A 57,054-nucleotide genomic window follows, 5' to 3' on the forward strand; every position below is an offset into this window, starting at 1 on the left:
GATGACATCCAGGCACGCGAAAAATACGCCATGCGCGCCATCGATTACGCTGCCGAATGCGACTGGCTAGGGGAGGACGTTTGGTATGCCCACCTGGTGCAGAGCGATGCTTATACCATCGCGCGGCTGGCCGAAACCGGCACCGGTATTGCCCATTGCCCCACCTCTAACTGCCGCTTGGGCAGTGGCGTGGCACCGGTGCCCGAGATGGCGCGACTGGGCGTGCCGATTAGCCTAGGTGTAGACGGTTCGGCTTCATCGGAGTCGGGTTCGATGCTACAGGAACTTAATCTCACCTGGCTGCTGCACCGCGCTGTAGGAGGCCCTGAAGCTACCCGGCTCGAGACGATACTGGAGTGGGGCAGCCGTAGTGGTGCCGCCATTCTGGGGCTCCATGACGTAGGTGAAATCGCTGTCGGTAAAGTGGCCGACCTGGTGCTCTACGATATCGACCAGCCGCGTTTCGCCGGCGTGCATGTACCGCTCATGGCACCTCTGCTGTGTGCCGAACCCACCACCGTTAAATACAGCTTCGTCAATGGTCGAGTGATAATAGAAGATGGAAACGTACTCGGCCTAGAGCAGCGCGAGCTCACCCAACAAGTCTGCGAGAGCGTCAGCAAGTTGCTTGCGATGGTGTGATTTCACGCGCTTTTGTTGGACGTAATCGCACCTTGAATATTCATTTTACTCGTCCTGCGACGAGGCAGAGCTGCTTTCAACGCAACAGTCAAAACAGCGCTGAAATTTCCTGCTCAGGCGAGCTGGATTTCTCGGCTACGTTATGGGAGAACCTTGTCAGGTCATATGGCCCATCAAACGCTTGAATGAAGAGGAATAACAAGATGTTCAAGAAGACCCTGCTTGCCACGGCCGTGATCGGCGCCATGCTGGCGTCGGCGGCCCAGGCCGAAACGCTGCGCTGGACGCGCTCCGCCGACAGCCTGACCATGGATCCCCACTCCCAGAACGAAGGGCCGACCCACTCCGTCAACCATCAGATCTTCGATACCCTCATCTACCAGGACATGGACGTGGAGTACCAGCCGGGCCTGGCGACCGAGTGGCACGTCAGCGAGGATGACCCCAGCGTATGGGTGTTCAAGATTCGCGAAGGGGTGACCTTCCACGAAGGACAGGCACTGACCGCCGACGACGTGGTCTTCTCGCTCAACCGCGCACGTCACGAACACGCCGACATGCGCGGCCTGTTGACCTCCATCGCCGAGGTGCGCGCCGTCGACGACTATACCGTCGAGGTGGTGACCGACGGACCCAACCCGCTGCTGCCCAACAACTTCACCAACCTGTTCATCATGAGTCGCGAGTGGGCCGAGGAGCACGGCGTCGAGGAGCCGCAGAACTACGCCGCCGGCGAGGAAACCTATGCGGTGCGCAACGCCAACGGCACCGGCCCGTTCCGGGTCGAGAGCCGCGAGCCGGACGTGCGAACCGTGTTCGTGCGCAACGACGACTACTGGGGTATCGATCACTACCCGATGGAGATCACCCGCCTGGTGTTCACGCCGATCGAATCGGCCTCGACCCGCGTGGCGGCACTGCTCTCCGGCGAGGTCGACTTCCTGCAGGAGACCCCGGTGCAGGACATCGAGCGCCTGGCCAATGCCGATGGCATCAAGAACGAGCAGGGCGCCGAGAACCGCACCATCTTCCTCGGCCTGCGCGTGGATGGCGAGACGCTGGACAGCGTCGACGTCGACAGCAACCCCTTCGCCGACCGTCGCGTGCGCGAGGCGATGAACCTGGCCGTGGATGCCACCACCATCCAGCGTGCCGTCATGCGCGGCAACTCGCAACCCGCCGGGATGATCGCCCCGCCCTTCGTCAACGGTTACAGCGAGGAGATGGACGAGGTGCTGCCGGCCGATATCGACCGCGCCCAGGAGCTGATGGAAGAGGCCGGCTACGGCGATGGCTTCCGCGTCACGCTGAACTGCTCCAACGACCGCTACGTCAACGACGAGCAGATCTGCCAGGCAGTGGTCAGCATGCTGGCGCGCATCGGCATCACTGTGGACCTGGTCGCCCAGACCCGCTCGCTGCACTTCGCCGAGATGGCTCGCGAGGAGTACGACTTCTACCTGCTCGGCTGGGGCGTGCCGACCATGGACTCGGAGTACGTCTTCAACTACCTCTACCACACCAAGGAGGATGATCGAGGCAGCTGGAACTTCACCGGCTACTCCGACGAGCGTGTCGACGAGCTGACCGTGGCGATGGGCCAGGAGATCGACGAGGAGGCACGCAACGAGATGGTCAGTGAGGCCTGGCAGATCGTGCATGACGAGGTTCTCTACGTCCCTATCCACCACCAGATGCTGACCTGGTCGATGCGTGCCGATATCGATTTCCAGGTGCAGAGCGAGAATACGCCGCACTTCAAGTACCTGCGCTTCACCAACTGATCGCGATGCAACCCGGCTCCCGTCCGCCACAAGCGGACGGGAGCTGCCTTGATATGGAAACACCATGCTGGCATTTCTGATCCAGCGCGTCCTCCAGGCCATCTTCGTGATGCTGGTCGTCGCGCTTATCGCATTCTCGCTGTTCCACTACGTCGGCGACCCGGTCCTCAACATGGTCGGCCAGGAGGCCACCGAGGCCGACCGCGCCGCGCTGCGCGCCCGCCTGGGGCTCGACCAGCCGGTAGTGGTGCAGTTCTTCCACTTCGTCGTCAATGCCGCCCAACTCGAGTTCGGCATCTCCTACCGCTCGGCACGACCGGTCACCGACCTGATCCTGGAGCGCCTTCCGGCCACCCTGGAGCTGGCGATCATCTCGGCGGTATTCGCCATCGTGATGGGCATCGTACTTGGCATCTATACCGCGCTCTATCGCGGCAACTGGCTGTCGAAGTTCATCATGACCGCCTCGCTGATCGGCGTGTCGCTGCCCACCTTCCTGATCGGCGTGCTGCTGATCTACGTGTTCGCCGTGGAACTCGGCTGGCTACCGGCCTTCGGTCGCGGTCAGACGGTGCGCCTGAGCGACTGGTGGAGCACCGGCCTTTTGACCGCAAGCGGCCTGCGCTCGCTGATCCTGCCGGCGATCACCCTGGGGCTGTTCCAGCTGACCCTGATCATGCGCCTGGTGCGCGCCGAGATGCTCGAGGTGCTGCGCGCCGACTACATCAAGTTCGCCCGCGCGCGAGGGCTCTCGAGCCGGGTGGTCAACCTGCGCCATGCGCTCAAGAACACCCTGATTCCGGTGATCACCATCATCGGCCTGCAGCTTGGTACCATCATCGCCTTCGCCATCATCACCGAGACGGTGTTCCAGTGGCCCGGCGTGGGGGCGCTGTTCATCACCGCGGTGCGCTTCGTCGACATCCCGGTGATGGCCGCCTATCTGATGATGATCGGACTGGTGTTCGTGATCATCAATCTGGTGGTCGACCTGCTCTACTACGTGGTCGATCCGCGCCTGCGCGTGCAGGGAGGTGGCAAATGAGCCAGTCGATGCACTCCGATACGCCGATACCGCCCAAGCCCCCGAGCAAGTGGAAGACCTTCCTGGAGAGCGACATCGTCTACTCCTGGAAGCGCCAACCGGTGGTGATCATCGCCACGCTGGTGACGCTTGTGATGTTCGCCGGTGCCCTGTTCGCGCCGTGGATCGCCCCGCAGAACCCCTTCGATCCGCGCCAGCTCGACCTGATCGACGCCTTCACGCCGCCCATGACGACGTCGGACTTCACCGGCAATTTCTACCTGCTGGGCAGCGACAGCCAAGGCCGAGACGTTTTCTCGGCGATCCTCTACGGCTCGCGCATCTCGCTGCTGGTAGGATTCGCTGCGGTGATCTTCGCCCTGGCGCTGGGCACCGCGCTGGGTCTGATGGCGGGGTTTCGCGGCGGCTGGCGCGACGCACTGATCATGCGCATCGCCGACGTGCAGCTCACCTTCCCGTCGATCCTGATGGCGCTGCTGATCTTCGGTGTGGTGCGCGGCTTCTTGCCGCGCTCGATGCACGCCGAGGTGGCGATCATCGTGCTGATCGTCGCCATCGGCCTCTCCGACTGGGTGCAGTACGCCCGCGCGGTGCGCGGCGCGACCCTGGTCGAGAAGAGCAAGGAGTACGTGCAGGCGGCGCGGGTGATCGGTTTGCCGGCGCGCAAGATCCTGTTTCAGCACATTCTGCCCAACGTGATGCGTCCGGTGCTGGTGATCGGCACCATCGGCCTGGCGCTGGCGATCATCGCCGAGGCGACGTTGTCGTTTCTGGGCGTCGGCATGCCGGCCACCCAGCCGAGCCTGGGGACCCTGATCCGGGTCGGCCAGGACTACATGTTCTCCGGAGAGTGGTGGATCCTGCTGTTCCCCGGCCTGGCGCTGCTGATGCTGGCGCTCTCCGTCAACCTGCTGGGAGACTGGTTGCGTGATGTCCTCAACCCAAAACTCCGCTGAACACGGCTTCGCCGAAACCGCCTCGGACACTGCAACGCTCAGCGTGCGGAAACTACGGGTGGAGTTCCCGACCCGCCACGGCACCCTGGTAGCGCTGGATGACGTCTCCTTCGATATCGCCCCCGGCGAAGTGCTTGGCGTGGTCGGCGAATCCGGCGCCGGCAAGTCGATGACCGGCAATGCGGTGATCCAGCTGCTCGAGCCGCCGGGGCGCATCGCCGGCGGCGAGGTGCATCTGGCCGGGAAGCGCATCGATGACCTCGCCGAGGAGGATTTCGTGCCGCTGCGCGGTCGCCATATCGGCATGATCTTCCAGGACCCGCTGACCAGCCTCAACCCGCTGTTCTCGATCGGCGATCAGTTGATCGAGACGATCCGCACCCATCTGCCGATGGACGAGCGCCAGGCCCGCGAACGGGCACTGGAGCTGCTGCGCGAGGTGGGCATCCCGGCCCCCGAGACACGCCTTGGCGCCTATCCGCACCAGTTCTCCGGCGGCATGCGCCAGCGTGTGGTGATCGCCCTGGCGCTCGCCGCCGAGCCGGAACTGATCATCGCCGACGAGCCGACCACGGCACTCGACGTCTCGGTACAGGCGCAGATACTCGCGCTGCTCAAGCGGCTGTGCGCCGAGCGCGGCACCGCGGTAATGCTGGTCACCCACGACATGGGGGTGATCGCCGAGACCGCCGACAGGGTGGCGGTGATGTACGCCGGGCGGCTGATCGAGATCGGCCCGGTGACTGCCGTGATTCGCGCCCCCAAGCATCCCTACAGCGAAGGGCTGATGGCCTCGATCCCCGGTATCGAGCAGACTCGCGAGCGCCTCTACCAAATCGAGGGTTCGATGCCGCGCCTGGCGGCGATCCCGCCCGGCTGCGCCTTCAACCCGCGCTGCCCGCACGCCCAGCCGCGCTGTCGCAGCGAGCGACCTGACCTGCTGCCGGCAGGGCCGGGCCTGGCGGCGTGCTGGCTGCACGATCCCATCGACCCGCTACCCCGGCTCGACGCGCAGGAGACACCCCATGCCATCTGACGCTCTCGAGGCTCCTGCCATGCCGCCACTTTCCGCACAGGGCGCCGTCGCCCAGCCAGACGTCCTGCTCGAGGCGGAGGACCTGGCGCGCCACTTCGATGTCTCCAAGCCCTGGCTCAACCGGGTGATCGAACGCAGCGAGAAGCTCTCGCTGAAGGCGGTGGACGGCGTGAGCTTCGCCATTCGACGCGGCGAGACCCTTGCCCTGGTCGGCGAGTCCGGCTGCGGCAAATCCACCGTGGCGCGGCTGATCGTCGGGCTCTACGGACTGTCCCGCGGCCGGCTCACGTTCGATGGCGAGGACATCAGCAACCTCGCCGGGCGCAGCGGCAAGCAGGCCGCAGCGGTGCGCAAGCGCTTCCAGATGATCTTTCAGGATCCCTACGCCAGCCTCAATCCTCTATGGCGGGTGGGCACCATCATCGGCGAACCGCTGCGCTTCTTCCGCCCCGAGATGCGCTCGCTGGACCGCCGCCGGCGGGTCGGCGAGCTGCTCGAACAGGTAGGCCTCTCGGCGATGGACGCCAATCGCTACCCGCATGAGTTCTCCGGGGGTCAGCGCCAGCGCATTTCGATTGCCCGGGCACTCGCCAACGAGCCGGAGTTCATGGTCTGCGACGAGCCCACCTCGGCGCTGGACGTCTCGGTCCAGGCGCAGATCCTCAACCTGATGCGCGATCTGCAGCAGGAGTATGGCCTCACCTACCTGTTCATCAGCCACGACATGGCGGTGGTCAAGCACATGGCCGACCGCATCGCGGTGATGTACCTGGGGCGCATCGCCGAGATCGCCCCCGCCGAGCGGCTCTTCGCCGACCCGCGCCACCCTTACTCGCGCATGCTGCTGGCGGCGGTGCCATCGCTTGAGGGCGCCGGCAAGGAGCGCAGCGTGATCCAGGGCGAGGTACCCAACCCGGTTCATCCCCCCTCGGGCTGCCCCTTCCACCCGCGCTGCCCGCATGCCAATCAGCGCTGCAAGCGCGAGGTGCCGAGGCTCATCGCGCTGGATGACGGCGGTGAGGTGGCCTGTCACGGTGTCGAGGAGGGGCGGATCTAGCCTCGCAACGCCGGATTTCGCCTATAACTGGCTGCGCAACCAGTCGGCCAGGCGCGCAGCGCGAGGATCACTGTGTCTACGAGGCACCCAGAGCGCCAGGCGCGCTTCGGTTTCCACGAAGCCCCAGGGCGCGATCAGGCGTCCAGCAGCCAAGTCGTCGGCGACCAGCTGCTGCGGGGCAATGGCGATGCCGAGACCCGCGGTGGCGGCTTCCAGCAGGTAATAGAGGTGCTCGAAGCCCTGAGCGATGCGTAGCTCATGCGTGTCCAGCCCCTGCGCCCATAGCCATTGCGGCCAGGCCTGTGGCCGCGACAGTGTATGCAGCAAAGGCAGCCCCAGCAGTACCTCGGGCTTGGCGTCGCACACGGCACTGAAAACGGGACAGCGAGGACTGACCACCGGGCCGATGCATTCACTGGCCAGCTCGTGGACCTCCATGTCCACCGGCCAAGGGGGCTCGGCGAACAGTAGCGTGGCGTCCACACCCAGCCGGCGCGGCTCCAGCTCACCCTCGCTGGTCGAGAGTTGCAGTCGCAGCTCCGGCAATTCACGGTTGAGCCGATCCAGACGCGGAATGAACCAGCGTGCCAGCAGGCTGCCGGGGCAGCCCAGCACGAACGGCCGCTCCTCGGCCTCGCGGCGCAGGTCGGCACAAGCGCCGCGCAGCCGCTCGAAAGTTTCGGTGGCCACGTCGCGCAAGCGTATGCCGGCGGTGGTGAGCTTCACACCGCGACCGGCCTTGTCGAACAGGGTCACACCAAGCCGTTCTTCCAGAACACGGATCTGCCGACTCACGGCGCCATGAGTAACGTGAAGCTCGTCCGCCGCGCGGCTGACACTCTGCAGGCGTGCAGCAGCTTCGAAAGCACGCAGCGCTTTCAATGGAGGCAGGTCTTGGTGCATGCCACTTGTGAGTTTTTCTGACATATCATGGCAATCTAATCGCTTTTCCGATTGATGGCCAGGAGTAAAAATGAGGGCATTGCAAAGGCAGGAGCCAACATGACCTCATTCCGCAGCGGCCCTGATGCCAAGGGCCTGTTCGGCCACTTCGGCGGTCAATACGTCGCCGAAACACTGATGCCACTGATCCACGAGCTGGCCGCCGAGTATGAAAACGCCAAGGCCGACCCGGAATTCACCAAAGAGCTCGCCTACTTCCAGCGCGACTACGTCGGCCGCCCCTCCCCGCTCTATTTCGCCGAACGCCTGACCGAGCACTGCGGCGGCGCGAAGATCTACCTCAAGCGCGAGGAGCTGAACCACACCGGCGCGCACAAGATCAACAACTGCATCGGCCAGATCCTGCTGGCCCGGCGCATGGGCAAGCAGCGCATCATCGCCGAGACCGGCGCCGGCATGCACGGCGTGGCCACCGCCACCGTGGCCGCGCGCTTCGGCATGCAGTGCGTGATCTACATGGGCACCACCGACATCGACCGCCAGCAGGCCAACGTCTTCCGCATGAAGCTCCTGGGCGCCGAGGTGATCCCGGTCACCGCCGGCACCGGCACCCTCAAGGATGCGATGAACGAAGCCCTGCGCGATTGGGTGACCAATGTCGACAGCACCTTCTACCTGATCGGCACCGTCGCCGGCCCGCACCCCTACCCGGCCATGGTCCGCGATTTCCAGGCCGTGATAGGCAAGGAAACCCGCGACCAGATGATGGCCCAGGAAGGCCGCCTGCCCGACTCGCTGGTCGCCTGCATCGGTGGCGGCTCCAACGCCATGGGCCTGTTCCACCCGTTCCTCGACGACGCCAGCGTGAAGATCGTCGGCGTCGAGGCCGCCGGCTATGGCATCGAGACCGGCAAGCACGCGGCCAGTCTCAACGGCGGCGAACCCGGCGTGCTGCACGGCAACCGCACCTTCCTGCTGCAGGACGACGACGGCCAGATCATCGACGCCCACTCGATCTCCGCCGGCCTGGATTACCCCGGCATCGGCCCCGAGCATGCCTGGCTGCACGATATCGGCCGCGTCGAGTACTGCTCGATCACTGACGAGGAGGCGCTCGACGCCTTCCACCAGTGCTGCCGCCTGGAAGGCATCATTCCCGCGCTCGAGTCCTCCCACGCGCTGGCCGAAGTCTTCAAGCGCGCGCCGGACCTGCCGAAGGATCATCTGATGGTGATCAACCTCTCCGGCCGCGGCGACAAGGACATGCAAACCGTCATGCACCACTTCGACGAACAGGAAGAACGCATATGAGCTCCCGCCTGCAGACGCGCTTCGACGAGCTGAACCAACAGAACCGCGCCGCGCTGGTGACCTTCATCACCGCCGGCGACCCGGACTATGCCACCTCGCTGGAAATCCTCAAAGGCCTGCCGGAGGCCGGCGCCGACGTGATCGAACTCGGCATGCCCTTCACCGACCCCATGGCCGACGGCCCGGCGATCCAGCTCGCCAACATCCGCGCCCTGGCCGCCAGGCAGGACCTGGCCAGGACGCTGCAGATGGTTCGCGAATTCCGCCAGGGCAACCAGACCACCCCGATCGTGCTGATGGGCTACTTCAACCCCATCCACAAGATGGGCGTCGAGCGCTTCATCGCCGAAGCGGTCGAAGCCGGCGTCGACGGCCTGATCGTCGTCGACCTGCCGCCGGAACATAACGAAGACCTCTGCGACCCGGCCCAGGCCGCGGGCATCGACTTCATCCGCCTGTCCACCCCGACCACCGACGACAAGCGCCTGCCGGTCGTCCTCAACGGCAGCTCCGGATTCGTCTACTACGTCTCGGTGGCCGGCGTGACCGGCACCGGCTCCGCGACTCTGGAACACGTCGAAGAAGCCGTCGCCCGCCTCAAGCGCCACACCGACCTGCCGGTCTCCATCGGCTTCGGCATCCGCACCCCGGACCAGGCCGCCGCCATCGCCCGCCTCGCAGATGGTGTGGTCGTAGGCTCGGCGCTGATCGACCAGATCGCCAAGGCCGAAACAACCGAGCAAGCTATAGAAGGTGTGCTGGGGCTTTGCACTCGGCTTGCCAAAGGAGTGTGCGACGCACGACAGTGAAGCGGGCGAGGCGGCGGAACTGCCCGACCTCGACAGCGTGCTTGCACATACTCGTCATATCTGGGTCAGGCACCCTCGCTAGGCAGCGCCCGATAATGCCCATCCCACATCAACACCGCGCCGGCCACGGCACCGGGCAGCAGGAACAGGTTGGCCAGCGGCAGCCAGGTGATCAGCGTCACCAGCCCGCCGAAGGAGAGCGTCGGCCAGGGGCGCGAGCTCAGCCGGCGGCGCATGTCGGCAAAGCTCACCTTGTTGTTGTCCATCGGGTAGTCGAGGTAGGTGATCGCCATCACCCAGGCCGAGAAGCTCGCCCACAATAGCGGGGCGACGACGTTGAGCAGCGGTATCCAGCTGATCACCAGCAGCAGTGCCAGGCGCGGCAAGATATAGGCGAGCTTGACCAGCTCGCGACCGATCGCATCGACCCCAGTCCTCACCAGGCCACGATCGTCCAGTGGTGGCCGGCCGGTGAGGTGCTCCTCCACCTTGGCGGCGAGAAAACCGTAGAAGGGAGCGGCAATCAGGTGGGTGACCAGGGTGAAGGTGAAGAACACCATCAACACCAGCGCGACCACGAACAGCGGCCAGATCAGCCACTCCAGCCAGGCAAGCCAGCCCGGTACCATCGCCATCCAGGCCGCCAGCCACTGGCCGAAATAGCTCAGCACGTAGTTGAGCATCAGCGCGTAGACCACCAGGTTGACCGTCACCGGCACGAACACGTAGCGCCGCAGGCCGCGGGCATAGACCAGCCGCGTGCCGCGAGTGAGAGCCGTCAGGGCATCGAGCATTGCATCCTCTCTCAAGCGATTCCTGTGGGCGTACGATACGCGCCCCGGCTCGGTGAGGATATCCTAGCGGCGCTGCTTGATGACCTCCTCGTCGAGCTCGTCGGGATCGAGGTGACGAATGTCCAGCCCCTTGACCAGATAGACCACGTATTCGGCGACATTGTCGGCATGATCGCCGATCCGCTCCAGCGCGCGCAGCACCCACATCACGCTGAGAATCGAGCTGATCGAGCGCGGGTCCTCCATCATGAAGGTCATCAGCGAGCGCATCGCGGTGGTGTACTCGCCATCCACGGCCTCGTCCTCGTGGACCACTTCCAGTGCCAGGTCGATATCGAAGCGGGCAAAGGCGGTCAGCGCGTCGCGGACCATCTTGCGCACATGCTCGCTGATATGGCGCACCTCGACGAAGCCCTTGGAGCCGCTGCTGTTCTCGGCCAGCAGCAGGGCGTTGCGAGCGATCTTGCTGGCCTCGTCGCCGATGCGCTCAAGATCGGAGGTCGCTCGGATCACCGCCAGCACCAGGCGCAGGTCGGAGGCCGCTGGCTGGCGGCGCGCCAGGATACGCGTGCACTCGTCGTCGATCTTGATCTGCATGGCATTGACCGAACGATCGTTGTCGCGCACCCGCTCGGCCAGCCGGCTGTCGCCATCGAGCAGCGCCGCCACGGCATCCTGTACCTGCTTCTCGACCAGCCCGCCCATCGCCATCAGGTGGGTCTTTAGCTCTTCCAGTTCATGGTTGAACTGCTTGGAGATGTGCTGGCTATGCGTATCACTGGTGATATCCATGTAACCTCCTGACGACCCGCGGGCTCAGCCCATGCGGCCGGTGATGTAGTTTTCGGTCCGCGCCAGGCGCGGGTTGGTGAAGACGCGGTCGGTGGCGCCATATTCGACCAGCTCGCCACCGTGCAGAAAGGCGGTGTAGTCCGAGACTCGCGCCGCCTGCTGCATGTTGTGGGTGACCAGGATCAGCGTCAGCTGCGACTTGAGATTCCTGATCAGCTCCTCGATCTTGAGCGTCGAGATCGGGTCCAGCGCCGAGGCGGGTTCGTCGAGCAGCAGCACGTCGGGCTGCACCGCCAGGGTCCGGGCAATCACCAGACGCTGCTGCTGTCCGCCCGAGAGCGTCCATGCCGACTCATGGAGGCGATCCTTGACCTCGTCCCACAGCGCCGCCGACTGCAGTGCCCACTCCACCACCTCGTCACGCTGGCGCTTCTTGAGCTTCACCTGTAAACGCAATCCGAAGGCGACATTCTCGTAGATCGACATCGGAAACGGATTGGGCGTCTGAAATACCATGCCCACCCGCCGCCTGAGCTCCGCCACGCGCACCGCAGGGGCGTGGATATCCTCACCCTCGAGCAGGATCCGGCCGCCACGCTCGACCTCCTCGTTGAGGTCGTGGAGCCGGTTGAGCGCGCGCAGCAGCGTCGATTTCCCGCACCCCGAGGGGCCGATGAAGGCAGTGACCCGATGGCGCGCCACGCTGAGCGTCAGGTCGCGCAGCGCCACCTTGTCGCCATAGGCCAAGGTCAGGCCGTCGATCTCCAGGCAGCGCTCCCGGGGATCGATCTCGATCACCGCGTCGCGCGTCGCCCGGGCGACGCTGTCGGTATGAGCCGCAAGCACGATATGCCGATCTCCTAACGTGGCAGCGCGCCATGGCGCGCCTTGAGATGATGCCGCAGAAAGATTGCAGTCAGGTTAAGCACTACGATCACCATGACCAGCAGCAGCGCCGTGGCATAGACCAGCGGCAGTGCCGCCTCGACATCGGCGCTATGAAAGCCGACATCGAAGATGTGATAGCCCAGATGCATGAATTTCCTCTCGAGGTGGAGATAGGGAAACTCGCCATCCACCGGCACTTGGGGCGCCAGCTTGGCCACCCCTACCAGCATCAGCGGCGCCACCTCCCCGGCGGCGCGAGCGATGGCCAGGATCACCCCGGTCATCATCGCTGGCAGCGCCATCGGCAACACCACGCGCTTGAGCATCTCCAACCGCGTGGCCCCCAGGGCCAGCGCCCCCTCGCGCTGGTGGGCGGGAATTCGCGCAAGGCCCTCCTCGGTGGCGACGATCACCACCGGCAGGGTCAGCAGCGCCAGGGTCAGCGAAGCCCACAGCAAGCCGCCGGTCCCGAAGGTCGGCGATGGCAGGGTATCGCTGAAGAACCACTCATCCAGCGTACCGCCAATGCCATAGACGAACACCCCAAGCCCGAATACGCCGTAGACGATCGACGGCACCCCGGCCAGGTTGCGAACGCCGATGCGCACCAGCCGTGTCAGCCGCCCTTGGTGGGCGATCTCATTGAGATAGACCGCCGCCAGCACGCCAAACGGCGTCACCAGCAGCGACATCAACAGCACCATCAGCACGGTGCCGAAGATCGCCGGCCATACCCCGCCTGCGGTGTTGGCGGCTCGCGGCCCTTGGGAGAGAAATTGCCAGACCCCACGGCTCCAGGCGGCCAGCTTGGCGGACAGGCTCATGGCATTGGGGCGGCTCAGCGCAAGCACCCCCTCCAGCGGCTGCACGTAGCGATGGCCCTCGACACTGGTCAGCTCCACGGCGTCGCGGGCCATCTGTGCCTGCACTTCCAGTACCTGGGCATTGGCCGCCGCCAGCGCCGCCTCCAGCGAGTGGCGTACGTCCTCTCGCTCACTGCCGCTCGCCCCCAGCTCACCCAGTCTGCGCACCAGCGGCATCACCTCGGCGTCGCGCAGCGCATCGCGCTCCTCTCGCAGCCGCTCCAGGCGCTGCATGCGAGCCTGCAATGCCTCCCAGAGCGCCTCGTCATCGGCGAGCGCGAGCGGTTCGCCCTGCTCGAGCAGGGCTAGCGGACGGCCGATGAACTCCCCCCAGCGGCGCCGCTCGACGACCACCAGCTCACGCGGTAGGCGCTCTTCGATGATGGTCTCGATATCGACCCAGCGCCAGTTGGCGCCATGCCACTCGCGATTGCCGGTACGGTAGAGTCGTTCGCGACGCGACGCGGCGCCGGCAAGCGTTTCCTCGCGTATTCGCTGTCCGGCAAAGTGGCTACCATCGCCAAGCTCGACCAGATGCACCGATGCCGGCCAGAAGTGGGCAAGGCCGCGGCCGGCAAGCAACGCCAGCAGAGTGATCACCATCAGCAACGACAGCGCCACGCTGCCTGCGGCAAGCCAGGGCCAGGGGCCTTCGCCTCGCGGCAAGCGCAGCCGGCCGCCAATGGTCGGTCGCGCCATCATGACACGCCACCCAGACGCTGGTAGCGGCGCTTGAGCCTGCCGCGCACCACCTCGGCCAGGGTATTGACGCAGAAGGTGAAGACGAACAGCAGCAAGGCGCTCAGCAGCAGCAGCCGGTAATGGGTGCCGCCCACCACGGCTTCGGGAAGCTCGATGGCAATATTGGCCGACAGAGTGCGCATGCCCTCCAGCGGGCTGAGCGCCATGATCGCCGTATTGCCGGTGGCCATCAGCACGATCATGGTCTCCCCCACCGCACGCCCGGCACCGATCATCACCGCCGAGAAGATCCCCGGGCTTGCCGCCGGCAACACCACCTTCCACAGTGTCTGCCAGCGTGTCGCGCCCAGTGCCTGGGCACCCTCGCCGAGAGTTGCCGGCACGCCGGAGAGGGCGTCCTCGGCCAGGGCATAGATCGTCGGTATCACCGCGAAGCCCATCGCCAGACCCACGATCATCGCATTGCGACTGGCGTAGTCGAGCCCGAAGGCGACGTGCAGCCAGCCACGCAAGTCGCCGTTGAAGAACGTACGCTCGAGCCCGGGCGAGGCCCACATCGCCAGCACTACCAGCAGCGCCAGCCATGGCACGAGCCATACCCCGGCCCAGCCCAGCGGCAGGCGCTGGCGCCAGCGGGGCGAGAGCCATGACCAGAGCCAGCCCCCCAGCAGCATGCCCAGCGGCAGCACCAGCAGCAGCGAAAAGGCGCCGACGAGCTGGCGCTCCACATAGGGGGCCAGCACCAGCCCGGCGATGAAGCCGATCACCACGCCGGGCAGCGCCTCCATCAGTTCGAGCATCGGCTTGATCCGGTGGCGCAGGCCACGCGACATGAAGCAGGCCGAGTGCACCGCGGTACCCAGCGCCAGGGGGATGGCGAACAGCAGCGCGTAGCCGGCCGCCTTGAGCGTGCCCCAGGCCAGCGGCGCCAGGCCGAAGCGCGCTTCGTTATCGGTGCTGGCGACGCTCGCCTGCCAGCGATGCTGGGCCTCGCCATGCCCCTCGTAGTGCTGGGGCCGCCACAGGGTGCGCCAGCTCACCTCGCCATGGGCATCATTGATCGTCAGGCGCTCGACGCGCTCCCCCTCCGACCACAGCAGGCGGCCGTTGGCATCAAGGCCCAGTGGCGCTCCTGCCGGTGCCGGCCCCGACCAGCGCAGTCCACTCAGCGACTGATAAAGCGACAGATGACCGGCCAGGTCCCAGGCCAGAAACTGCCGTTCAGGCAGGGCGATCAGCTGTCGAATGGGCGTTGTCCCCGTGGTGGCGTAGCGTTCGGCCAGCACCGGCAGTGGCGAATCGGGGGCGCTCACCCAGCGCTGCACGCCGCCGGCATCGTCACCGACGATCAGCGTCGGGCCGCCGCTCAGCAGTGTCAGCGCAGTGATCTGCCGACCCGCCTCGACCGCCGTCAGGCGTCCTTCCAGCCGCGGTGTCTCTGCCGCGAGGCTGAAGCGCACAAGCTCCCTCCCAGCGGCCAGCCACAGCGCGTTGTGACCCAGCGCGGCCGGCACGGTGTCACCAGGACCGGCAAGCCCCGTGGCGACGGCAAGCCGAGAGGCCTCCTGCCAGGGGCGCTCAGCCGACAACTCGCCAACCATTGTTGCCTCCGCAGTGACCTCGCTTGTCGTCACCTTGGCGGGGGCGAACAGCGGCACCACCTCGACCGCCAAAAACACACCGATCGCCAGCACCGCCGCGATCACGCCAACGCCGCAAGCGGTAATCAACCAGGTCGCCAGCCGGTCGCGGCCGTGGCGAAAACGGTGGCGGAGTCGGGCCGCAGAGGTGGAGACATCGATCATGAACGGCCCAGGAGCAGGAGTGGGTGCATGATCAGAAAAGTAAGGCAATTGGATGACAGTTGCATGACATCACCTCGGGGGCGGGGCAAGACCCAGCTGACGGCGTGCCGCCTGCAGCTGCTCGTCAGGCAGGGCAACGAAGCCCGTCTCGACGACGATTGCCTGGCCCCGCGGTGAAAGCACCAGATCGACGAAGGCCCGTTCGGGGCCGGGCAGCCGCTCACCGGGAGGCAGGTTGACGTAGAGATAGAGCGTTCGGGAGAGCGGATAGTCGCCGCTCAGCGTGGTCTCGGCATTGGCTGCCACGGCCGTGCGGTTGCCCTGGCGCAGCGGCACGGCCCGTACCCCCGGCGTCACGTAACCAAGCCCGGCATAGCCGATTCCCCCCGGTGCGCTGGCGACGGCCGCCACCACCGTCGAGGAGCCGGGATGCTCGTTTACATCGAGCCGGAAATCGCCACCGCACAGGGCCGTGCCCCTGAATATGCCATGGCTACCGGAGACGGAATTGCGCCCATGGCGGTCAATGGGACCGGTGAGTGTCGCCCCGGGAATGGCCAGGTCACGCCAGGTACCGACGTTGGCTTCACCGCAGCGGCGCGTATCGGAAAATATCGCGTCGACCTCGGCAAGCGACAGCGACGCCAACGGGTTGTGGCGATGCACGAAAACCGCCAGGGCATCCATCGCCACCGGTATCTGCAGCGGCTCATGACCCTGGCGCCGGCGGAAATCGTCGCGCTCGGCCGCCGACATCGGCCGCGACATGGGGCCCAGCCGCGTGGTGCCAGCCGCCAGCGCGGCCGGGGCGGTGGCCGAGCCGCTCGCCTGCAGCTGCAGTCGCACACCGGGATGCTCGCGCTCGAGCGCCTCGCCCCAGCGCAGCATCAGCCCGGCCAGGGTTTCGGAGCCTATCGAGTCGAGCGTCCCGGCAACTGGACGCAGACCCTCTGTGGCCAGTCCAGGCAGTGTCGCAAACGCCAGGCTCAACAGCACCACCACTCTGGCGCACATGCGCTTGATGTCAACAGCCTCGATATCCATGCAAGCTTCCTCGGGATGGCCATTCGACGATAAGATGCCCCAAGACAGCGCGACGCCGTCGCCACGCCGCCGCTCCTGGAGAGCGCTCGACAACAACAAGACACGACGCCAACGCCATGACCGATCTTGACGATGTTCCCGCCCCACAGGGTCATTTGACCCTGAAACTGCTGGCCACGAAACAGGATACCAACTTCTATGGCGATATCCCCGCCGGCTGGCTGGTCGCCCATATGGATCAGGCTGCCGAACTGGCGGCCGGACGCCAGGCTCACGGCCGTACCGCCACCGTGGCCATCGAGTCGATGGATTTTCTGTGCCCGGTACGGGTCGGCTCGATGGTCAACATCTTTACCGTGGTGCGCCATATCGGACGCAGCTCGATCAAGATCGACGTCGAGGTATGGATACGTCCGCCCCACGAGCGCGACCCGGACGAACTCTACAAGGTGACCGAGGCGCGCTTCGTGGTGGTGGCACTGGACGACAACGGGCGTATCCGCACCGTCCCCGAGGCGTAGCCCAGCCATTGCTGCGCCATAAATGCGATGGGCGCCCGAAGGCGCCCATGCAGATGATCCTGTAGATAACCGCAGTGGATCAGGCGCCGACGGTATCGCGCCCTCTCAGGTAGGCGAACTCGCCGATATCGGTGTAGGGCCTGACCAGCTGCTGGAAGGCGACATAGGAGTCGTAGATCCGCTTCGACGCCGGGTCGTTGTCGACCTGGCGCTGCAGTACGGTCATCGAGGATTCATACAGCGCGCTCATGACATCCTCGGGGAAGGCGCGCAGCTCGACGCCATGTTCGTCGACAAGGGTCTCGAGCGCCTGGGCGTTGCGATAGGTGAACTCGTCGATCATCGACAGGTTGGCCGAGCGCGCGGCTTCCACGACGACTGCCTTGAGGTCGTCGGGTAGGGCGTTCCAGGCGTCCAGGTTGATGGTGCCTTCCAGACCCGCGCTGGGCTCGTTCCACACCGAGGTGTAGTAGTAGTCGGCGACCTGGTAGAGGCCGAAGGCCATGTCGTTATAGGGGCCTACCCAGTCGGCGGCGTCGAGCACGCCGGTCTGCATCGAGGTGAAGATCTCCGAGCCCGGCATGTTGACCGCCGTGGCGCCGATACCGTTCATCGCCTCGCCGGCCAGGCCCGGCAGGCGAATACGCAGGCCGCGCATGTCGGCCAGGGAGTTGATCTCTTTCTTGAACCAGCCGGCCATCTGGGTGCCGGTGTTGCCGACCAGGAAGGGCTTGAGATTATGGCTGGCGTAGAGCTCGTCCCACAGCTCCTGGCCGCCGCCGTGGTACATCCAGGCGTTCATCTCGGTGGTGTTCATGCCGAACGGCACGGCGGTGAAGAACTGCGCCGCTGCGACCTTGCCGCGCCAGTAGTAGGAGGCGGAGTGACCCATCTCGGCGGTACCCGCGGCCACCGCATCGAAGACCTCCATGGCCGGCACCAGCTCGCCGGCACCAAAGACCTGGACGCGCATGCGCCCGCCCGAGAGGCGCTCGATGCGTTGGGCGAAGTCGTTGGCGCCCGTCCCCAGCGCGGGGAAGTTCTTCGGCCAGGAGGTGACCATGCGCCAGGTGATGGTGTCCTGGGCTTGGGCAATGGAGATGAAGGGCGCGGCGACGGCGCCGGCCGCGCCGGCACCCAGCGCGGTCAAGAATTGTCGGCGTTGCATGAGCGTATGTGACTCCAGAAGCGTTATTGTGGTGCTGCCGCCGGGGCAAGGCCCCGGGAAGTGTCCGCCAAGCAGTATGCTAAGCGATCAATTATTCGGCAAGCCCCACGCGCCGGCGTTGGCCTACAGCGGGGTCAGCTTGGCAAACCCCAGCACCAGCCACTTGTCCCCTTCGCCTTCGAAACTCACCTGCACCCGGGCCCGTTCACCCTCCCCCTCGGCATTGAGGATCACCCCCTCGCCGAACAGCGGATGGCTGACGCGCTGGCCAAGCGACAGCGTCGGCAGCTCCCCGCCGCCATTCACCGAGGTCTGCCGGGACAGTCCCACGGCGGGCCGCGACGCGATCACCGGCCGCGAGATCTGGCCACGCAGACGCACCTCCTCAAGAAGCTCCTCGGGCAGCTCGCGCAGGAAGCGCGACGGCCGCTGGAAGGTCTCCTTGCCATGCAGGCGGCGCAGCTCGGCGTAAGTGAGGTAGAGCTTGCGCATGGCACGGGTCAGGCCCACGTAGCAGAGCCTGCGCTCCTCCTCGAGGCGCCCCGGCTCCTCGAGCGACATCTTGTGCGGAAAGAGCCCCTCCTCGACACCAGCGATGAACACCACCGGGAACTCCAGCCCCTTGGCGGAGTGCAGCGTCATCAGCTGCACGCTATCCTCGAACTCGGCGGCCTCGTGGTCGCCGGCGTTGAGCGCCGCCTCGGAGAGGAAGGCCTCCAGCGCCGCCATGCCCTCGCCGACCTCCGGCGCCTCGAAGGCATCGCCCTGGGTGAAGGCGCGTGCAGCGTTGACCAGCTCCTCCAGGTTCTCGACCCGCGCCTGGCCCTTCTCGCCCTTCTCGTTGGCATGATGCTCCACCAGCCCGGAGGCCTGGTTCACATGGGCGACGATTTCGTGCAGCGCCATGCCGGCGGTGTCGTTCTCGAGCTGGTCGATCAGGTCGGCGAAGGCGCGCACGGCGTTGCAGGCGCGCCCCTTGAGGCTAGCATCGGAGGCCCCGTCCTGGGAAATACAGTCATGCAACGCCTGCCACAGCGAGACATTGGCCACCCGGGCCCGTTCGCGCAGGATCTCCACGCTGCGCGTGCCGATGCCGCGTGCCGGCACGTTGATCACCCGCTCAAGCGACGCGTCATCCTCGCGGTTGAGCAGCAGGCGCAGGTAGGCCAGGGCGTTCTTGATCTCGAGGCGCTCGTAGAAGCGCTGGCCGCCGTAGATGCGATATGGCACTCCCTGTCGGATCAGCGTCTCCTCCAGCACCCGTGACTGAGCGTTGGAGCGGTAGAGAATGGCGATCTCGCGGCGTAGCACCCCGTCGCGCACCTGTTCGTTGATGGTGTCGACGATGAAGCGCGCCTCGTCGAGATCGTTGAAGCCGGCGTAAAGCGAGATCGACTCACCCCGCGCACCGTCGGTCCACAGCTCCTTGCCCATGCGTCCGGCGTTATGGCTGATCAGCGCGTTGGCAGCATCCAGAATGGCGCTGGTGGAGCGGTAGTTCTGCTCCAGGCGCACGGTGCGGGTATCGGTGAACTCCTGCTCGAAGCGGCGAATGTTCTCGATGCGCGCCCCGCGCCAGCCGTAGATCGACTGGTCGTCGTCGCCGACCACGGTCATCCCGGTACGCTCGCCGGCGAGCAGTTTCAACCAGGCGTATTGAAGGGTATTGGTGTCCTGGAACTCATCGACCAGCAGGTGGCCGAAGCGTTCGCGGTAGTGGGCGAGCAGCGCCGGAGTATCGCGCAGCAGCTCGAGGCTTCGCAGCAGCAACTCGCCGAAATCGACCAGACCGCCGCGCTCGCAGGTCAGCTGATAGCGCTCATAGAGTTCGACCATCTGTGCCATGTAGGCATCGCCATGCGTCTCGACCTGGTGCGGGCGCAGCCCCTCCTCCTTGCAGCCGGAGATGAAGTACTGCACCTGGCGTGGAGGAAAGCGCTCGTCGTCGATGCGGTGATCCTTGATCAGGCGCTTGACCAGGCGCAGCTGATCGTCCGAGTCGATGATCTGGAAATGCTGGGGCAGGCGCGCATCCTGCCAATGGGTGCGCAGCAGGCGGTGGGAGATAGAGTGGAAGGTGCCCACCCACATGTTGCGCAGCGAAAGTCCGAGCAGCGCCTCGAGGCGCGTACGCATCTCGCGGGCCGCCTTGTTGGTGAAGGTCACGGCGAGAATGGCGTAGGGAGAGAGTCCCTCGGTGCGCATCAGCCAGGCGATGCGGTGCACAAGCACCCGCGTCTTGCCCGAGCCGGCCCCGGCCAGCACCAGCATGTTGCCCTGGGGGGCGCTGACCGCCTCGCGCTGGGCAGGATTGAGGTGATCGAGAATCGCCGTGACGTCGTCCATAGCGGCAGCTACTTGCGGTCAAAAATGGACGCCTAGCTTACCACACTGGGTTACTGCTCTTCCGACTCGGGGAAGCGCAGCGAGTTGAGGCTCTTCTTCACCGACTTGAGCTGTTCGGTCAGCTTGGGGCCACGGGTTTTGGCCACGCCCACCGCAAGCACGTCGATCAGCACCAGGTGAGCGACTCGCGAACTCATCGGCGTATAGATCTCAGTGTCCTCGTGCACGTCGATATAGAGCGGTAGGGTCACCTCCTCGGCCAGCGGCGTGCCGCTCGGGCACAGGCCAATCACCGTGGCGCCGGAGTCCCGGGCCAGCTGGACGCTTGCCACCAGGGCCTTGGTACGCCCCGTCTGGGAGATCGCCACCACCACGTCGCCCTTCTTGAGCGTAACGGCCGACATGTTCTGCATGTGCGGATCGGCGTAGGCGGAGGTGGAGATCTGCAGCCGGAAGAACTTGTGCTGGGCATCGAAGGCCACCGCACCGGAGGCGCCGAAACCGTAGAACTCCACTCGGTTGGCCAGGGCCAGGGCGTTGATGGCCTGGTTGAGGGCCTCATTGTCGAGGCGATCGCGCACCGACAGCAGGGTCCCCACCGTGGAGTCGAAGATGCTCTGCGAGAATTCGGCGACCGTGTCACTATCGTTCATCGAGAACTGCGCGAACTGGCTGCCGCTGGCCAGCATCTGGGCGAGCTTGAGCTTGAAATCCTGAAAGCCGTTGCAGCCCAGCGCCCGGCAGAAGCGCACTACGGTAGGTTCGCTCACCTTGGCCTCGGTGGCGAGATCGACGATGCGCATATGGATGACATCCTCGGGGTTGCGCAGCACGAAACGCGCCACCTTCTGTTCGGAGCGACGGAAGTGCTCCATGCGGCTTCTCAGCTCGTCGAATAGGGCGCGGCTCACGGGAAACTCCTCGTTGGCATGTTACTTGCTTGTTCCTGTTTGGCATCCGTGCGGCAAGGCACTGCCACAGTATGCCTCAGCGTCAGCACAAAATGTCACGCGTTTGACGACAAGGTCGTAACAAAAAACCGCCACGAACTTCATCATTTTGTCAACTGAGGTATAGTAATTGTGTCCTGCCGGTGAGTTGCCCTTGGACCGGCAGTTCCCACTTGGGTCAGGAGAGTCGTACATGCGCAATGTCGAACAGGTTACCTCCCTAAAAAGTGAACTCCTCGACATTTTCATGAGCATACAGGTCGTCGAGCACGAGCAACGCCAGAAAATGGCCGCCACACGCTACCTAAGAGCGCGTCGCGGCATCGAACTGCACAAGGAGTTCAAACGGCTGGAACGCGATATCGCACCACTGGATGAAGTGCAGGCTCGATAGCTAACGCCTCGCGTAGGCGTAATCTCGTCGCCCTTCCGGGCCTCCTCGCCGAGGCCCAATGCTCGTTTACTCGAAATTCCGGCTGATCATCAAGCCCAGTTGGCGATCTTATTGCATCGCCGTATTAGAACAGGCTCTCCTGGTTCTCTCCGCTGAATGCACCGATCGATGGCCACTCCATGCGCTGCGCCAACCGATCATAAAGCTGCCTGGCGAGCTGCGGTGCCTGACGGTTATCGGCGGTATGCACAAAAAGAAAAGGGCTTTTCCCCTGATTTATCCACAGGCAGAGTTGTTCTATCCATGGGGTAAAGTAGTGCTCGTTGATGCCAGGATCGAGATGGCCAATAAAACGAATCAAAGGCTTGTCAGCCGTGGAGATCACGTGTAGCGGTCGTTTCGGCTTTTCCTGCCGGGCCTTGGCCAGCCCGCTGTCGCCGCTATCGGCGCCGAAGAAGAGTGGGCGCACATCAAGCATGACACGATCCACGTTATGACTTATCAACAATTGGTTAAGGGCGATTTCCTCCGCCCCCTTGTGGAAAAACTCGCTGTGCCTGACTTCGACGGCACAGGGAATATCCTTGGGCCACCGCTCCAGCAATTGCGCTAACTGAGGTAGCTCCTCAATGCCAAAATCTCTCGGCAATTGCACCATGATGGGGCCAAGACGGTCATGAAGAGGAGAGAGCCGATCGAGGAACTCTTCGAACGCCGCTTCGATTCCCATGAGGCGGCTTTCATGAGTCAGGCTTGCCGGCAACTTGAAACAGAAACGAAACATCTCTGGCGCCTGACGCGCCCAAGCCGCTACCGTTTCAGCCTTCGGCGCGCCACTATAGAAGGTGGTATTGCCCTCCACCGCGGAAAAAATCTGGGCATAGTCGGCGAGCCGATCCTCTTGGCTGCCATGTGGCGGATAGAGCCCACCCCGCCAATCGGCATTGGCCCACATCGCCAGACCGAGATGGAGGCGGACGGGATCTGCATTGCGCCCGTGTGGCTTATCGCTGGACACTTACACTCCTCGAATTACCGTTGGATCTACTAGGATTTTAACGCCCTTTCCCCAGCGCCAGCTGAACTATGCTGAAAAAAGCCACTTTTCATGCAGTGGCTTTTCCAGGAGGACGACCATTGATAGGCGAGCGCGACGTGTTAGTGATTCATGATGATCGCATGCTGGCGCATCGGCCTGACGCTGAAGCGCCCTTTCAGCCGGGCAAGCTTGAGAGCCGAGTACATGAGATCTTGGGCAGGCTTTTCGATGGAGCGGTGATCAAGTGGAGTTATCCGGAGCACCCCGGTCGGCTGCAGGCCATTACCGACTTGTTGGTTCGCGAGCCGGTGGCAGGGGTGCGCTATGAAACGGCCCGCCCCGCCACGGAGGAGCAACTGGTAGAGTGCATACCACCTCCTATATCGAGAATATCTATGCACTGCGTGGCAAGCAGGCCTGGCTCGATATCGACACGACCGCAGTTTCGCCAGGCAGTGTCGAAGCCGCCGAAGTGGCGGCAGGCGCCGCCATTGCCGCGGTCGAAGCCGTCGTCGACGGTCGTGCCGGTAGCGCCTTCGCCCTCTGCCGCCCGCCGGGCCATCATGCGGACTCGGTACGTGCACGCGGCTTCTGCCTGTTCAACAATGTCGCGGTTGCCGCCGCCCATGCCCAGGCGTCATTGGGGTGTCAGCGCGTACTGATCATCGACTGGGACGTGCATCATGACAATGGAACGCAGGATATCTTCTGGGCCTCGCCAGACGTAATGTTCTTCGATACCCATCGCGCCGCTCCCTTCTATCCGGGAACCGGCAACAAGGGGGAGGTCGGCGTCGGCCTGGGAGAGGGATTGACCGTCAACGTTCCCCTCCCCCCTGGATGCGGCGACCCAGCTTTGATCAAGGTCTACCGCGAAATACTGGTGCCGGCGGTGGAGTGGTTCAAGCCCGATCTCATCCTGGTATCGGCGGGCTTCGACATGCACCGCCTGGACCTCTGCATGAACCTCAGCTACAGCGGTTTCGGCGCGTTGACCGGTATCGTGCAGGAGCTGGCGGACACGCATTGCGATGGCCGTCTGGTCATGGTGCTGGAGGGTGGCTACCACCTCGAGTCGCTGGCGCGTGGCGTTCGGACAGTGCTGGAAATCCTCGCTGGAGGAGATCCGCCCGAGATCGAAGAGCCCGGCATCAAGGAAGTGACCGAACTGACGGAATTCCATCGCCAGGCGTTCGGGTAGAGAAATCGCGATAGCCGTTCAGCCAAGGCAGACGTGGCTAACCCGGATCGAGTGCCAGAAACAGGCGTTTCTCCCCCACTGCAGGCTGTGGGCTGCGATGCACCAGACCGTGCCCCTCGTTGCCGATCCAGCCCTCCCCCTTGAACAGCGCGATATCCCCCACCTCGAGGTGTTCGATGGCAGCAGCATCACGCAATGGATCAGGTTTGTCAGGATGAGGCGCGCCAAGCCCCACGCGATTGACGGCGTGCTCCGGAAGCCACTCGCTGGCCGGTCCGGCATAGGTCGTCACCAGCCGAACCGCCAGATTATCGACATGGAAGCGCGGACACATCGCGCCTTCGAGCACACCCAGACGCACGCCGATGGTCGACGTATCGAACAGAAAGGCCATCGCCTCAGTGATGAAGCGCACGTCATCCAGCAAGGGCCGAGCATGCTCCGCTACCGGCAGGTGACGAGCCAGTTCCTCGATCAGTGAGTCATCGGCGGGCCCTCGCCAACGCCAATCCAGGCGCGTTTCTCGATAGCTGAGCAGTGCAATACACGATGCTTGTCGCGATGGATCGGACCCTCAGGGTGTTCACCACTATGATATGGCACTCGTTAGGCAGGACCCTTCATTCCGCTCAAGCAAGCAGCGTCAGCGCCAGTGACGCCATACTCTTCCTGCAGTCCCTCCCGGATGGCGTTGCGCTCCTCGAGCGACTTGTGCTGGCTGGCCTTGTGCTTGCCGGTGAGTCGCGTGATGGTCAACTCCACGCCGACGACGGCACGGCACATGCCATCGATATACGCCTCGGGTGCATCCTCGAGCCGCCATGGGGTTGGCCGCCGGCTCTCGAAGTGATCCGTCAGCTTCCCCACGACGCCTCTAAGCCAGTCAGAATCCTCGATGAAACGCAGCCGACCATGGGCATGAACCACCTGATAATTCCAGGTAGGCACCACCCGACCATGCTTCTGCTTGTCTGGATACCAGCTTGGTGTGATATAGGCCTGTGGTCCGTGAAAGATGGCCAGGGCGTCCTGCTCACCCATCCGCCAGAGCTCGCTGGCCCGGGCAACATGGCCACACAGCACCCCTGTGCCTCCGTCATTCGGTTCCAACAGCAACGGCAGGTGATTAGCGGTTATCCCCTCGTGACCGATCGTGACCAGTGTGGAGAAGGGAAACGCCGCGATTGCGGCATGCAGCGCGTCGGGATCAGCTAGGGCAAACTGGGCAGGTAAATACATGGTGGCTCTATCACAAGTTGAAGGAGACGCTACAAAGGGAGGGAGCGCGCAGAGCTATTGTGCCGTAGCGATCAGCGCCGACAGTGCGATTCGCTGCCGACCGTCGCTGTCGAAGTTTTCCCTCGCCAGCCAGCGCTCGAATAGTGTCTGCAGCCGCGGCCACTCGGCATCGAGCAGCGCGAACCAGGCGGTGTCACGGTTGTGGCCGGTGACCACGCGATGCTGACGAAACACACCTTCGAACTGGAAGCCAAGCCGCTTGGCCGCACGCCGCGACGGCGCATTGAGGGCATCGCACTTCCACTCGACGATAACCCAACGCAAAGGCCGATGGGCTGACCAAAACCGTTGGTCGTGTCAGTCATAATTTCTCTCTAACAACCGCAGCCGTCTGTATTAGCACAAAGCATGCTCCCAGGCTGTTCGCCTGTTGCGATCGGATGACCGTCACGCAACCAGAAATCGAGCCCGCCCAGCATCTCCTTGACCTGAAGGCCATAGCTAGCTAGGCGCCAGGCACCCTTGGTGGAGGCGTTGCAGCCGATACCGTCGCAATAGGTGACATATAGCCGCTCAGTGCTTAGCACAGCCAGCCGTTCGGGTCCCATTTCGCGATGGGGTAAGCTGACGGCGCCAGGAATATGGCCAGCGAGATACTGCTTATGGCTTCGTGTGTCGATAACCACGATCGCCTCGTTACCGTGGGCGAGGTCCTCGGCCAGATCCCAGGCATCAGTGTGATGGCAAAGCTTATCGTACATGAACGCAGCAGTGGCTTCGGGTGAGGCGCAAGGAAAGGTCAATACTGTGGATTGCGGTAATGTCGTCACGAAAGCCTCCTATGAGTTGAGCTCGAGCGTGTAGGCGTAGAAGGCCTCGTTGCGTTGCCAACCCAGCGACTCGTAGAGGCGTTGCGCGGTGTGGTTATGGGTTTGGGTATTCAGCGTGAGTCGCGGCACGCCGTGATCGCGGGCCAGCGCGACGGCGGCCTGCATCAGCGATCGGCCGATGCCACGCCCCCGCGCGTCGGACGACACGAACAGATCGGCAAGAATCCAGCGCGATGCAAGGCTGACGGTGGAGAGCACCGGGTAGAGCTGCACGAAGCCGGACAGTTCGCCGTCGTCGTCTTGAACCAGCAGTCGCGAATCGCCCAGGGCGAAACGCTGAACGAGAAAGGCGCTTGCGGCCGCAACATCGCCTGGTTGCTCATAAAAGCGCCGATAGCCATCGAGTAGCAGGCTCAGCGCATCTAGGTCGGACATGGTGGCGGGGCGAACGCGATTCATGGCGGGCTCCTGGCAATCGAGAGGGAAATGACAGGCATCCATTTTGTCGGCATAGTGGTTCCGGGATAAGAACCAGTTGTGCATAAATCAGGGGATCCAGTGAGCACCGCGCGAACCAGCAGCGAGTGGATTGTCGAGGCGTTGGCCCTCTATCTGGCCAGCCATCACACCGGTACGCGAGTGCAGCGCCTCTACGATGCACTGCGCGGCTGGATACAGCACGGCGAACTGCACACGGGGAGTGCCCTGCCTTCGTCACGCCATCTGGCACAGTCGCTGGGGCTCGGGCGCAATACCGTACTGGCCGCCATGGATCGGCTGGTGGCGGAGGGCTTCGTCGTGCCGCGCCGGGGGGCAGGGCTCTATGTGGCCGACCTGCCCCAGCCGCCCATAGGCATGACCGAACAGGCTCCGGCAACGGACATGCAGCATCTATCGCGACGCGCCGAGCAGCTCTTATCATTCTGCACCACCCTGAACGGGGGCCAGCGTGCCTTCGCCCCCGGTGTCCCGGCGCTTGATCGCTTTCCGTGCGAACGCTGGCAGCGCCTGCTCAGACGCCATCAGCATCGGGCCTGCGAGGCGTGGATGAACTATCAGACCCAGGGCGGGCTAGCGGTGCTGAAAACGGCACTCTGCGATTATCTGCGGCTGTCACGCTCGGTCAACTGCCGTCCCGAGCAGATCCTCATCACCCAGGGTGCACAGCAGGGCTTCGAACTGATCGCCCGCCTGCTAGCAGACCCTGGCGACGTGGCATGGATCGAGGAGCCCGGCTATGGTGGTGCCCAGTCATGCTTCGTTTCAGCGGGGTTGAACATGCTCCCCGTTGCCGTCGACGAGGAGGGTATCGCCCCCGACTCACTGCCCCCAGATGCGCCTGCGCCCCGGCTGATCTACGTCACCCCATCTCACCAGTACCCCAGTGGGGTGACGATGAGCATGGCGCGCAGGCTTGCGCTGCTTGCCTGCGCCGAGCGCCATGGCGCCTGGATCATCGAGGATGACTACGACAGCGAATTCCGCTATGCCACTCCCCCGGTCGCATCACTGCAGGGGCTCGCCGAGCGGGTACCGGTGATCTATGTCGGCACCTTCAGCAAGGTGCTCTATCCGGGGCTGCGGCTGGGCTATCTGGTGCTTCCCGAGCGCCTGATGGATGACTTTCGGCGTGCCAATGCCCGCCTGCACCGCGAGGGGCAGTACGCCGTGCAGTCGGCACTGGCCGAGTTTCTTGTCGAGGGGCATTTCGCCCGCCACGTGGCGCGTATGCGACACTGCTACCGCCAGCGCCAGGCTTACCTGCGCGAGGCACTCGCGCCCGCCGTGGCGCATGGCCTCGTGCTGTCGCAGGGCCAGGCCGGCATGCACCTGGTGGCACGCCTCGATTCGCTTGAGCAGGAGCGCTGGCTGGTCGAGCGTGGCCATGAGCAGGGAATCGCCTTGTCTGCCCTGTCGCGCTTCTATCTGGGCGAAGAGAAGATGCCCGGCCTGGTGCTGGGCTATGCCGGCGCGGATGAAGCCGAGATTGCCCGCGCCGGCGGCTGGCTGTGCCAGGCCTGGCTCTCGAGGCCCGACCCGGCGCAAGCATGATCGGGTGGTCTACTCCACCGTGACCGATTTCGCCAGGTTGCGCGGCTGGTCCACGTCGGTGCCCTTGAGCACCGCCACATGATAGGAGAGCAGCTGCAGCGGCAGGGTGTAGAGAATCGGGGTGATCGCCTCGTCGGCATGCGGCAGCCGCAACACACGCAGCCCTTCGCCCTGCTCGATGCTCACGTTCTCGTCGGCGAACACGTAGAGCTCGCCTCCCCGCGCCCTGACCTCCTGCAGGTTCGACTTGAGCTTGTCGAGCAGCTCGTCGTTGGGAGCGACGGAAATGACCGGCATCTCGCTGTCGACCAGCGCCAGGGGACCGTGCTTGAGCTCGCCGGCGGGATAGGCTTCGGCGTGGATATAGGAGATCTCCTTGAGCTTGAGCGCCCCTTCCAAAGCGATCGGATAGTGCGCGCCTCGCCCCAGGAACAGGGCGTGATGCTTCTCGGCAAAATCCGCCGACAGCGCTTCGATCTCGCTATCCAGTGCCAGCACCTGGCTGACCAGCGCCGGCAGGCCGTGCAGTGCCTGGACGATCTGCGTCAGGCGCTTCTCATCCATGCCGCGCTGCTTGCCAAGTGCCAGTGCAAACAGCAGCAGGGCCGCAAGCTGCGTGGTAAAGGCCTTGGTGGAGGCCACGCCGATCTCCGGACCCGCCTGGGTCATCAGCGTCAGGTCCGATTCGCGCACCAGGGAGCTTCCCGGCACGTTGCAGATTGCCAGGCTTGCAAGGTAACCGCTGTGCTGGGCGAAGCGCAGTGCCGCCAGGGTATCGGCGGTTTCGCCGGACTGCGAAAGCGTGACGAACAACGTATCTTCGGGTACCACCACACGCCGGTAGCGGTACTCCGAGGCGACCTCGACCTGGGTGGGTATGCCGGCATAGCGCTCCAACCAGTAGCGCGCCACCATCCCCGCATGGTAGCTGGTACCACAAGCGATGATGTGAATGTGCTTGGCCTTGGAGAAGAGCGCATCGGCATCGATACCGAAACTTCTCACCAATACACTGTTCTCGCTGAGTCGCCCCTCCAGGGTCGCGGCGATCATCTTGGGCTGCTCGTAAATCTCCTTGAGCATGAAATGACGATAGTCGCCCTTGCTCGCCGCGCCATCGCCATGTTCGAAGACCTGTACGGGACGCTCGACCGGAGAGCCCTGCTGGTCGAATATCTCGATGTCTCCGCCCCGCGACAGACGCACCACATCACCCTCCCGCAGGTAAATGAAGCGGTCAGTCACCTGCAGCAGCGCCAGCGGGTCGGAAGCGAGGAAAGCCTCCTCGATACCCACGCCGACGACCAGCGGGCTGCCCTTGCGTGCGCCGATCACCACGTCCGGCTCGGTGGTATGCATCACCCCCAAGGCATAGGCGCCGTCGAGCATGGCCAGCGCCTTCTGCACGGCGGTGAGTAGATCTCGGTGCTTGGCGAATTCGGCATCGAGCAGATGGGCGATCACTTCAGTGTCGGTCTCCGAGTTGAACACGTAGCCCTGCCCTTGCAGATCGGCCTTGAGTCGCTCGAAGTTCTCGATGATACCATTGTGCACCACCGCCACGCTGTCGCCGGATTGATGTGGGTGGGCATTGGCCTCACTGGGTTTACCATGCGTCGCCCAGCGGGTGTGGGCGATACCGACGCTCCCCGGCAAAGGCACCTCCTTGAGCTTATCTTCCAGCGCCGCCACCTTGCCCGCCGCCCGCTGTCGCTCGAGCCGAGTGGCCGCGGACAGCACCGCCATGCCGGCCGAATCATAACCCCGGTACTCAAGGCGCTTGAGCCCCTCGAGCAGGATGCCCTGTACGTTACGCTCGGCTACCGCTCCCACGATCCCACACATGCGCTCTCCTCCCTGCAGAGTTGTCGTTGTCAGGCCTCTACCTGAACACAGATTACCTTGACGCCATGCGCTTCGATGGATCGACGCGACGCTTCGCCCAATCCATTATCGGTGACAAGAGCATGGATGCCGCTCCAGGGCAGCTCCAGGTTGGGAATTCTGCGACCGATCTTGCTGGATTCGACCATCACCACCACTTCACGGGCCACCTCGGCCATTACCCGGGAGAGACCAAGCAGTTCATTGAAGGTCGTCGACCCGCGTTCGAGGTCGATGCCATCGGCGCCAATGAATAGCTGATCGAAATCGTAGAGCCGCAGCACCTGCTCGGCCACCTGGCCCTGGAACGACTCCGAGTGGGGATCCCAAGTGCCACCGGTCATCAGCAGTACCGGCTCGTGCTCGAGCGCCTGCAGCGCATTGGCCACCGCCAGTGAGTTGGTCATGACCACCAGCCCCGCCTTGCCCTCGAGTTCCGGAATCATCGCCCGGGTGGTGGTACCGCTGTCGATGATGATGCGATTGTGCTCGCGTATCCGCGCGCAGGCGGCCCGGGCAATGGCACGCTTGGCAGCCGATACTTGGGCGTCATCATCAAGCAGCTCCTGGGGTAACGGGGCGGCTCCGCCATAGCGGCGTAGCAGCAAGCCACTCTTCTCAAGCGTTGCCAGGTCCTTGCGGATGGTCACTTCGGAGGTCGCGAACTCCCGCGCCAAGGCATCGACAGCGGTTTCGCCCCGTGCGTTGACGTAGGCAAGAATTGCATGGCGGCGCTGTACCGTATTACGCTTCGTCATGAAAGAATCAAGTTTCTATTCGAAAGATATAGTTTACGGATGAAACAATAACGCCCCCGCCAGGTCAAGCCTGACGGGGGCGTATTTTGACAAGCCGCTCGAGAAGACGGCAGGGATGCCGCGAGATCAGCGCTTCTTGGTGGGTCTCGTCCAGTCAGGCTTGATGATCTGACGGCCGCGAACGACGGCTAGGGCTCCGTCGGCGACACTCTTGCCGATCGTCGAGCCGGCGCCCACCGTGGCGCCGTGGCCGATCGTCACCGGTGCCACCAAGGCGGTGTTGGAGCCGATGAAGGCATCGTCGCCGATCTCGGTATGGTGCTTGTTGGTGCCATCGTAGTTGCAGGTGATGGTACCCGCTCCGACATTGACGCCACGCCCCAGCCGGGCATCGCCCACATAGCTCAAGTGGTTGATCTTGCTCTCTTCGCCAACCTCGGCATTCTTGGTCTCGACGAAGTTGCCGACCTTGGCTCTGGCCGCCAGACGGGTACCGGGGCGCAAGCGGGCGAAGGGGCCGATATGGTTATGCCCAGCCATCACGGCGCCATCGATCACGCTGTGCGCCTCGATCACGCTGTGCGCACCGATATGGCTGTCGCGGATGACGCAATAGGGGCCGATACGCACCCCTTCGCCCAACGTGACCTCACCTTCGAATACACAGCCCACATCGATCTGTACGTCATGATCGCAGAAGAGCGAACCGCGCACATCGAGGCGTGAAGGGTCGAGCAGCGCCACCCCCTCGGTCATTAGGCGCTCGGCGAGCTCGCGCTGGTAGGCACGCTCCAGTCGCGCCATCTGCAAGCGGTTGTTGACCCCCTCCACTTCCAGCGCCGAGGCGGGCTGAGCGGTTGCCACGGCAATGCCGTCCTCGGCGGCCATGGCGATCACATCGGTCAGATAGTACTCACCCTGAGCGTTATCGGCGGAGAGCTTCGGCAGCCAGCGCTTCAGCTGCGCACTGGTCATCGCCATGATGCCGGTATTGCATTCGCGCACCTGGCGTTGCGACTCGCTGGCGTCCTTTTGCTCGACGATGGCGGTCACCTCGCCGTTGTCATTGCGCAGGATACGCCCATAGCCGCTGGGGTCGTCGAGGGTGACGGTGAGCAGCGCCATGCGCTGTTCGCTGACCTCGGCAAGCAGCGCCGCCAATGTGTCGCGCCGTACCAGCGGAACGTCGCCGTAAAGGATCAGCACCTTATCCTCGCCGAGAGCGTCCAGTGCCTGGGCCACGGCATGGCCGGTGCCCTTCTGCTCACTCTGCACGGCGAAATGCACCGGGCAGTCGCTCAAGGCCTGGCGCAGCTGATCGGCACCATGCCCGATCACGACATGCAGGCGCTCCGCCTCCAGGGCCGAGGCCGTGTCGATGACATGGCGTACCATCGCCTTGCCGGCCAGCGTGTGCAGCACCTTGGGCCGTGTCGAGCGCATCCGCGTTCCCTGCCCCGCCGCCAGAATCACCACATCGAGCGCCATTTCCCCTCCTTGCATGCGTTGTTCATTCAGTAGCGACCCGCTAATCGTCGATCTCGATTCCCAGCGCCTCGAGTTGCTCGCGGCCGAAGTAGTCGACGAACGCGGGGCTTGTGCGACTCGTCCACCCCTCGCTATCGCGCTCCAGGGTCAGCACCATCAGTTCCTGCTCCCTGGCCAGTGCCAAGCCCTCGTCGGGTCCCAGCACCAGCAGTGCCGTAGCCCAGGCATCGGCCCAGGCATTGGAGGGATGCAGGACGCTCACCGAAGCCAGGGTATGATCGACGGGATAGCCGCTGCGCGGGTCGATGGTGTGCGAAAAGCGACGACCATCCTCTTCGAAATAGTTGCGGTAATCGCCGGAGGTCGCCACCGACATGTCATGCACCGGCAAGGTATGTTGAGCAATCTGCTGACTGCCATCCTCAGGAACCTCGACGCCGATACGCCATGGCGTGCTGTCACGATCACGATAGCCCTTGGCAATCAGGTCGCCACCAAGATTGACCAGATAGTGCTCGACTCCCTCGCCATCGAGATAGGTCGCCACGCGGTCGGTGGCATAGCCCTTGGCCACACCGGAGAGATCGACGAATACCTCCGACAGACGACGCGCCTGCAAGCTATTCGTATCCACTTCCAACTGAGCGAAACCGATCTCGTCGAGCCGTGATTGCAGCTCCTGCTCGTCGGGTATCTCACGGGGGCGCGCTTCGGGTCCGAAACTCCACAAGTTCGCCAACCCGCCGATGGTCGGGTCGAAAGCCCCGCCGCTCAACTGCAAAATCGTCTCGCTGATGGCGAGCACTTCGATCAGCTCATCGGAGAGCGTCTGCCACTCGCCTATGGGAGAGTGGTTGAAATCGACCAGCTCGGCATCCTCACGATAGGTCGACATGGTGGCATCGATCTCGTTGAGCACTTCAAGAAAGCCCGCTTCGAGCGCCTCGGCACGACTTGCCGTCAAGCGATCGCTGATCGATACCTGATAGAAGCTGCCAAAGATGTTGCCCTGCAGGCGCACCGGCGACTCCAGCTCGGCTTCTTCACTCGAACAACCCGCAACGAGCAGTGCCAGGACCAGTAACGTGCTGCCCATGCCAAGACGATAAATGCTCATGTACTACGCGGCCCCCTACGCCAAGCTATCGAACTACCAGAACAACCACATCAGCCATACTCCGAACACGATTCTATAGATAACGAAGGGCTGCATGCCGATACGCTTGATGAAAACCAGAAAATAGTGAATGCACAAGTAGGCGCTGATACCGGAGAGTATGGTGCCCGTCATCAGCGCCGCCCAGTCCACATCAACTGGTTCGCGGATCAGGCCGATGATCTCGAGCCCTCCCGCCAGCATGATTACCGGGATGGATAACAGAAAGGAGAAGCGCGCCGCCGCTTCACGACTCATACCCAGCAGCAGGGCGGCGGTGATGGTAATCCCCGAGCGCGAGGTACCGGGAATGAGTGCCAGCGCCTGGGCCACGCCGATGATCAGTACATCCCGCAGATTCAGTTGGTATTCCGTGCGTTCCCCGCGTTTTCGCCAGTCGGCATAGCCCAACAGCAGGCCGAATAGAATAAGGCTGCTACCGATCAAGAGTGGCGAGCGCATGCTGGTTTCGATGGGCGTCTTGAATGCCAATGCCGCCAGCCCCACCGGGATGGTGGCAAATATCACCCACCAGGCCAGCTTGCCACTCTCATCAGTGCCCTTGCCCCTGGCCGAGGTGAGCCAACTGACGATCATGCGCTTGATCTCCTGGCGGAAGTAGACGATCACCGCCAGCAAGCTACCGATGTGCAGGGCAACATCGAACGCCAGTCCTTGATCGGGCCAAGGGGTAAAGACAGGGACTAGAATTAGGTGGGCGGAGCTGGAAATCGGCAGAAACTCGGTGAGTCCCTGCACGAGAGAGAGAATGACGACCTGCAGCCAATCCATGGATGTTTCCTGTCAAACGGGAGGAGTAAGCAATGGCTGGCGGCGAGCCATTATTGCAACGGCCAGCCGCACCACTTCGTCACAGAGGATACACTTCTTTACCAAACTCGTCTGCTTGATGAAGAAAGTCTCTTAGACCTGGGTCAGAATCGCCGTGGCGATACTGAAATAGATCAGTACCCCACAGGCATCGATCACCGTGGTCACCAGCGGCGCCGAGGCGGTGGCCGGGTCCCAACCCAAGCGGTTGAGCACGAATGGCAAACACATGCCAAGGATGCTGCCGAACAGCACGATGGTGACCATGCTCATCGCCACCACCATGGCCACCGCCTCGCCGCCGCGCATCACCCCGATCGGGGCGACCGCCAGTGCCATGGTCAGTCCCAGCGAGCCCGCCACCAGAAGCTCACGGCCCAGCAGCTTGCTCCAGTCCTTGACCCCGACGTCGCCGGTGGCCATGCCGCGCACCATCAGCGTGGCAGCCTGGGCGCCGGCGTTGCCGCCGCTGCCGATCAACAGCGGCAGGAAGAAGACCAGGGCCACCTGGGCGGCAATGGTATCCTCGAAGTAGGCGATGCCAGCCCCGGAAAACAGATTGGCGAATACCAGCAGGACCAGCCAAGTCACACGCTTGCGATACAAGCTCCAGATCGGCACACGGCTGACGCCATCCTCGAGCTGACCGATCGACATCCCCTTGTGGATATCTTCGGTGGCCTCCGATTCCGCCACGTCCATGGCGTCATCGTGAGTCACGATGCCCACCAAGCGTTCATCGGCATCGAGCACCGGAACCGCCAGCAAGTCATAGCGTGCCACCAGACGCGCCACCTCCTCCTGAGGAGCATCGACACGTTCGCTGATGACGTCCTTGATCATCAGGTCATCGACCTTGGCGCCGGGGCGGGCCACCATCAATTGCCGCAGCGACAGCGTACCCGCCAGGCGCCCCTCCTCGGCCAGTACATAGATCTGGTAGACGGTCTCGGCATCCGGCGCGGTCTGGCGCACCCGCATCAATGCCTGGGAAACCGTCATGCCACAGGGGATGGCCACGTAGTCCGAGGTCATGACCGCCCCGGCGGTACCCTCCTCGTAGCTTGCCAGGCGCTTCAAGTCCTCGCGCTCCTGGCGCGCCATGCGTCGCAGCAAACCCTCGCGGCGATCTTCGTCGAGCAGGTTGAAAAGATCGGCACGCTCGTCCGAGCCCATCTCTTCAAACAGCGCGAGCAGCGTCTCGTCGGACATCGCTTCAGCCAACTCACCCTGCAGTTCGCCGGGCAGATAGCCGAAGACGTTGGCGCGACGCTCGATCGTCAGACGATCGAGCATGGCGAATACGCTAGGCGTATCGTCATCCTCCTCGGCGAGGTCAGCAAGAATTTCAGCGATATCCGCGGCACGCATCTCGGCCAACAACTCATCGAGACCGGAGAGGACATTCTCGCCTAGGGCCGCGACAAGGGCCGCCTTCTGTTCGCTCAACACTTCATTCATAGGCATCCTCCAGCGTCTCGGACAACGGTGAGATGTTGAGACGCATAACCATTCATGCAGGCCAAACCAACCATCCCTGGCTGGCCGTGAATTCGATCGTCTGCAGCGTAGCAGCCGCATGCTGAAGTATCATACCAGAGATACGACAACGCCCCTTGGACGCTTGGTCCAAGGGGCGTTGTCACAGCAAGGAGTCGTGACTATCCCTTGCCGGCTTTCTTGCGCAGTTGCTGAATCGTTCTAAGCTGTGCCACCGCTTCGGCAAGTTCCGCCGCTGCACGCGTATAGTCGAGCTCCGAGGATTTCTCGTTGAGTGATTGCAACGCCTGCTGACGGGCCTCTTCGGCCGCCGATTCGTCGATATCGCCAGCCCGTGTCGCCGCATCGGCGAGAACCGACACCACACTCGGTTGCACCTCAAGGAAGCCGCCCGAAATGTAGAAATTCTCTTCCTGGCCACCATCGCGGATGACACGAACCGGCCCTGGCTGCAACTCGGTCAACAGCGGGGTATGCCCAGGCAGTATGCCCAGGTCACCCATGATACCGGATGCCACCAGTTGCTCGATCTGGCCGGAGAAGACCTCTCCCTCGGCACTGACAATCTCGCACATGAAGCTGTTCGCCATAGTGTTGTCCCCTCTGGGTGGACGGCCTTACTTCATCTTGTTGGCTTTCTCGACCGCTTCGTCGATCGAACCGACCATATAGAAGGCCTGCTCCGGCAGCTCGTCATACTCACCATCGAGAATGCCCTGGAAGCCGCGGATGGTGTCCTTGAGCGACACATACTTGCCCGGAGCACCGGTGAACACCTCGGCGACGAAGAACGGCTGCGACAGGAAACGCTGGATCTTACGCGCGCGGGCCACGGTCTGCTTGTCCTCGTCGGACAGCTCGTCCATGCCCAGGATCGCGATGATATCCTTGAGTTCCTTGTAGCGCTGCAGCACGTTCTGCACGCGGCGGGCAGTATTGTAGTGCTCCTCGCCGACCACCAGCGGATCGAGCTGGCGCGACGTGGAGTCGAGCGGATCGATAGCCGGATAGATGCCCAACTCGGCGATCGAGCGCGCCAGTACCACGGTCGCATCCAGGTGGGCGAAGGTGGTCGCCGGTGACGGGTCGGTCAAGTCATCCGCAGGCACGTAGACGGCCTGAACGGAGGTGATCGAGCCAGTCTTGGTCGAGGTGATACGCTCCTGGAGCAAGCCCATCTCTTCGGCCAGGGTCGGCTGGTAACCCACCGCCGACGGCATACGACCCAGCAGTGCCGACACTTCAGTACCGGCCAGGGTGTAGCGGTAGATGTTGTCGACGAACAGCAGCACGTCGCGGCCTTCATCGCGGAACTTCTCGGCGATGGTCAGACCGGTCAAGGCCACGCGCAGACGGTTGCCCGGCGGCTCGTTCATCTGACCGTAGACCAGCGATACCTTGTCGATAACGTTGGATTCGGTCATCTCATGATAGAAGTCGTTACCCTCACGGGTACGCTCCCCGACACCGGCAAACACCGAGTAACCGCTGTGCTCGGTGGCGATGTTGCGGATCAGCTCCATCATGTTGACGGTCTTACCCACCCCGGCGCCGCCGAACAGGCCGACCTTGCCGCCCTTGGCGAATGGGCAGACCAGGTCGATGACCTTGATGCCGGTCTCTAGCAGCTCGTTGGAGGCTGCCTGCTCGGAGTAGGTCGGGGCCTTGCGGTGGATCGGCATGCGCTCCTGCTCGCCGATGTCGCCAGCCTCATCGATCGGCTCGCCGAGCACGTTCATGATTCGGCCCAGCGTCTCCTTGCCGACCGGCACGGAGATCGGCGCACCGGTACCGGTGATCTCGATACCGCGCTTGAGCCCTTCGGTGGTACCCATGGCGATGGTCCGCACCACCCCGTCGCCCAGCTGTTGCTGGACTTCGAGCACGGTGTCGGCATTGGCGACCTTAAGCGCTTCGTAGACCTTGGGAACGTTGTCCCGCGGAAACTCAACGTCAATCACCGCGCCGATGATTTGTACGATACGTCCGCTCATCTTGGTTCCTCTCAAATACCTGCAAATGAAACCTGGTGGCGGGGAAGCTCAAGAGCCTGACGGCTCGTTCCTCCCCACGATGCTTATACGGCGGCAGCGCCACCGACGATCTCGGAAATTTCCTGGGTAATGGCCGCCTGACGGGCCTTGTTGTACACCAGTTGCAGATCGTCGATCAGATTGCCGGCGTTATCGGTGGCGCTCTTCATCGCGATCATCCGCGCGGCCTGTTCACAGGCGGTGTTCTCTACCACCGACTGATAGACCTGCGATTCGATGTATCGCTCGAGCAGCCGGTCCAGCAGCATCGTGGCATCCGGCTCATACAGGTAGTCCCAGTTACCGGGACCAGACTGTTCTTCGTGGTGAGTGTCCGACTCCGCACCGATATCTGCGGAGAGAGGCAATAACTGCCTGACGACCGGCCTTTGTGTCATGGTGTTGACGAACTCGTTGTACACCACGAAAAGTCGATCCAGACGCCCTTCGTCGTATGCCTCCAGCATCACCTTGACGCTACCGATCAGATCCTGAACCCGAGGCTTCTCGCCCAGCCCACTCTTCGCCGCGACCAGGTTTCCGCCATAGTTGCGGAAGAAGGTCGCCGCCTTGGAGCCCAGGGCACAGAACTCGAGCTCGGCGCCCTGATCGCGCCAGCTCTTGGCGTCGCGGAGAACGGCCTTGAACAGATTGACGTTCAGTCCGCCCGCCAAGCCTCGGTCACTGGAAACGACGATATAACCGACCCGCTTGGCCTCACGCTCGACCATGTAATGATGCTGGTTCTCCACATCGATATCCGCTTCGGCGATATGGGCCACAACATTACGGATCAGCCGGGCGTAGGGCTGGCTGGCCTTCATCAGATCTTGCGCTTTACGCATCTTCGACGCAGCGACCATTTCCATGGCGCTGGTGATCTTCTGCGTATTTTTGATGCTCCCGATCTGGGTGCGTATCTCTTTTGCAGCTGCCATCGCGATCTACCCCTTGTCCGTGGCTCTCAGAGTCATCCAAGGCCCGGCGAGAATATCTGCCACTCGCCGGGCCCTGGCGTTACCAGCTCTGAGTCGCCTTGAACGTCTCGAGACCCGACTTCAAGCCCTGCTGGATCTCGTCGTTGTAGTCGCCGGTCTGGTTGATCCTGTCGAGCAGCTCGCCATGCTCCGACTTCATGTAGTCGTGCAGGGCACGCTCGAAGTCCAGCACCTTGCTCACGTCGACATCATCCAGATGGCCTTCGTTGGCGGCGTACAGCGACAGTGCCATTTCGGCCACGGAGAGCGGCGAGTACTGATTCTGCTTCATCAGCTCGGTGACGCGCTGACCATGCTCGAGCTGCTTGCGGGTCGCTTCATCGAGATCGGAAGCGAACTGCGAGAACGCCGCCAGCTCGCGATACTGCGCCAGTGCCAGACGTACGCTACCGCCAAGCTTCTTGATGATCTTGGTCTGAGCGGAACCACCAACACGCGAGACCGACAGACCGGCGTTGATCGCCGGGCGGATACCCGAGTTGAACAGGCCCGTCTCGAGGAAGATCTGACCGTCGGTGATCGAGATCACGTTGGTAGGAACGAACGCCGAGACGTCGCCGCCCTGGGTCTCGATGATCGGCAGCGCAGTGAGCGAGCCTGTCTTGCCCTTCACTTCACCGTTGGTGAACTTCTCCACGTAATCGGCATTGACGCGCGCGGCACGCTCGAGCAGACGCGAGTGGAGATAGAAGACGTCACCGGGATAGGCTTCACGGCCCGGCGGACGACGCAGCAGCAGCGATACCTGACGATAGGCAACGGCCTGCTTGGAGAGGTCATCATAGACGATCAGCGCGTCTTCGCCACGGTCACGGAAGTACTCACCCATGGTGCAGCCGGCATAGGGGGCCAGGAACTGCATTGGAGCGGGATCGGCGGCACCCGCGGCAACCACGATGGTGTGACCCATCGCACCGTGCTCCTCGAGCTTGCGCACGATACCGGCAATGGTCGACTGCTTCTGGCCGATCGCCACGTAGATGCAGGTGACGCCCTTGCCCTTCTGGTTGATGATCGCATCGATGGCGATCGCCGACTTACCGATCTGACGGTCACCGATGATCAGTTCACGCTGGCCGCGGCCGATCGGCACCATGGCATCGATCGATTTCAGGCCGGTCTGGATCGGCTCATCGACCGACTGGCGGGTGATGACGCCCGGCGCGACCTTCTCCACCGCGTCGGTCAGGGTAGTGTTGATCTCGCCCTTGCCATCGATGGGAATGCCCAGCGGATCGACCACGCGACCGATCAGCTCGGGACCTACCGGTACTTCGAGCACGCGACCGGTGCACAGTGCGGTCATGCCCTCTTCGAGCTTGAGATAGTCGCCAAGTACCACGACACCGACGCTGTCGCGCTCGAGGTTGAGCACCATGCCGTAGATGCCACCGGGGAACTCGACCATCTCGCCGAACATCGCGTCGGCCAGACCGTGGATACGTACGATACCGTCGGATACGCTGACGATGGTGCCCTGATTGCGGGCTTCGGATGCGACGTCAAGCTTCTCGATACGCTGCTTGATGATGTCGCTGATCTCGGAAGGATTCAGTTGCTGCATGCCATGTCCCTCAGACTCAGGCGGAGAGTGACTCACGCAGACGGTTCAATCGACCGCGCACCGATCCGTCGATGACGGTATCGCCGGCACGCAGGATCACGCCGCCCAGGAGAGTGGAATCCACTTGAGTGGTAATGGAGATTTCGCGATTCAGACGCTTCTTGAGCGCACTGGCGAGCTTGTTCTGCTGCTTGTCTTCCAACGCGTAGGCTGAGATGACGGTCACGTCGATGCGCTGCTCATGTTCGGCACGCAGTGCATCGAACTGGAGCGCGATAGCCTCCAGCGCCGCCAATCGACCTTTCTCTGCCACGGCATCCAGAAAGCGCCGGGCTGCGTCATCGACTTCAACCTCGGCTATTTCCAGCAGCAGTGCCACCTTCTGCTGATTGGCAAGCTTCGGGCTTGAAAACAGCGCCTGCATCTCGTCATTGGCAGCGACCTGGCCGAGCTTGGCAAGCCACTCGGACCAGGTCGTCAGCGCCTGATGATCACGCGCGTACTCGAACACCGCCTTGGCGTAGGGCCGGGCGACAGTAGACGTTTCCGCCATGGATCACCTCCTCACAGTTCGGCAGCGAGCTTATCAAGCATCTCGCGGTGCGCCTTCTCGTCGATGGAGGCCTCGAGAACACGCTCTGCCCCGACCAAGGCAAGCGTTGCCACCTGGGCGCGTAGCTCGTCCTTGGCACGATTGAGCTCCTGCTCGATCTCGACACGCGCACCAGCGGCGATACGCTCGCCTTCGACACGTGCCTGCTCGCGCGCTTCTTCAATCATTTGAGAGGAGCGCTTGTGTGCCTGTTCAAGGATCTGAGTGGCCTGCTCCTTGCTATCACGAAGCGTTTGAGCAGCCTGCTCCTGAGCCAGTTCAAGGTCGCGCGATGCACGGCTAGCGGCATCCAGGCCATCGGCGATCTTCTTCTGACGCTCGTGGAGCGCCTGGCTGATCGGCGGCCACACGTATTTTATGCAAAACCAGACAAAGATCGCGAAGGCGATCGTCTGCCCGATAAGCGTCATGTTGATATTCACAGGTATGTACCTCTGACGGTTTCGTGGCGACCGGAAACAAGCAAGCCGAGCGACACTGCGCTCGGCGAAAAAGGCTCGTTAACCGGCAACGACGAAGATCAGGTACATCGCGATACCTACACCGATCATCGGAATAGCATCAAGCAGACCCGCCATGATGAAGGTGCGTGTCTGCAGTTGGTCGCCGAGTTCCGGTTGACGAGCAGAGGTCTCGAGCAGCTTGCCGCCGAGAATTGCAAAGCCAAAGCCGGTAGTCAGGGCGGCAACACTGATGATGATAGCTGCAGCAAGGTAAACGATTTCCATGGTAGTGCTCCTAGGTTCAAGGTTAGGTCAGGTTTGAAATTACAGCGTTTGCAATCGTTGCTCGGTTCAATGGTGTTCGTGTGCGGCGCTCAGATAGACGAGTGACAGCGTCGTAAAGATGAAGGCCTGCAGGGTCACGATAAGGATATGGAAGATCGCCCATGGCACATCCAGCATCCAGATTGCCCAGAAGGGCAGCAGAGCGATGAGGATGAAGATCACCTCACCGGCGAACATGCTGCCGAACAATCGCATGCCCAGGCTGATCGGCTTGACCAGCAGACCGACGACCTCCAGCACCAGATTGAAGGGGATCAGCAACCAGTGATTGAACGGCGTGAGCGAGAGCTCGCGGGCAAAACCGCCAGCGCCCTTGACTCGAATGCTGTAGTAGACGATCAGCAGGAACACGCCCAGCGCCATGCCCAGCGTGGCATTGACGTCGGTGGTCGGTACGATCTTCATGTATTCGAGACCAAGACGGCCAAACAGCTCGGGGAAGTAGTCCACCGGCAGCAGCTTGAGGCTGTTCATCAGCAGTATCCACACGAACAGTGTCAGCGCCAGCGGGGCGATATGCGCATTCTTGCCGTGGAAGGTGGAGCGTGTCAGATCCTCGATGAACTCGACGACCATCTCTACGGCGTTCTGGAGACCACCGGGTACGCCTGTGGTTGCCGCCTTGCCAGCCTTGCGGAACAGCGCGATGAACAGCACCCCCATGGCGATCGACCAGCCCATGGTATCCAGGTGGATTGCCCAGAAGCCCATCTCGGCGGCTTCCTGGCCGGTGCTGGCCAGTGACCAGCCATTGACTGGGTGATTGCCGAAGGTCAAGTTCTGGAGGTGGTGCTGTATGTAATAGATCGCCGATATTTCGTTATCTGCTGCCATACGCTGCTTACCTCAGTTCAGGGGGTCGGCCTGTCTCGCAACAGCCAGGGCGTAAGCCAGTGCGAGAGCTGAGCCGCCACATATGCGACAAAGAAAAAAATTGGGTTTGAGGGAGGCACTGAGATAAAAACGATCACGAACAGTGCCACCGTCAAACCAAACTTGCCTGTTGCTGCCACATAGAAATTCATTACATCGAGCCGCATCCGTCGGCTATCCCGAGTACGCAAGCCGCGCCAGACAAAAAAAAGTGTCGGTAACAGGCAAACCAAGCCACCCAGCACCGCACTCAGGGCAGCCTCGCTACCCTCCACTGCTGCCGCCACGCCACTCACTGCGAGTGTGACCAGCAGTTGTGTCTGCAACAGACGTCTGAATTCGGGACGACGGCGTAAGGCCGCAGCGTCGTTGTGCATGCGCTAGCTCCGTACCCGGTTCCATACACGCACTTGGCGCCTGGTGTTGCTGCTACTGGCCAGCGTTTGACCAAAGTCTATCGATAAAACAATCATCAAACGCTCAAACGAACAACGGCGGATTATAGGGAAGCCCCCCCTGTCCTTCAACCGACGTTGCACCGTTTTTGCGCTATTGTGTGCCGACTTGAGCCGCAGAATGCAGAAAAAGACGGAAAAACACGTTAGTTTGCTAAACAATAGATGACCGTCACTAACGTATGTGGGCGAGAATTCCATCCAGCTCGTCGAGGCTGGTATAGCGAATGGTGAGACGCCCCTTGCCCCCTCGACCATGCTGGATCTTGACCGGTGCGCCCAGCAATTCGCCGAGTTGTGTCTCCAGTCGAGCCACATCGGCAGTCGGCGTTTCACGGCCTGGCTTGGTGGGTTGACCATTGATCAGCCGTTTGACCAGCGCTTCGGTGTCGCGAACCGTGAGGTCCTTGTTGACCACTTCATGGGCGGCCTTGCGCTGCTTGGCGCTCGAGAGCGGCAACAGGGCCCGGGCATGCCCCATGTCCAGGTCGCCGCGCTCAAGCAACGTCTGGACCTCTGGGTCGAGGCTGAGCAACCTCAACAGGTTGGTTACCTGGGCCCGCGAGCGGCCCACCGCATCGGCCACCTGCTGCTGGGTAAGATCGAACTCGTCGAGCAGGCGCTTGAGCGCCATCGCCTCCTCGACCGGATTGAGATTCTCGCGCTGGATGTTCTCGATCAGCGCCAGCGCCAGCGCCACCTGGTCGCTGACTTCGCGAATCACGGCGGGAATAACATCGAGCTCGGCGAGCTGTGCGGCTCGCCAGCGACGCTCGCCGGCGATGATCTCGTAACGGTTCCCGTCTATTGGTCTAACGACGATCGGCTGCATCACCCCCTGGGCGCGAATCGAGTCGGCGAGTTCCTCCAGTGCTTCGGGTTGAATGTCCCGGCGTGGCTGGTATTTGCCGCGCGTCAACTGCCCCAGCGGCAAGCGCTCGAGGCGTTCCACCGGCTCGTCGGACGACGACGCGGCGGATGGCCCGGAGAGCTCAGCGCTCTGCTGATGTTCGGTGTCGTCATGACCTTCACGACGTCTGGCGCCGGCTCCGATCAGAGCATCCAGTCCACGCCCCAGGGCTCGTTTACGCGTCATCGGCTTGTTCCTTTCCTCACAGCGACAGGCGACGAATCAATTCCTTGGCCAGCACCCGATGGGCCTGGCTACCCCGCGAGAAACGTGCGTACTTGGTGACCGGCAGGCCATGACTGGGTGCTTCGGCGACCCGCACGTTACGGGGAATGGTGGTTTTCAGCAAGGTGTCGCTGAAGTAGTCGCGCAACTGCTTGCTGACGTCGCGGGTCAGGCTGTTGCGGCTGTCGAACATGGTACGCACGATACCGAAGATCGAGAGATTGGGATTCACGCTGTCCTTGATCTGATCGACGGTGTCGAGTAGTGCCGACAACCCCTCCAGGGCGTAGAACTCGCACTGCAGCGGAATCAGCACGCCATCCGCAGCGGTCAGGGCATTGACAGTGAGCATGTTGAGCGAGGGAGGGCAGTCGATCAGCACCACATCGTACTCGCCGGACACCTGGCGAATCGCCTCCAGCAGGCAGCGCTCGCGTCCCTCCTCGCGGTCGAGCAGATCGACCTCCGCCGCGGTGAGATCGCCATTGCCGGGCAACAGTGCATAGCCGGCCTCGGGGCAGTCGAGAATCGTCTCGGTGGCGCTCTTGTCGCCCAGCAGCACATCGAGCACGCTGCCATCGAGGGTGTGCTTGTCGATGCCGCTGCCCATGGTGGCATGACCCTGGGGGTCGAGGTCGATCAGCAGTACACGCCGGTCCAACGCCGCGAGGCTAGCCGCGAGGTTGACGGCGGTGGTGGTCTTGCCGACGCCACCCTTCTGGTTGGTCAAGGCGATGATCTTGGTCACGTGCGACTTCCTTACCTACGCGGCAAACGCGCGGATGGCCTATTGGGAATCTAAGCGCTGCAGGATCAGCAGCTGACGCTGTCCGGGCTCGAAGGGCACCGTCAGCACACGACGCTCGACGACCCCTATCGTGTCGGGCAAGCCAATCAGTTCATCGTCGACGGCAGGCCCCTTCATCGCCAGCCACTGACCCTCAACGGCAAGCAGGTGATCAGTGAGGGTGACGAAATCCACCAGGCTGGCAAAGGCGCGGGAGATGATCTGATCGAAGCGTTCGGCCTCGAAGGTTTCGACCCGCGCCTGCACCGGCGTGACATTCTCCAATGCCAGCTCCATCACCGCCTGGCGCTGAAAGCGTACCTTCTTGCCATTGCTGTCGAGCAGCGTTACTGCCAGCTGGGGATTGAGAATCGCCAATACCAGTCCCGGCAATCCCGGTCCGGCACCCGCGTCAAGCAACCTGGGGCCCGTTACCGCTGACAACACGGCCGCGCTGTCGAGCAGATGCTTGACCACCATCTCATCGAGCGTGCGTACCGCGGTGAGGTTATAGGCGGCATTCCACTTGTGCAACAGCGCCAATAGTGCCAACAGCCGTTCACGCTGGCGTTCGTCGGGTCTGATGTCGAGTTCGGCAAGACCATCGTCAAGGCGGGCAACGACACTCGTTTCCAGCACCTGCGTCATGCGTTGATCATCCGATTCTCCTTGAGCAGCCGCCGTTTCTTGAGGTGAATCAGCAGGATCGAGACCGCCGCCGGCGTTACCCCGGAGATCCGGCCCGCCTGGGCCAGAGTGGCGGGACGCGCCGCGGCCAGCTTCTGACGAATCTCATGCGACAGCCCCTCGACTTGGGTGTAGTCGAGCTCCTCGGGCAACGGCGTGGCCTCGTGGCGCTTGAGCTTGTCGATCTCATCCTGCTGGCGGTCGATGTAGCCTTGGTACTTGGCCTGGATCTGGACCTGTTCGGCTATGGCGTCATCGCCCACCGCCTCGCCCACCAGTCCGGCGATATCGTGATAGCCAAGCTCGGGTCGGCGCAACAGATCCATCAGGCTGTACTCGTGGCTCAGTGCCTTGCCGGTATGCCGCTCGACATGCGCCGCCTGAGGCGTGTCGGGCTGTATCCAGCTGGTCTTGAACCTGGCGCTTTCACGCTCGATCGCCTCGCGCTTGATGGCGAAGGCCTCCCAGCGGACATCATCGATCAAGCCAAGGCCGCGTCCAATCTCAGTCAGGCGCAGGTCGGCATTGTCCTCGCGCAGCAGCAGCCGGTACTCGGCGCGGGAAGTGAACATGCGGTAGGGCTCCTGGGTGCCCATGCTGATCAGGTCGTCGACCAACACGCCGAGGTAGGCTTCATCGCGCCTGGGCGACCACGCCTCGAGCCCCTGAGCATGCCGTGCGGCATTGAGACCTGCCAGCAGCCCTTGGGCACCCGCCTCCTCGTAGCCGGTAGTACCGTTGATCTGCCCGGCGAAGAACAGGTTGTGGATAAATTTGGTTTCCAACGAGTGTCTGAGATCGCGAGGATCGAAGAAATCATACTCGATGGCGTAGCCAGGGCGCGTGATATGGGCGTTCTCGAGTCCCTTGATCGAGCGTACCACCTGCAGCTGCACATCGAAGGGCAGCGAGGTGGAGATGCCGTTGGGATAGAGCTCATGAGTGTCGAGTCCTTCGGGCTCGATGAACACCTGGTGACTCGGCTTGTCGGCAAACCGGTGCACCTTGTCCTCGATGGAGGGGCAGTAGCGCGGCCCGACGCCTTCGATCACGCCTGAATACATCGGCGATCGGTCGAGGTTGGCGAAGATGATTTCGTGTGTCCGTTCGTTGGTATGCGCGATATGGCAACTCACCTGACGCGGATGCATGCCTCGGTTACCCAGATAGGACATCACCGGGGTGGGAGTATCGCCCGGCTGCTCCTCGAACTGCGTGAAGTCGACGCTCTTGGCGTCGATACGCGGCGGCGTTCCGGTCTTCAGACGTGCCACGTTGAACGGCAGGGCGCGCAGCCGCTCGGCCAAGGCATTGGAGGGTGGGTCGCCGGCACGGCCACCACGGCTCTGATCGAGCCCGATATGGATCACGCCGCCGAGGAAGGTACCGGTACACAGCACCACGCTTTGAGCATGGAAGCGGATACCGGTTTCCGTCACCACACCACGTACGGTGTCGTCATCCACCATCAGATCGCCTGCCGCCTGCTGAAAGATCGTCAGGTTCGACTGGTTCTCAAGCAGAGTGCGGATGGCTGCCTTGTAGCGAATGCGATCGGCCTGCGCCCGCGTGGCACGCACCGCTGGCCCCTTGCGGGCATTGAGCACCCTGAACTGGATTCCCCCCAAGTCGGTGGCCAGGGCCATGGCGCCTCCCAGTGCATCGATCTCCTTGACCAGATGACTCTTGCCAATACCGCCGATGGCGGGATTGCAGGACATCTGGCCGAGGGTCTCGATGTTGTGGGTGAGCAGCAGGGTCTGACAGCCCATGCGAGCGGAGGCCAGAGCGGCTTCGGTTCCCGCATGGCCACCGCCGATGACGATCACGTCAAAGCGGTCGGGGTAATCCACGTTGCACCTCGAATGGCGCGTAGCTGCGCCGTTGTTAAGACAGGAATGAATTCAGCGGCCCAGTATAAACCTCCTGTGGGTAACCGTCAGGGGTTTTCCACACCTGACGAGTCTCGCGTCGGTTCACTGGGCATTTAAAATAATAATAAGAAGAATAAAGAAAGAAGTTCTGTTGTGGTTGTAACTAATGGTGTAGACATTTTCTGTGAATAAGATAAAAAAAATATTTCTTATCAGCTATTTAAAATGTTGATGGATGAGAGGAGAAGAGACGTATGAGCTGCGTACAGCATGCTGTGAGGCTGTGGATGAAAAGCGTGCTTATGCACAACGCCATTATTGCACCGGTTATCCACCGCCGGCTACCTCTCTTGTTACCGCAGTCGCCCACACCCACCTTGCCAAGCTTGCATCCCCCATGAGAGGTGAGCTGGCGAGAGATTTTGGCATGCGGTGAAAAAAAGTTGTCCACACGATGAAAAACAAAAAAAAGCCTGTCGCAGAGCGACAGGCTGAGAAAAGAGCATCGAATGTTGCGATTACACCATGAAGGAGGAGCCACATCCGCAGGTGGTGGTGGCGTTCGGATTCTGAATGACGAAGCGAGCCCCGGCGAGGCCCTGCTCGAAATCCACCGTGGAACCGACCAAGTACTGGTAGGAGAGTGGGTCGATCAGCATTGCGACATCGCCATAGTCGATGATGGTGTCGTCCTCGCCGACGCTGTCGGCGAAATCGAAACCATATTGGAAGCCGGAGCAGCCACCACCGGTCACGTAGACCCGCAGCTTGAGATCGACATTGCCCTCTTCCTCGATCAAGGCGCGCAGGCGCGCCTGCGCCTTGTCACTGAGAAACATGGGTCTGGGTATAAAGGATTCGGCACCGCTCATGGGTGACCTCCCCTGAGCTTGGGAAATGTTCATCGGCCTGATTATCCACAATCCCCAGCAAAAGGGTCAACTTCTACTGGAGAGGAGAAGGCATTGTTACTTCAGGGTAGCAGTGCCGGTGCCTTCAATCCGTCCATCTCGTCGAAGCCGAACATCAGGTTGAGGTTCTGAATCGCTTGTCCGGAAGCACCCTTGACCAGATTGTCGATCACCGACAGCACCACGACGGTATCGCCTTTTCCGGGGCGGTGAACGGCAAGCCGGCATAGGTTGGCTCCCTTGACGCTGCGTGTCTCGGGATGACTACCGGTGGGCATGACATCCACGGCGGGCTCGTTTGCGAAGCGCTGTTCGAATAGCGTCTGAAGATCGCCTGGGTCTTGAGTCAGACGTCCATAGAGAGTGGCATGAATGCCGCGGATCATGGGGGTGAGATGCGGAACGAAGGTCAATCCCACCGGTTGCCCGGCGGCAAGCGCCAGCCCCTGGCTGATCTCCGGCAGGTGGCGGTGGCCACTGGCACCATAAGCCTTCATCGATTCGCTGGCCTCGGCGAGCAGGGAGGGCACCTTGGCACCACGGCCGGCGCCGGTCACCCCGGATTTGCAGTCGGCGATGACATGCTCGATATCGATCAGGCCGGCCTCGAGCAACGGCAGCAGCCCGAGCTGGACGGCGGTAGGGTAGCAGCCGGGCACGGCAATCAGGCGCGCCTCGCGGATGCGTTCGCGATTGACCTCGGGCAACCCATAGACGGCATCCTTCAATAGCTCCGGTGCGCCATGCGGCTGGCCATACCAGTGTGACCACGCGTCGGCATCGGTCAGCCGGAAATCCGCCGAGAGATCGATGACGCGTGTGCCGCGGTCGAGCAGCTCTCCGGCCCGGGCATGGGCGACGCCGTGAGGCGTGGCGAAGAACACCGCATCGCAAGCGGCCAGGCGCGCGGTGTCGGGCTCGCTGAAGAGAAGCGTGTCGTAGTGACCCCGCAGGTTGGGATAGAGCTCGGCCACGCAGAGACCCGCTTCGGAGCGGGAGGTGATCACATCGACCTCGACCTGAGTATGGCTTGCCAGCAGACGCAGCAGTTCAACCCCGGTATAGCCGGTGCCACCGACGATTCCGACCTTGATCACATTACACTCCTTCTGATTCTGAGACTTGCACCGATGACCGGTTGAGACGTGGTTCGTACGAATATGATACACCTTAAATGACGGTGAGATTTCGCCACCCATTGGTCGGTCCACCGCATGCTTCTGGTAATGTCGACTCCGCGAAGGATCTTTCGTGCCACGATTTCGCTTGTCCCTCCTGAGCCTCGAGCGCTTCCGGCGCCAGTTGGCCAATGTCGATGCACTGCCGCAGCTATGTTTGCTGGGGTTGGTCTCGGGACTACTGACCGGTGCGCTGATGGTGGGGTTTCGCCTGCTGCTCGATCTGGGGGGACTGGCGTTCATGCCGAGTGGCGATCACGAAGCGTTTCAGGACCTGCCGCGCTGGGCTAGAGCGAGCCTGCCGCTATTGGCCGTATTGCTGATCGGGGCGTGGCTCGGGCGGCAGCCTCCGGCGGCACGCAAGCTTGGAGTGGGGCATGTGATCGAGCGACTTACCTATCATCAAGGCCGTTTTCCGCTGCGTAACTGGATCAATCAGTGGTGGGCCGGAGTGGTGTCGGTACTGGGCGGCCTATCGGCGGGCCGAGAGGGGCCGGCGATCCATCTCGGCGCGGCCGCCGCGAGTGGACTGGGTCAGACGCTCAGGCTGCCGCACAACAGCTTGCGCGTACTGGTCGCCTGCGGCACGGCAGCGGGCATTTCAGCCTCGTTCAATACTCCCATTGCCGGGGTGATCTTTGCCATGGAAGTGGTGATGATGGAGTACACCATTGCCGGTTTCATGCCGGTGATCCTGGCCTCGACCATGGGCGCGGTGGTAGCACAGCTGGTGTATGGCTCGGAGCCGGCGTTCCAGATCCCGAGCGTAACGCTGGATTCGCTGTTCAACCTGCCGTGGATCGTGGCCTCGGCGCTGATCATCGGCATGCTAGCCGGTATCTTCATTCACCTGGCGAGAAGTGGCGCATGGCTGGCGGCATGGCCGCTGTGGGCGAGGTTCGCCGCGGTGGGGCTGGCCACTGGCGGCGTGGCATGGTGGTATCCCGAGGTGCAGGGGATCGGCTACGACAGCCTGTCGGCAACGTTGACCGGTGAACTGGCATTGGACGTGCTAGTCGCGCTGGTGGTGGGCAAGCTGTTGTTGACGGGAATGACCGTGGCCTGTGGGGTGCCGATCGGCATCATCGGTCCGGTACTGGTGGTGGGCGCCGCTGCGGGCGCCCTGGTCGGTATGCTGGGAGGCTGGCTGTGGCCCTGGGCAGCAGCGGAACCGGCGCTCTATGCCATGCTGGGAATGGCGGCGATGATGGCGGCCGTGCTTCAGGCGCCCCTGGCGGCATTGATGGCGCTACTCGAACTGACCCACAATCCCAACATCATCCTGCCGGGCATGCTATCGGTGGTGATCTCCGTGCTGACCGCGCGGCAACTCTATCGCTGCGATGGCTTCTTCATCTCCCTGACCCACCAAGGCATGCACCCCTTGCAACAACCCTTGATGCAGGCGCTGTCGAGGATTTCGGTACCGGCGGTGATGGAACGACAGGTGGTGTCTACCCTGCGTATGATCAGCCGCGAACAGGCCAAGAGGCTGCTCGATAGCAAGCCGGTGTGGATCCTGCTGATACGCTCGAGCGAAGACAAGCCGACGCTGGCGCTCAAGGCCGCCGATCTGGCGCGTTTCCTTATAGAGCAGCAAGAACATGATGAGGCGAGGCCAGCCGAGCAGGAGAGCGAGCCGATCGACTTGCTGGAAGTGCCCGGACAACGGCTCGAGATGGCACCGATTCATGTGCAGGCCACGCTGAGTGAGGCCTTCGACCTGCTCAATGAACGGGGGCTGGATGCGCTCTATGTAGAGCAGGCATCGCAGCCGCTGGCGAAGCGAATTTCCGGTATCATCACCCGTGACTCGATCGAAACCTACTACCGTTATCGGCGCTAGGGTCCCCTGACGACCTGCCGTGCACCATTACCGTTGAGGAGACCGTATGTATTTATGGATCAAGGCGTTTCACGTAATCGCCATCGTGACGTGGTTCGCTGCGCTGTTCTACCTGCCGCGCCTGTTCGTCTACCACGCCATGGCGCGTGACAAGAACGATACCCAGGCCATCGACTATTTCGTGACGATGGAGCGCAAGCTCTATCGCGGCATCATGTTGCCTTCGATGATCGCGGCGCTGGCGTTGGGTATCTGGCTGCTGTCGATGGTACCGACCTTCATGGGTCAGGGCTGGATGCACGTCAAGCTGACACTGGTGGTACTGCTGGTGGGCTACCACCATGTCTGCCTGGCCTACATGAAGAAACTGGCCGCGGGCACCTGCCACAAGTCCCACGTCTTCTTTCGCTGGTTCAATGAAGCACCGGTCGTGATTCTGATCGCCATCGTCATTCTGGCCATGGTCAAGCCATTCTGATGCCCCAACGCTTGCTGATGAACGTGGAACGCCCGGTCGTCCTGGTGATGGCCGGACACGATCCTACCGGCGGAGCCGGGCTGATCGCCGATGCCGAGGCGGTAGCCGCCTGCGGCGGCTGGGCCTTGACCCTGCCCACCGCACTGACGGTTCAGAGCAGCCACGATGTCTGCCAGGTGCTGCCCTGTCAGCCCGATGAGATGCGGGCCATGGCCGCGGCCCTTGACGAGTTCAAGGTTGCGGCGATCAAGGTCGGGCTGGTCGCAAGCCTCGAGAGTCTGGATGCGGTGGTGGATATCGTGCGCCGCTATCCTGGCGTACCGCTGGTGGTGGACCCGGTACTCAAGGCGGGGGGTGGGCGCGAGCTGGTCACCGCCGAGCTGCGCGACGCCTTTTGCGAGCGACTGCTTCCGTTGGTCGACATCCTAACCCCCAACCGCCAGGAGCTGGCGCGCCTGGCCGGCGAAGGGGTCGACAACGATACCGACCGCGCCGTCTCGCTGCTCTCGCTTGGCTGCCAGGCGGTGCTGGTGACCGGCACCGATCACCCGCTTCCCTCGACACCGGCTGACCAGGTGCAGCACACCCTGCATACTCCGGATACCGGCAGGCAGTGGCACTGGCCACGAATCGAAGGCAATTTTCATGGTTCCGGCTGCACCCTGGCCTCGGCACTGGCGACGCGCCTGGCTTGGGGCGAGCGCTTGACCCATGCTTGCGAACAGGCTCAGGAGTTCACCTGGCAGGCGCTCAAGCATGGCTGGCGTGTCGGCGAGGGGCCGCAAAGCCAAGCCTTGCCACGTCGACTGTGGCGCCATCCCGAATGGCAAAGTGAAGGTGGCAAGGTGTGACGAGAAGGCAAGAGATCAAACCCCGAGCGATATGCCAACAATGCGGGAGAGCAGCGGCCATGCGGCCTTTCACCGCTTATGCACAGGCTCTCCCCAGTGACTTATCCGCATTGTCCAGAGACTTATCCACAATTTTCTTCGATCGACTGCAAGAGGCTTCCATGACTACGTCCGCACAGCTCTTTGAACAGGCATGTCGCCACATTCCCGGCGGGGTCAACTCACCAGTGAGAGCCTTCAAGGGACTCAAGCAGCCGCCGGTCTTCATCGAGCGTGCCCAGGGCGCCTATCTGTTCGACGTTGAAGGCAAGCGCTATGTCGATTACGTGGGCTCCTGGGGCCCGATGATTACCGGTCATGCCGATCCCGAGGTACTGGGGGCGGTGCGCGAGCGTCTCGACAACGGGCTGTCGTTCGGTACGCCAACGGCGATCGAGACCACCATGGCCGATCTGATTTGCGAGATCATGCCCTCCATCGAGATGGTGCGCATGGTCAATTCGGGCACCGAGGCGACCATGTCGGCGATCCGCCTGGCACGGGGTTTCACCGGTCGGGACAAGATCGTCAAGTTCGAGGGTAACTACCATGGCCACTCCGATTCGCTGCTGGTCAAGGCGGGCTCCGGTGCGCTGACCCATGGTGAGCCCAGCTCCCCCGGCGTGCCGGCGTCACTGGCCGAGCATACCGTGACGCTCTCCTACAACGATCTCGATGCCGTCGAGGAGTGTTTCGCGCGAATCGGCAATGAGATCGCCTGCATCATCGTCGAGCCGGTGGCCGGCAACATGAACTGCATCCCGCCGCTACCCGGCTTCCTTCAAGGGCTGCGCCAAGTATGTGACGCCCATGGCAGCGTGCTGATCTTCGATGAGGTGATGACGGGGTTTCGCGTGGCGCTGGGTGGCGCCCAGGCGCACTTCGGTATCACTCCCGATCTGACCTGTCTTGGCAAGATCGTCGGTGGTGGAATGCCGGTGGGAGCCTTCGGTGGCAAGCGCGAGATCATGTCGCACATCTCGCCGCTGGGGCCCGTCTATCAGGCGGGTACGCTCTCCGGCAATCCGCTGGCGATGGCGGCGGGAATCGCCTTGCTGAGCAAGCTGCGCGAGCCGGAATTTCATGAGGCATTGTCGGGGCGTGTCGAGCGGCTCTGCTCAGGACTCGAGGAGCGAGCCAAAGCGGCGGGAGTGGAGTTGATTACCCAGCGCGCGGGGGGGATGTTCGGGGTTTTCTTTACCGCTCAACGCCGTGTGGATAACTTTGCCCAGGCGACAGCCTGCCGGCTTGAGGCTTTCCAGCGTTTCTTCACCTTGATGCTGGAGTATGGGGTGTACCTGGCGCCCTCCGCTTACGAAGCCGGTTTCATGTCCAGCGCCCATACTCTGGAGGACATTCAGTTCACGCTGGATGGCGCCGAAAAAGCTTTTGCTGCGATGTACCGCTAGGCCAAAGAGGTGATATCCGCCATGATGGCGGCGTCCTGTTCGGCTGAGCATGACGCTGCCGCCACGCCTACTCAAAGCGCCTTGGAGCGCGGCTTGTGAGGCGGCATGGGAAGACCCAGGTTGTCTCTTGCCCAGTTCATCGCCTGGATGCGGTTATGCACGTTGATCTTGCGGAAGATGTTGTAAAGGTGCGACTTGACGGTGTGTTCGCTGACGAAAAGCTTGTCGGCGATCTCGGTATTGGATGCGCCGGACCCCAGCAGGCCGATGATCTCGATTTCGCGCTGGGTCAGACCGCATACCGGACGGAAGGCATTCAGCTGCTGGCGCCGGTAGAAGTCGATCATGCGTGTCATCAATGAACGCGACATCCACAAGTCGCCATCCAGCAGGGTCGTGATGCCCTTGCAAATCAGCTCGAGTGAGTCGCTCCGGTAGAAGACACCCTGAAGGTGCAAGGAGGCGAGCACTTCGGTGGCGTGATCCTCATCGCGAAGGTTGAATGCCGCCAGTGAGATCTGGTCGCACTCGGCTGCCTTGTAGTGCCACTGCTGGGTAATGTCATCGCTGACGTGATCGGCATCCATCAACACCAACATATGCTGACATTCGATATCGTCAATGACGGCGTCCGGCGCCAGGATGGTCACCGGGCAGGCCAGCTTCCCATGGATGTAATCGACGAACAGCTGCGATTGTGGGTTGCTGTCAGTCACTAGAAGGACTTTTTCGTTCCCTTGGCTCATGACACTCATTCTCCTTTATGTGCCCATACCCGCGGTATGACGGCTCCCCTGCGAAAGTAACCACAAGGTTAAACTAAAATGCTATAATGTAAAGTTAAGTAATGACAATTTAGTCAATGCTTACGCACGCATTCACCCCTGATTATTGATTTTTTCCTAATTAAATCAGTATATAATAGAATATTTTCGTACAATTATCACAATCGGACCTGCAATAACATGGTAAAAATCATGTTACCAAGTCGGGCTCTTCTAATCTTCTAATCTTTGTTGAATTGCATTTTTCATTCTTTGGTTTGAATTGGCATTAGCTTTCCCATCTCTTTGGCGCTGCCGAAAGTGCGCGTAGAATTACCTGCCCCCTGTTTGCTGGAGTGCTCCATGTCCCCTACTCAGTTGCTGGTACTGGCCAGTGGTAATGCTGGAAAATTGCGAGAATTCAAGCAATTGCTTTCTCCACTGGGTTTCGATGTCAGTGCCCAGTCGGATCACGGCGTGTTGGAAGTCGAAGAAACCGGTCTGACCTTCGTCGAGAATGCGCTGCTCAAGGCACGCGAGGCGTGTCGAGTCAGCGGCCACCCTTCGCTTGCCGATGACTCAGGTCTCGAAGTGGATGCCCTGAATGGCCAGCCCGGTATTCATTCAGCGCGTTTTGCCGGCGAGCCCAAGAGCGACGAGGCCAACAATCTCAAGCTCCTGAAAGCGCTGGCTGAGGTGCCCGAGGGGGCGCGTAGCGCCCGCTACTGGTGTGTGCTGGTCTACATGCGTCATGAGTATGATCCCGTGCCCGTGATCGTTCAGGCCCACTGGGAGGGTGAGATACTCGCGCATCCCCGGGGCGAAGGAGGATTTGGCTATGACCCGCTGTTCTGGATTCCCGAGCGGAGCATGAGCGTTGCCGAGCTGAGTGCGGAGGAGAAGAACCGCTTGAGTCACCGCGGCCGTGCCATGCGCAGTCTCATCGAACGTCTGCAGGCCGAACGCGAGTGAAGGCCCCCTCGCTGTCGCTTTACGTGCATGTACCCTGGTGCGTGCGCAAGTGCCCCTACTGCGACTTCAACTCGCATGGTGTCGGACGCGGTGCCGAGCTTCCCGAGCAGGAGTATCTCGACGCGTTGCTGGCCGATCTGGATGCCGATCTGCCATTGGTGGAGGGGCAGGGGCATAAGGGGCGTGAGCTGGTCAGCATCTTCATTGGCGGTGGCACGCCCAGTCTGATGTCGGGACGCTTCTATCGCCAGCTATTAAGGGGCATCGCCGAGCGGCTGAAGTTTGCCGAGCGGATCGAGATCACGCTGGAAGCCAACCCCGGTACGCTGGAACAGGGTCGTTTCGGCGAATACCGTGAGGCGGGCATCAACCGCCTGTCGCTTGGGGTGCAGAGCTTTCAGCCGCATCAGCTCGCTGCTCTGGGGCGTATCCATAGCGGTGACGAGGCGCGTATTGCAGTGACCAGTGCCAGGCAAGCGGGCTTCGAGAATCTCAATATCGACCTGATGCATGGCCTGCCAGGGCAGGACGAGGCGTTGGCGCTCGCCGATCTTGAAACCGCGCTGTCGCTGTCGCCGACCCATCTCTCCTGGTATCAGCTCACCCTGGAGCCCAATACGGAGTTCCATACCCACCCCCCGGAGCTTCCCGCCGACGAGACGCTATGGGATATTCAGGATGCCGGGCATGCGCTGCTCGAGGGGGCGGGGTTCAAGCGCTATGAGATTTCAGCCTACGCGCGGAATGGCCAGGCCTCGCGTCACAACCTCAACTACTGGTCCTTCGGCGACTATCTGGGTATCGGTGCCGGAGCGCATGGCAAGCTGAGCCGCCCCCAAGCGGATGGCCCTTGGCATATCGAGAGGCGCTGGAAGACGCGACAGCCGCAAGCCTACCTTCGTCGGCGCCATGATCCACGAGGGTTCACTGCCGGTCACCGTCGTGTCGAGACAGAGGAGTTGCCGTTGGAGTTCGCCATGAATGCCCTACGGCTGGTGGATGGAGTGGCGA

The 57,054-nt window shown here is 62.5% G+C and carries 56 protein-coding genes (2 of these 56 cut by a window edge); 18 read left to right on the plus strand and 38 right to left on the minus strand.

Going from position 1 to position 57,054, the window contains the following annotated elements; genetic code table 11:
* The 6 genes from HJD22_RS10100 to HJD22_RS10125 form a co-directional block, all read left to right on the plus strand.
* Positions 1–642 carry the end of an amidohydrolase family protein gene (locus tag HJD22_RS10100; RefSeq protein WP_208655363.1) on the plus strand. It extends 714 nt beyond the left edge of the window, so the window shows 642 of its 1,356 coding nt (coding positions 715–1,356); its start codon lies off the left edge, out of view; its stop codon occupies positions 640–642.
* 203 nt (positions 643–845) lie between these two features.
* The gene (locus HJD22_RS10105; protein ID WP_208655362.1) at positions 846–2,426 is read left to right on the plus strand and encodes an ABC transporter substrate-binding protein; all 1,581 of its coding nucleotides are present in this window, start codon (positions 846–848) and stop codon (positions 2,424–2,426) included.
* 64 nt (positions 2,427–2,490) lie between these two features.
* Positions 2,491–3,471 (plus strand): ABC transporter permease, encoded by a 981-nt coding sequence (locus tag HJD22_RS10110; RefSeq protein WP_208655361.1) that lies wholly within the window; start codon positions 2,491–2,493, stop codon positions 3,469–3,471.
* Positions 3,468–4,427 (plus strand): ABC transporter permease, encoded by a 960-nt coding sequence (locus HJD22_RS10115; protein WP_248730203.1) that lies wholly within the window; start codon positions 3,468–3,470, stop codon positions 4,425–4,427. Before HJD22_RS10110 ends, HJD22_RS10115 begins: the two co-directional genes overlap by 4 nt.
* Entirely contained in the window at positions 4,402–5,463 is a 1,062-nt protein-coding gene (locus HJD22_RS10120) for an ABC transporter ATP-binding protein (protein ID WP_208655360.1), read from the plus strand. The genes HJD22_RS10115 and HJD22_RS10120 overlap by 26 nt, the downstream gene beginning before the upstream one ends.
* Entirely contained in the window at positions 5,453–6,520 is a 1,068-nt protein-coding gene (locus HJD22_RS10125) for an ABC transporter ATP-binding protein (protein WP_217267751.1), read from the plus strand. The genes HJD22_RS10120 and HJD22_RS10125 overlap by 11 nt, the downstream gene beginning before the upstream one ends.
* A gap of 21 nt (positions 6,521–6,541) precedes the next feature.
* Here HJD22_RS10125 and HJD22_RS10130 read toward each other — a convergent pair whose 3' ends face one another.
* Positions 6,542–7,447, minus strand: a complete 906-nt coding sequence (locus HJD22_RS10130) for a LysR family transcriptional regulator (RefSeq protein ID WP_302051025.1) — start codon at positions 7,445–7,447, stop codon at positions 6,542–6,544.
* Positions 7,448–7,522: 75 nt separating this feature from the next.
* On the opposite strand from HJD22_RS10130, the gene trpB reads away from it, so the two are divergent.
* Positions 7,523–8,734: a tryptophan synthase subunit beta gene (trpB, locus tag HJD22_RS10135; RefSeq protein ID WP_208655359.1), complete on the plus strand. Its 1,212-nt coding sequence runs from the start codon at positions 7,523–7,525 to the stop codon at positions 8,732–8,734.
* On the plus strand, positions 8,731–9,543 hold the full coding sequence (gene trpA / locus HJD22_RS10140; protein ID WP_208655358.1) for a tryptophan synthase subunit alpha: 813 nt from the start codon (positions 8,731–8,733) through the stop codon (positions 9,541–9,543). The genes trpB and trpA overlap by 4 nt, the downstream gene beginning before the upstream one ends.
* A gap of 65 nt (positions 9,544–9,608) precedes the next feature.
* Here the strand turns inward: trpA and cysZ are convergent, their stop codons facing one another.
* The 6 genes from cysZ to HJD22_RS10170 all read right to left on the minus strand — a co-directional run bounded on the left by cysZ (position 9,609) and on the right by HJD22_RS10170 (position 16,431).
* Positions 9,609–10,337 (minus strand): sulfate transporter CysZ, encoded by a 729-nt coding sequence (gene cysZ / locus HJD22_RS10145; RefSeq protein ID WP_208656856.1) that lies wholly within the window; start codon positions 10,335–10,337, stop codon positions 9,609–9,611.
* Between the two features lie 63 nt (positions 10,338–10,400).
* Entirely contained in the window at positions 10,401–11,129 is a 729-nt protein-coding gene (phoU, locus tag HJD22_RS10150; protein WP_208655357.1) for a phosphate signaling complex protein PhoU, read from the minus strand.
* Between the two features lie 24 nt (positions 11,130–11,153).
* The gene (gene pstB / locus HJD22_RS10155; protein WP_248730226.1) at positions 11,154–11,927 is read right to left on the minus strand and encodes a phosphate ABC transporter ATP-binding protein PstB; all 774 of its coding nucleotides are present in this window, start codon (positions 11,925–11,927) and stop codon (positions 11,154–11,156) included.
* A 62-nt stretch (positions 11,928–11,989) separates the two neighbouring features.
* The gene (pstA, locus tag HJD22_RS10160) at positions 11,990–13,582 is read right to left on the minus strand and encodes a phosphate ABC transporter permease PstA (protein WP_248730204.1); all 1,593 of its coding nucleotides are present in this window, start codon (positions 13,580–13,582) and stop codon (positions 11,990–11,992) included.
* Positions 13,579–15,387, minus strand: a complete 1,809-nt coding sequence (locus HJD22_RS18105) for an ABC transporter permease subunit (protein WP_208655355.1) — start codon at positions 15,385–15,387, stop codon at positions 13,579–13,581. Before HJD22_RS18105 ends, pstA begins: the two co-directional genes overlap by 4 nt.
* 69 nt (positions 15,388–15,456) lie before the next feature.
* Positions 15,457–16,431, minus strand: coding sequence for a PstS family phosphate ABC transporter substrate-binding protein (locus HJD22_RS10170; RefSeq protein ID WP_248730205.1), 975 nt, complete (start codon positions 16,429–16,431; stop codon positions 15,457–15,459).
* A gap of 116 nt (positions 16,432–16,547) precedes the next feature.
* On the opposite strand from HJD22_RS10170, the gene HJD22_RS10175 reads away from it, so the two are divergent.
* Positions 16,548–16,952: an acyl-CoA thioesterase gene (locus tag HJD22_RS10175; RefSeq protein WP_208655354.1), complete on the plus strand. Its 405-nt coding sequence runs from the start codon at positions 16,548–16,550 to the stop codon at positions 16,950–16,952.
* 79 nt (positions 16,953–17,031) lie between these two features.
* Here HJD22_RS10175 and HJD22_RS10180 read toward each other — a convergent pair whose 3' ends face one another.
* The 3 genes from HJD22_RS10180 to hexR form a co-directional block, all read right to left on the minus strand.
* Complete coding sequence (locus HJD22_RS10180; RefSeq protein WP_208655353.1) at positions 17,032–18,120, minus strand: TRAP transporter substrate-binding protein; 1,089 nt, start codon at positions 18,118–18,120, stop codon at positions 17,032–17,034.
* Positions 18,121–18,243: 123 nt separating this feature from the next.
* Positions 18,244–20,466, minus strand: coding sequence for a DNA helicase II (gene uvrD, locus HJD22_RS10185; protein ID WP_208655352.1), 2,223 nt, complete (start codon positions 20,464–20,466; stop codon positions 18,244–18,246).
* Between the two features lie 50 nt (positions 20,467–20,516).
* A complete protein-coding gene (gene hexR / locus HJD22_RS10190; RefSeq protein ID WP_208655351.1) occupies positions 20,517–21,377 on the minus strand; it encodes a transcriptional regulator HexR in 861 nt (286 codons plus the stop codon).
* A gap of 232 nt (positions 21,378–21,609) precedes the next feature.
* Here hexR and HJD22_RS10195 point away from each other — a divergent pair, with 232 nt between their 5' ends.
* Positions 21,610–21,810, plus strand: a complete 201-nt coding sequence (locus HJD22_RS10195) for a PA3496 family putative envelope integrity protein (protein WP_208655350.1) — start codon at positions 21,610–21,612, stop codon at positions 21,808–21,810.
* Positions 21,811–21,934: 124 nt separating this feature from the next.
* On the opposite strand, the gene HJD22_RS10200 is transcribed toward HJD22_RS10195, so the two are convergent.
* Entirely contained in the window at positions 21,935–22,765 is an 831-nt protein-coding gene (locus HJD22_RS10200; protein ID WP_208656853.1) for a DUF72 domain-containing protein, read from the minus strand.
* A 448-nt stretch (positions 22,766–23,213) separates the two neighbouring features.
* Between HJD22_RS10200 and HJD22_RS10205 the strand changes: the two genes are divergently transcribed.
* Positions 23,214–24,050 (plus strand): histone deacetylase, encoded by an 837-nt coding sequence (locus HJD22_RS10205; protein ID WP_248730206.1) that lies wholly within the window; start codon positions 23,214–23,216, stop codon positions 24,048–24,050.
* 37 nt (positions 24,051–24,087) lie between these two features.
* Here HJD22_RS10205 and HJD22_RS10210 read toward each other — a convergent pair whose 3' ends face one another.
* From HJD22_RS10210 to HJD22_RS10230, 5 genes are all read right to left on the minus strand, one after another.
* On the minus strand, positions 24,088–24,594 hold the full coding sequence (locus HJD22_RS10210) for a DUF1826 domain-containing protein (protein ID WP_208656852.1): 507 nt from the start codon (positions 24,592–24,594) through the stop codon (positions 24,088–24,090).
* A 62-nt stretch (positions 24,595–24,656) separates the two neighbouring features.
* The gene (locus tag HJD22_RS10215; RefSeq protein ID WP_208655349.1) at positions 24,657–25,289 is read right to left on the minus strand and encodes an FMN-binding negative transcriptional regulator; all 633 of its coding nucleotides are present in this window, start codon (positions 25,287–25,289) and stop codon (positions 24,657–24,659) included.
* A 54-nt stretch (positions 25,290–25,343) separates the two neighbouring features.
* Positions 25,344–25,613 carry a GNAT family N-acetyltransferase gene (locus HJD22_RS10220; RefSeq protein ID WP_248730208.1) on the minus strand — a complete coding sequence of 90 codons (270 nt, stop codon included), beginning with the start codon at positions 25,611–25,613 and terminating at the stop codon, positions 25,344–25,346.
* Between the two features lie 50 nt (positions 25,614–25,663).
* On the minus strand, positions 25,664–26,119 hold the full coding sequence (locus HJD22_RS10225) for a rhodanese-like domain-containing protein (protein WP_248730209.1): 456 nt from the start codon (positions 26,117–26,119) through the stop codon (positions 25,664–25,666).
* A gap of 9 nt (positions 26,120–26,128) precedes the next feature.
* Positions 26,129–26,578 (minus strand): N-acetyltransferase, encoded by a 450-nt coding sequence (locus tag HJD22_RS10230; RefSeq protein ID WP_208655348.1) that lies wholly within the window; start codon positions 26,576–26,578, stop codon positions 26,129–26,131.
* A gap of 129 nt (positions 26,579–26,707) precedes the next feature.
* On the opposite strand from HJD22_RS10230, the gene HJD22_RS10235 reads away from it, so the two are divergent.
* Complete coding sequence (locus HJD22_RS10235; RefSeq protein ID WP_367947660.1) at positions 26,708–28,171, plus strand: PLP-dependent aminotransferase family protein; 1,464 nt, start codon at positions 26,708–26,710, stop codon at positions 28,169–28,171.
* 9 nt (positions 28,172–28,180) lie between these two features.
* Here the strand turns inward: HJD22_RS10235 and glmS are convergent, their stop codons facing one another.
* The 21 genes from glmS to argC all read right to left on the minus strand — a co-directional run bounded on the left by glmS (position 28,181) and on the right by argC (position 49,603).
* A complete protein-coding gene (gene glmS, locus HJD22_RS10240; protein ID WP_208655346.1) occupies positions 28,181–30,016 on the minus strand; it encodes a glutamine--fructose-6-phosphate transaminase (isomerizing) in 1,836 nt (611 codons plus the stop codon).
* Positions 30,017–30,045: 29 nt separating this feature from the next.
* The gene (locus HJD22_RS10245) at positions 30,046–30,813 is read right to left on the minus strand and encodes a DeoR/GlpR family DNA-binding transcription regulator (protein WP_208655345.1); all 768 of its coding nucleotides are present in this window, start codon (positions 30,811–30,813) and stop codon (positions 30,046–30,048) included.
* A 126-nt stretch (positions 30,814–30,939) separates the two neighbouring features.
* Entirely contained in the window at positions 30,940–32,301 is a 1,362-nt protein-coding gene (gene glmU / locus HJD22_RS10250) for a bifunctional UDP-N-acetylglucosamine diphosphorylase/glucosamine-1-phosphate N-acetyltransferase GlmU (protein WP_208656850.1), read from the minus strand.
* Positions 32,302–32,341: 40 nt separating this feature from the next.
* Entirely contained in the window at positions 32,342–33,418 is a 1,077-nt protein-coding gene (locus tag HJD22_RS10255) for an FAD:protein FMN transferase (protein ID WP_208655344.1), read from the minus strand.
* 33 nt (positions 33,419–33,451) lie between these two features.
* Positions 33,452–34,249 (minus strand): undecaprenyl-diphosphate phosphatase, encoded by a 798-nt coding sequence (locus tag HJD22_RS10260; RefSeq protein ID WP_208655343.1) that lies wholly within the window; start codon positions 34,247–34,249, stop codon positions 33,452–33,454.
* Positions 34,250–34,381: 132 nt separating this feature from the next.
* A complete protein-coding gene (gene mgtE / locus HJD22_RS10265; protein WP_208655342.1) occupies positions 34,382–35,755 on the minus strand; it encodes a magnesium transporter in 1,374 nt (457 codons plus the stop codon).
* A gap of 194 nt (positions 35,756–35,949) precedes the next feature.
* A complete protein-coding gene (locus tag HJD22_RS10270) occupies positions 35,950–36,378 on the minus strand; it encodes a F0F1 ATP synthase subunit epsilon (RefSeq protein WP_208655341.1) in 429 nt (142 codons plus the stop codon).
* 27 nt (positions 36,379–36,405) lie between these two features.
* The gene (atpD, locus tag HJD22_RS10275) at positions 36,406–37,782 is read right to left on the minus strand and encodes a F0F1 ATP synthase subunit beta (RefSeq protein ID WP_208655340.1); all 1,377 of its coding nucleotides are present in this window, start codon (positions 37,780–37,782) and stop codon (positions 36,406–36,408) included.
* 83 nt (positions 37,783–37,865) lie between these two features.
* Positions 37,866–38,759 (minus strand): F0F1 ATP synthase subunit gamma, encoded by an 894-nt coding sequence (gene atpG, locus HJD22_RS10280; protein WP_208655339.1) that lies wholly within the window; start codon positions 38,757–38,759, stop codon positions 37,866–37,868.
* A gap of 79 nt (positions 38,760–38,838) precedes the next feature.
* The gene (atpA, locus tag HJD22_RS10285) at positions 38,839–40,383 is read right to left on the minus strand and encodes a F0F1 ATP synthase subunit alpha (RefSeq protein ID WP_208655338.1); all 1,545 of its coding nucleotides are present in this window, start codon (positions 40,381–40,383) and stop codon (positions 38,839–38,841) included.
* 16 nt (positions 40,384–40,399) lie between these two features.
* Positions 40,400–40,936: a F0F1 ATP synthase subunit delta gene (locus HJD22_RS10290; RefSeq protein WP_208655337.1), complete on the minus strand. Its 537-nt coding sequence runs from the start codon at positions 40,934–40,936 to the stop codon at positions 40,400–40,402.
* An 11-nt stretch (positions 40,937–40,947) separates the two neighbouring features.
* Complete coding sequence (locus tag HJD22_RS10295; protein ID WP_208655336.1) at positions 40,948–41,418, minus strand: F0F1 ATP synthase subunit B; 471 nt, start codon at positions 41,416–41,418, stop codon at positions 40,948–40,950.
* A gap of 78 nt (positions 41,419–41,496) precedes the next feature.
* Positions 41,497–41,724, minus strand: a complete 228-nt coding sequence (atpE, locus tag HJD22_RS10300; protein WP_208655335.1) for a F0F1 ATP synthase subunit C — start codon at positions 41,722–41,724, stop codon at positions 41,497–41,499.
* Positions 41,725–41,790: 66 nt separating this feature from the next.
* Positions 41,791–42,618 (minus strand): F0F1 ATP synthase subunit A, encoded by an 828-nt coding sequence (atpB, locus tag HJD22_RS10305; RefSeq protein ID WP_208655334.1) that lies wholly within the window; start codon positions 42,616–42,618, stop codon positions 41,791–41,793.
* Positions 42,619–42,635: 17 nt separating this feature from the next.
* Positions 42,636–43,034: an ATP synthase subunit I gene (locus tag HJD22_RS10310; RefSeq protein ID WP_208655333.1), complete on the minus strand. Its 399-nt coding sequence runs from the start codon at positions 43,032–43,034 to the stop codon at positions 42,636–42,638.
* 253 nt (positions 43,035–43,287) lie between these two features.
* Positions 43,288–44,208 (minus strand): ParB/RepB/Spo0J family partition protein, encoded by a 921-nt coding sequence (locus tag HJD22_RS10315; protein WP_208655332.1) that lies wholly within the window; start codon positions 44,206–44,208, stop codon positions 43,288–43,290.
* Between the two features lie 16 nt (positions 44,209–44,224).
* Positions 44,225–44,995: a ParA family protein gene (locus HJD22_RS10320; RefSeq protein WP_208655331.1), complete on the minus strand. Its 771-nt coding sequence runs from the start codon at positions 44,993–44,995 to the stop codon at positions 44,225–44,227.
* A gap of 39 nt (positions 44,996–45,034) precedes the next feature.
* The gene (gene rsmG, locus HJD22_RS10325) at positions 45,035–45,682 is read right to left on the minus strand and encodes a 16S rRNA (guanine(527)-N(7))-methyltransferase RsmG (protein ID WP_208655330.1); all 648 of its coding nucleotides are present in this window, start codon (positions 45,680–45,682) and stop codon (positions 45,035–45,037) included.
* Positions 45,679–47,574: a tRNA uridine-5-carboxymethylaminomethyl(34) synthesis enzyme MnmG gene (mnmG, locus tag HJD22_RS10330; protein ID WP_208655329.1), complete on the minus strand. Its 1,896-nt coding sequence runs from the start codon at positions 47,572–47,574 to the stop codon at positions 45,679–45,681. Before mnmG ends, rsmG begins: the two co-directional genes overlap by 4 nt.
* A gap of 539 nt (positions 47,575–48,113) precedes the next feature.
* Complete coding sequence (gene erpA / locus HJD22_RS10335; RefSeq protein WP_208655328.1) at positions 48,114–48,467, minus strand: iron-sulfur cluster insertion protein ErpA; 354 nt, start codon at positions 48,465–48,467, stop codon at positions 48,114–48,116.
* 101 nt (positions 48,468–48,568) lie between these two features.
* Positions 48,569–49,603 carry an N-acetyl-gamma-glutamyl-phosphate reductase gene (argC, locus tag HJD22_RS10340; protein WP_208655327.1) on the minus strand — a complete coding sequence of 345 codons (1,035 nt, stop codon included), beginning with the start codon at positions 49,601–49,603 and terminating at the stop codon, positions 48,569–48,571.
* 169 nt (positions 49,604–49,772) lie between these two features.
* Here argC and HJD22_RS10345 point away from each other — a divergent pair, with 169 nt between their 5' ends.
* The 4 genes from HJD22_RS10345 (at position 49,773) to hemL (ending at position 54,307) form a co-directional block, all read left to right on the plus strand.
* Positions 49,773–51,530, plus strand: coding sequence for a chloride channel protein (locus HJD22_RS10345; RefSeq protein WP_248730211.1), 1,758 nt, complete (start codon positions 49,773–49,775; stop codon positions 51,528–51,530).
* 46 nt (positions 51,531–51,576) lie between these two features.
* The gene (hemJ, locus tag HJD22_RS10350) at positions 51,577–52,008 is read left to right on the plus strand and encodes a protoporphyrinogen oxidase HemJ (protein WP_208655325.1); all 432 of its coding nucleotides are present in this window, start codon (positions 51,577–51,579) and stop codon (positions 52,006–52,008) included.
* Positions 52,008–52,859, plus strand: coding sequence for a hydroxymethylpyrimidine/phosphomethylpyrimidine kinase (locus tag HJD22_RS10355; RefSeq protein WP_248730212.1), 852 nt, complete (start codon positions 52,008–52,010; stop codon positions 52,857–52,859). Before hemJ ends, HJD22_RS10355 begins: the two co-directional genes overlap by 1 nt.
* Positions 52,860–53,020: 161 nt before the next feature.
* The gene (gene hemL, locus HJD22_RS10360; protein ID WP_208655324.1) at positions 53,021–54,307 is read left to right on the plus strand and encodes a glutamate-1-semialdehyde 2,1-aminomutase; all 1,287 of its coding nucleotides are present in this window, start codon (positions 53,021–53,023) and stop codon (positions 54,305–54,307) included.
* A 71-nt stretch (positions 54,308–54,378) separates the two neighbouring features.
* Here hemL and HJD22_RS10365 read toward each other — a convergent pair whose 3' ends face one another.
* The gene (locus HJD22_RS10365) at positions 54,379–55,053 is read right to left on the minus strand and encodes a LuxR C-terminal-related transcriptional regulator (protein WP_208655323.1); all 675 of its coding nucleotides are present in this window, start codon (positions 55,051–55,053) and stop codon (positions 54,379–54,381) included.
* A gap of 381 nt (positions 55,054–55,434) precedes the next feature.
* On the opposite strand from HJD22_RS10365, the gene rdgB reads away from it, so the two are divergent.
* Together rdgB and hemW are read left to right on the plus strand one after the other, a co-directional pair.
* The gene (gene rdgB / locus HJD22_RS10370; protein WP_208655322.1) at positions 55,435–56,043 is read left to right on the plus strand and encodes an RdgB/HAM1 family non-canonical purine NTP pyrophosphatase; all 609 of its coding nucleotides are present in this window, start codon (positions 55,435–55,437) and stop codon (positions 56,041–56,043) included.
* A protein-coding gene (hemW, locus tag HJD22_RS10375; RefSeq protein ID WP_248730213.1) for a radical SAM family heme chaperone HemW crosses the window boundary here: on the plus strand, positions 56,040–57,054 show its 5' portion. 164 nt of this gene lie beyond the right edge of the window; 1,015 of the gene's 1,179 nt are visible here — the first part of the coding sequence; it begins with the start codon at positions 56,040–56,042; its stop codon lies off the right edge, out of view. Before rdgB ends, hemW begins: the two co-directional genes overlap by 4 nt.

The sequence above is a fragment of the Halomonas sp. TA22 genome, from assembly GCF_013009075.1.
Classification (GTDB): domain Bacteria; phylum Pseudomonadota; class Gammaproteobacteria; order Pseudomonadales; family Halomonadaceae; genus TA22.

Coding starts and splice junctions, on each gene's coding strand:
- HJD22_RS10120 (WP_208655360.1), top strand. CDS start 4,402: ATGTCCTCAACCCAAAACTCCGCTGAACACGGCTTCGCCGAAACCGCC.
- HJD22_RS10130 (WP_302051025.1), bottom strand. CDS start 7,447: ATGTCAGAAAAACTCACAAGTGGCATGCACCAAGACCTGCCTCCATTG.
- HJD22_RS10110 (WP_208655361.1), top strand. CDS start 2,491: ATGCTGGCATTTCTGATCCAGCGCGTCCTCCAGGCCATCTTCGTGATG.
- atpG (WP_208655339.1), bottom strand. CDS start 38,759: ATGGCAGCTGCAAAAGAGATACGCACCCAGATCGGGAGCATCAAAAAT.
- phoU (WP_208655357.1), bottom strand. CDS start 11,129: ATGGATATCACCAGTGATACGCATAGCCAGCACATCTCCAAGCAGTTC.
- glmU (WP_208656850.1), bottom strand. CDS start 32,301: ATGGCGCTCGATGTGGTGATTCTGGCGGCGGGGCAGGGAACGCGGATG.
- HJD22_RS10230 (WP_208655348.1), bottom strand. CDS start 26,578: ATGAATCGCGTTCGCCCCGCCACCATGTCCGACCTAGATGCGCTGAGC.
- trpA (WP_208655358.1), top strand. CDS start 8,731: ATGAGCTCCCGCCTGCAGACGCGCTTCGACGAGCTGAACCAACAGAAC.
- hemL (WP_208655324.1), top strand. CDS start 53,021: ATGACTACGTCCGCACAGCTCTTTGAACAGGCATGTCGCCACATTCCC.
- HJD22_RS10290 (WP_208655337.1), bottom strand. CDS start 40,936: ATGGCGGAAACGTCTACTGTCGCCCGGCCCTACGCCAAGGCGGTGTTC.
- atpE (WP_208655335.1), bottom strand. CDS start 41,724: ATGGAAATCGTTTACCTTGCTGCAGCTATCATCATCAGTGTTGCCGCC.
- HJD22_RS10105 (WP_208655362.1), top strand. CDS start 846: ATGTTCAAGAAGACCCTGCTTGCCACGGCCGTGATCGGCGCCATGCTG.
- HJD22_RS10260 (WP_208655343.1), bottom strand. CDS start 34,249: ATGGATTGGCTGCAGGTCGTCATTCTCTCTCTCGTGCAGGGACTCACC.
- cysZ (WP_208656856.1), bottom strand. CDS start 10,337: ATGCTCGATGCCCTGACGGCTCTCACTCGCGGCACGCGGCTGGTCTAT.
- glmS (WP_208655346.1), bottom strand. CDS start 30,016: ATGTGTGGGATCGTGGGAGCGGTAGCCGAGCGTAACGTACAGGGCATC.
- HJD22_RS10315 (WP_208655332.1), bottom strand. CDS start 44,208: ATGACGCGTAAACGAGCCCTGGGGCGTGGACTGGATGCTCTGATCGGA.
- HJD22_RS10365 (WP_208655323.1), bottom strand. CDS start 55,053: ATGAGCCAAGGGAACGAAAAAGTCCTTCTAGTGACTGACAGCAACCCA.
- erpA (WP_208655328.1), bottom strand. CDS start 48,467: ATGAGCGGTGCCGAATCCTTTATACCCAGACCCATGTTTCTCAGTGAC.
- HJD22_RS10245 (WP_208655345.1), bottom strand. CDS start 30,813: ATGACGAAGCGTAATACGGTACAGCGCCGCCATGCAATTCTTGCCTAC.
- HJD22_RS10195 (WP_208655350.1), top strand. CDS start 21,610: ATGCGCAATGTCGAACAGGTTACCTCCCTAAAAAGTGAACTCCTCGAC.
- HJD22_RS10215 (WP_208655349.1), bottom strand. CDS start 25,289: ATGTATTTACCTGCCCAGTTTGCCCTAGCTGATCCCGACGCGCTGCAT.
- atpA (WP_208655338.1), bottom strand. CDS start 40,383: ATGCAGCAACTGAATCCTTCCGAGATCAGCGACATCATCAAGCAGCGT.
- HJD22_RS10255 (WP_208655344.1), bottom strand. CDS start 33,418: ATGAGCATTTATCGTCTTGGCATGGGCAGCACGTTACTGGTCCTGGCA.
- rsmG (WP_208655330.1), bottom strand. CDS start 45,682: ATGACGCAGGTGCTGGAAACGAGTGTCGTTGCCCGCCTTGACGATGGT.
- hemJ (WP_208655325.1), top strand. CDS start 51,577: ATGTATTTATGGATCAAGGCGTTTCACGTAATCGCCATCGTGACGTGG.
- HJD22_RS10310 (WP_208655333.1), bottom strand. CDS start 43,034: ATGCACAACGACGCTGCGGCCTTACGCCGTCGTCCCGAATTCAGACGT.
- HJD22_RS10175 (WP_208655354.1), top strand. CDS start 16,548: ATGACCGATCTTGACGATGTTCCCGCCCCACAGGGTCATTTGACCCTG.
- HJD22_RS18105 (WP_208655355.1), bottom strand. CDS start 15,387: ATGATCGATGTCTCCACCTCTGCGGCCCGACTCCGCCACCGTTTTCGC.
- HJD22_RS10115 (WP_248730203.1), top strand. CDS start 3,468: ATGAGCCAGTCGATGCACTCCGATACGCCGATACCGCCCAAGCCCCCG.
- atpD (WP_208655340.1), bottom strand. CDS start 37,782: ATGAGCGGACGTATCGTACAAATCATCGGCGCGGTGATTGACGTTGAG.
- mgtE (WP_208655342.1), bottom strand. CDS start 35,755: ATGCCTATGAATGAAGTGTTGAGCGAACAGAAGGCGGCCCTTGTCGCG.
- trpB (WP_208655359.1), top strand. CDS start 7,523: ATGACCTCATTCCGCAGCGGCCCTGATGCCAAGGGCCTGTTCGGCCAC.
- uvrD (WP_208655352.1), bottom strand. CDS start 20,466: ATGGACGACGTCACGGCGATTCTCGATCACCTCAATCCTGCCCAGCGC.
- HJD22_RS10125 (WP_217267751.1), top strand. CDS start 5,453: ATGCCATCTGACGCTCTCGAGGCTCCTGCCATGCCGCCACTTTCCGCA.
- atpB (WP_208655334.1), bottom strand. CDS start 42,618: ATGGCAGCAGATAACGAAATATCGGCGATCTATTACATACAGCACCAC.
- HJD22_RS10200 (WP_208656853.1), bottom strand. CDS start 22,765: ATGTGGGCCAATGCCGATTGGCGGGGTGGGCTCTATCCGCCACATGGC.
- HJD22_RS10355 (WP_248730212.1), top strand. CDS start 52,008: ATGCCCCAACGCTTGCTGATGAACGTGGAACGCCCGGTCGTCCTGGTG.
- HJD22_RS10180 (WP_208655353.1), bottom strand. CDS start 18,120: ATGCAACGCCGACAATTCTTGACCGCGCTGGGTGCCGGCGCGGCCGGC.
- HJD22_RS10170 (WP_248730205.1), bottom strand. CDS start 16,431: ATGGATATCGAGGCTGTTGACATCAAGCGCATGTGCGCCAGAGTGGTG.
- HJD22_RS10270 (WP_208655341.1), bottom strand. CDS start 36,378: ATGGCGAACAGCTTCATGTGCGAGATTGTCAGTGCCGAGGGAGAGGTC.
- pstA (WP_248730204.1), bottom strand. CDS start 13,582: ATGATGGCGCGACCGACCATTGGCGGCCGGCTGCGCTTGCCGCGAGGC.
- rdgB (WP_208655322.1), top strand. CDS start 55,435: ATGTCCCCTACTCAGTTGCTGGTACTGGCCAGTGGTAATGCTGGAAAA.